Consider the following 57,671-nt stretch of genomic DNA (forward strand, 5'->3'; position numbering starts at 1 on the left):
CCGAAACTTTGATCCTACAAAAGATACGGCGACAACTTTTAAGCAAAGTACAACCTGGTTTTCTATCGGATTGCGTTCGGATATCTTTAATTGGTATTTTGATTACTAGGGTTTTTAATAAGATTTTTCGAAATAATTGTGTTAAAGATTTGCAAGTCCTTATTTTGTAAAGGTTTTATTGAAAAAAATCTAATTTTATAGGTCCGGATTCTACAATCTAATTTGTACATTTGCACCACTCAAAAAAAACATACAAACAATTACCGTATTGAACGCTACTAAAAATACATTTTCAATAAAATCAATATTTACCGATTTCAAAGAGATTACTAAGGCTGGTTTGGCAATCAGTGTATTGTTCTCTTCCGTTGCCGGATATTTATTGGGAGTTAATGAGGAACATCCTTTTAAATGGAGTGTTTTGGCAGTTTTGGCAATTGGAGGTTATTGCATGGTTGGAGCTTCAAACGCTTTCAATCAGGTGATCGAAAAAGATATCGATGCTTTAATGGACCGAACTAAGAATCGTCCGGTTCCTTCAGGGCGCATGTCTCCAAAAATGGCTTTGTTTGTAGCGAGTTTGCTTACTATTGTGGGTATTGCTTTGCTTTACACCATAAATGCAAAGTCAGCAATGTTCGCTGCGATCTCTATATTTTTATATACCAGTATTTATACGCCTTTGAAAACGGTAACTTCGTTATCTGTTTTTGTAGGTGCTTTTCCGGGGGCAATTCCTTTCATGTTAGGATGGGTTGCTGCTACAGGGGAATTTGGTATCGAAGCCGGAACGTTATTTTTGATTCAGTTTTTTTGGCAATTTCCTCATTTTTGGGCTATTGGATGGTTTTTGTATGAAGACTATGAAAAGGCTGGGATCTTTATGTTGCCAACCGGAAAAAAAGATAAAGGAACCGCTTTGCAGATTATTTTGTATACAGTTTGGTTAATCATTGCTTCGTTATTGCCGGTTTTAGGGTATACAGGGCAATTATTTATTACGCCAATAGCAGCAATTTTAGTGTTTTTGTTAGGATTGTGGATGTTGTTTTATGCGGTGCGTTTGTATCAGTTAAGAACAGCAAAAGCAGCGAGAACCTTAATGCTTGTAAGTGTTTCGTATATATCGTTGCTGCAAATTGTATTTATAGTAGATAAATTTTTAAGATAGTTATGGAAATGACAATAACAAAAACAGAAACGGCTGGTGAAGAAAAGCTAAGGAAAGCCAAATCGGCCAAACTTATCCTGTTATTCGCAATGGTAAGTATGACCATGATGTTTGCCGGACTTACAAGTGCTTTTGTAGTAAGTAAATCAAGAGCCGACTGGTTGAGAAACTTTGAATTACCAACAGCATTTTATTACAGTACGGCAGTTATTATAGCTTGTAGTGTTACTTTTTATCTGGCTAAAAAAGCCATTCAGAAAGACAATAGAAGCGCTACTACGGCATTGCTTTTGGGGACTTTGGCTTTGGGGATTTTATTCGTTGTACTGCAATTTGCAGGTTTCGGACAAATCGTAGAAAGCGGGTATTATTTCACTGGAGAAGGTAGTTCAATTACTACAACATTTTTGTATGTAGTAACCGTGACACACTTGTTACACTTGGCCGGAGGGTTAATTTCACTTTTAATTATAATTTATAATCATTTTAAACAAAAATACAATTCGACTCAAACTCTTGGTATAGAACTAGGTGCGATGTATTGGCACTTTTTGGATTTATTATGGTTGTATTTATTTTTATTTTTATATTTCTTTAAATAAGAAAAAAACGTAAATTTGGGAACTTTTTAACGAATATCTTTTATGGGAGCGACAGTTACTACTGCAAACAACGACGAAAAAACTTGGGGAGGCGGTCATGAGATTCAGCCACTAGGATCAAGTTATGGTAAAATGATGATGTGGTTTTTTATCGTATCGGATGCCTTAACATTCTCTGGATTCCTTGCCGCTTATGGCTTTTCTAGATTTAAATTTATTGAAACCTGGCCTTTGGCTGATGAAGTGTTTACTCACTTTCCATTTATGCATGGCGTTGCGGCACCAATGTATTATGTGGCCTTGATGACTTTTATTTTGATTTTCTCATCTGTAACAATGGTTTTGGCTGTTGACGCAGGTCACCAATTGAAAAAAACAAAAGTTGCAATTTACATGTTCTTAACGATTATTGGAGGTTTTATTTTCGTGGGTTCTCAAGCATGGGAATGGAAAAACTTCATTAAAGGTGAGTACGGAGCAGTAGAAACAGCAGGAGGAAGTTTATTGCAGTTTGTTGATAAAGATGGTAAAAGAGTTGCTCTTGCTGATTTTGCAGTTAAATTACCGGAACAAAGAGAAGCTTTAACAAGAAGTCATTCAACTTGGTTTATGGAAGATGCTCAGGCACAACCAACCTATACAGTTGCAGAGATTCAGGCAGGTTTTAAAGCTCATCCGGAAGTTTTGATCAGAACAGAACAACTTACAGATAAAAAGAAAAAAACAGTTTTATCAAGAGAAGAATCTGAAGCTCGTTTAGCAAGCGCTAAATATGTTGTAGAAGGAGCTAATTTGATTAGAAACGAATACGGAAATAAATTATTTGCTGATTTCTTTTTCTTCATCACAGGATTCCACGGATTCCACGTATTTTCAGGAGTTATCATTAATATCATTATTTTCTTTAATGTATTATTGGGTACTTATGAAAAAAGAAGAAGCTACGAAATGGTAGAGAAAGTTGGTTTATACTGGCACTTTGTCGATTTAGTTTGGGTATTTGTATTTACAGTTTTCTACTTAGTTTAATTTTAGATTTTAATTATTATGTCACACGAGCACGTATCAAATACAAAAAGAATCTGGTTTGTTTTTGCATTACTATCAGTAGTAACTACAGTAGAAGTTATCCTTGGTATTTACAAACCTGGAGTATTAGAGTTCAATCATTTTGTAGGTTTGAATTTGTTGAACTGGATATTTTATATTCTGACAATATTCAAAGCATATTATATAGTATGGGCATTTATGCACATGGAAGGTGAAAAAAGCAGTCTTAGATGGTCTGTTGTAGCACCAGTTATTTTCCTAGTTTTATATTTATTGTTTATTCTATTGACAGAAGGACATTATATTTATGGGGTTTTTAAAGATTCTACTATTAAATGGAATTTTTAACATGATATTAATTCGAAAAGAGGCTCCGTTTAACGGAGCTTTTTTTATTTTTGTACCTCAATAACTTCTGCACATATAATGAAAAAAAATATAGTTCTCTTTGTACTTTTTGTTTTGCCAATTGTAGCCTATTTGTTTTTTGCTTCCGGTGTTAACAGCTTTACTACGCTTCCCGTTATAACGCCTAAAATTACTGACTTTGGTAATTGGAAATCCCTCAGTGGTAAGAGAGTTTCATTAGATAAAAAGATCACGGTTTTGGGGTTTTCAGGATCTGATATTTTAAGTAATCGAGGGAATTATTTTAACTTAAACGAAAAAATCTACAAACGTTACAATGGCTTTGAAGATCTTCAGTTTGTAGTGCTTTGCCCGTTAGGAACAGAAGCTGATGCACAGAAGGTATTAGATGCTCTTAAGCCGTTTACGGATGTGAAAGGCTGGAATTTTGTTTTTGCTTCACCTCAGGAAATTCAAACATTTTACAAGCAGTTGCATTTAAAAGGAAAATTAGATCAGAATCTTGGAACTCCAAATGTTTATATTATCGACAAAGAACGAAATCTAAGAGGAAGAAAAGATGTAGCCGAGTATAAGGAAGGGTATGACACTTTTCATCCTTCAGAGCTAAGCAATGAGATGCTGGATGATTTTAAAATCATTTTATATGAATATCGTGCTGCTCTAAAAAAGAACCACAACGCAACTAAGCAACTTTAATCCTTTTATTATGTTTAAAAATAAATCATATATCGGTATTTCATTTATCATTTTAATATTTGGAATTTATGCCGTTCCTAAAATCGTTGACAGAGTTAAAAATGGTGAAATTGTAAAAGGAAATCGTTTAGACAATGTTGGAGCGAAAACATCAAAGTCTGATGGTAAATTAATGAAGATTGGACCTGTTCCAAAATTCGAATTAACCAATCAGGACAATAGTAAAGTTTCGAATGAAACTTATAAAGGGAAAGTGTATGTTTTGGAGTTTTTCTTTACAACCTGTCCGTCAATATGCCCGAAAATGAATTTGAGCATGTTGGAAATTGAGAAAACGTTCTTCGGAAATCTAAATTTCGGAATCGTATCCATTACAATCGATCCAAAACACGATACACCGCAGGTTTTAAAAGAACATGCGAAGTTGTTAGGAGTAAAATCATCTACCTGGAATTTCTTAACGGGAGATAAAACGACTATCATGGAGCTGTCTAACAAAGGCTTTAATTTGTATGCCGGAGAGAATGAAAAAGTAAGCGGTGGTTTTGAACATTCAGGTCTATTTGCTTTAATTGATAAAGACGGAAATATCCGTTGCAGAAAAGATGAATTTGGAAATCCAAACATCTATTATGACGGATTAGATAAAAAAGGCGTTAGAGACATACAAGAAGATATTAAAATATTATTAGAAGAATAGAAATGGAAGATCATTCATTAGAAAAAAAGTATAGCAAGTTTATTGTTGCGGTTTCAATTGTAATTCCGCTCGTAGTAGCAATACTGTTTGGAGTTAAATTAAAAGATTTTGGAATTAATGTAGAGCCGCTTTCTTTTCTGCCTCCAATTTACGCTACCACAAATGGTATTACTGCTGTAGTTTTGGTTTGGGCTGTATTGGCTATTAAAAATGGAAAACGCAAGCTTCATGAGCGTTTAATGACTTTTGCTATCGCGCTTTCAGTTGCCTTTTTGGTAATGTATGTGGCTTATCACATGACCTCTGACTCTACTAAATTTGGAGGTGAAGGAGCAATCCGTTACATTTATTTCTTTATTCTGGTTACCCATATTTTATTGTCTATAGCAATCATCCCATTAGTATTGATTACCTATGTGCGTGCACTTGCAAAACGTTTTGACAGGCATAAAAAAATTGCTAAAATAACCTTCCCGCTCTGGCTGTATGTTGCTGTTACCGGTGTTGTAGTTTACTTAATGATTTCTCCTTATTATGCGCATTAAAAATAATAATATTCAAGCCTTAAATTCCAAATTCCAAGCAGTACTATTTGGAATTTGTTTTTTCTTCATTGGAATTTCGGCAAATGCACAATGTGCGATGTGTCGTGCAGCGCTTGCAGGAGATTCGAATATCAAAAAAGCAGAAGCTGTAAACAATGGAATTGTTTATTTAATGGTAATCCCGTATTTATTAGTGGCTGTAATAGGTGTTTTGATTTACAGAATGTATCAATCAAAAAAGAAAAAAACAGACAATTAGATAATGAGTCAATTAGAAAATTAGATAATGTTATAATTAAAAAGAATTACCACATTATCTAATTTTCTAATTGACTCATTTTTTAATTATTATTTTAATCCGTTAACCGATACATTCACCGTTCCGTTTATTTTGATAAAAGCAATAATGGCCTGATTGGTCAGTTGAATTTTATCAAACTGAATATCTTCCATTTTTCCATTGACAAAAACACCCGGCATTGGGGAATAGTTTTTAAGATAGGCAGCCATATTTTTTTTACCTTCCTCTAAATTGGGTTGTATCGAATAGCGGCAGCTTGCTTCCATTTTTCTTAAAATGTATCCTTGTCCTAGCCAACTTGCCGTACGCATTAATTTGCTTTTTGTATCTAAAACATAGTCTAGTTTTTCAAAGTAAATTTCTTTCGTCTGAGGATTGTATTGAGGGAATCCGTTTAAATAAAGAGTTCCGTTTATCGACCCCAAAACATCAAGTGCAATCACCATCTTTCCGTTTTTATGCCAGATCGATACATTTTTTACCGTCACTTTTTTACTGCCGGAACCAAACTCCTGACCGGCAAAATTCTTCGTCATAATCTTTGAGGCATCTATATAAGTGGATATGGCTGCTATGTTTGCGGAAATCTGATTTGGGATTTTAGCAACAGGTTTTAGTACAATTTTGTTGGTGCTGAATTTAGATTCGGGTTGTTTGCCTACGATAGTTTCCATATTACATTTCATTCCCATATCCAGCACAAATTGATCGTTTTTTAGCTTGGCATTTGTTGAATAAACTTCTACGGGAACAATTCTGAGCCAGCTTTCATAAGTATCACTCAGTTGAAATGGTGTGCATATCTTTTCTAATGCCGCTAAAACATTTGGTTTAAAATCCATGGATTTCTCGATGGCTTCATCAATTTTCTTTTCAATCTTAGATTTAAAAATAGAAATCGCTGGATTTACCAGATAAGTAATAGGCATGCTTTTTCCAAAGATTAGCATGGTCGGACTTTCGCTCCAGTCTAAAGATTTAAACTCTGTTTTTGTATTTAATTTCCAGTTCGTCAATGCCGCTTCACTAGAAAGGGTAATAACGCCATTGAGGTTGAACTCCCTGGTATCGTATAAGTCAACGCCTAACTTTTTGGTGCCAATACGATATTTGATTGTCGCTTTTAGTGGTAAAATTGTTTTTATCTTTTTGTCCGGACTTGCCGGATCATTTTGGATTCTTATGGGGGCTTGTTTCCAGATTTTCATCTCGATATCGTCGTCGTCGATCGTATTGTCTTCGTAAATCAATCCGTTTAGAAGGGAGTTTGTTTGATTTTCAATGTCAGTAAGCTTTACCGTGATGGGCAAATTGATAAAGGAAGGGTTTGCTTCATAAACTAACGGACTTGCATCATCCGGTTCCGGTTTTAAGGTTTCCAGTTTTTGAGCTGTAGAGCAGCTTGTAAGTGCTGCAACTAGTGAGAATAAAGAGATAATGGAAGAAAACTTCATCGTTAAGATTTTTTTAAGTCTGACAAAATTAAGAAAACAATTATATTATAGTGAAAATGTGTAACAATTAGCAAGAAAGCGAGTCTTATTCCAAGAACAAAGGCTAATTATTAACGTTTTCTTACCATAAAAAGGTTAATAAAAATGCTATTATTGTTTTAAAATTTAACAAATATCACCATGATCGAGATCAAAGATTTGCACAAGTCCTATAAAATGGGCAATTCGGAGTTGCATGTGTTAAAAGGAATTAATTTTAATATTGAAGAAGGTGAGTTGGTTGCAATTATGGGATCATCAGGATCCGGAAAATCAACACTTTTAAATATATTAGGAATTCTGGATGAGGCCGATTCTGGTAGTTATATTTTAGATAAAACTCCTATTAAGAAATTAAATGAAACAATAGCGTCTAAATATCGTAATAAGTTTTTGGGATTTGTATTTCAATCTTTCAATCTCATCAACTATAAAACGGCTCTCGATAATGTTGCAATGCCTTTGTATTATCAGGGAATCAAAAGAAAAGAGCGTTACGACATTGCGATGAAATATTTGGAAAAAGTTGGGCTAGGTTCACATTCTCACCATTTGCCTAATGAGCTTTCCGGAGGTCAGAAACAACGTGTTGCTATTGCCAGAGCTTTGGCTTCAAATCCAAAAGTTTTATTGGCGGATGAGCCCACAGGAGCTTTGGATACCAAAACGTCCTATGAAGTTATGGAATTGATTCAGGGAATTAACGATGAAGGAAAAACGATCCTTATTGTAACTCACGAACCTGATATTGCTGCAATGTGCAAAAGAAATGTGGTCCTGAAAGACGGATTAATTATCGATGATAAAAAGGTAGAACAAGTTAGAGCTTCATCTTATGTTTAATATTGAACGTTGGCAGGAAATATTTGAGGCAATCTCTAAAAACCGGTTGAGAACATTTCTTACCGGAGTTTCTGTAGCGTCAGGGATTTTTATTTTAGTGATTTTGCTTGGAGCGGGTAAAGGGCTTCAGAATGGAATTGAGAAACAATTCGAGCGTGATGCTGCCGGAATTATTGAAGTTTGGTCAGGAACAACAACAAAAGAATACAAAGGTTTAAATCCGGGAAGACAAATTCAGTTTAGAAACAGTGATTATTCTCAGTCTGTTCAGAAATTTAATGATAAATTGGAGTTGAAGGCGGCAACGCAAAATTATTGGGGCGGGACATTTACCTATGGTAAAGAATCCGGAAGTTATCAGTATAGAGGAGTAGATCCGGATTATTCAGGAATAGAGAATCTTACTGTTGTTCAAGGGCGATACATAAACAGTAGTGATTTGGTCAATAATGAAAAAGTAGCTTGTATTGGGATGAAACTCAAAACAGATTTGTTTAAAGACAAAGATGCTCTGGGGAAAGAGATCGCGATCAACAATATTAATTTTAAAGTAGTCGGAGTCTTTACGGATCCGGGAGGAGAAAGAGAAGAAACCAGAGCTTATCTGCCAAAAACGACAGTTCAGAGAGCTTATGGTGGTGGAGATAAAATTAGTAACCTGTTTTTTACTTTGAAGAAAACGAATGATTACGATGAAGCTTTGGCGCAGTCTGAAAAATTCACACAAGATTTAAAGAACCTTTTAAAAAGTAAAAATGTAATCGCTCCCAATGACGATAGTGGAGTTGGAGTCTACAATTCAGTGAAAGATGCAAAGCAATTTTATGATTTAAATCTATACGTACGATTATTCTTCTGGTGGGTAGGTATTTGTACCATCATTGCCGGAGTTGTTGGGGTAAGTAATATCATGTTGATTATTGTAAAGGAAAGAACAAAGGAAATCGGAATACGAAAAGCACTTGGAGCTTCTCCGTTTTCAATCATTTCGATGATACTTCATGAATCTATTTTCATAACCACTATTGCTGGTTTTGTTGGTTTATTGGCAAGCTTGGCTTTACTGGAATTTGTGGGACCAATGGTACAAAGTGAGTATTTTAGAGATCCTGAAGTCGATTTTAGTGTAGCTTTAACCACGCTTGCTTTGCTTGTATTTGCTGGTGCTATGGCGGGATTTTTCCCAGCATACCGAGCAGCCAAAATTAAACCTATTGTAGCACTTAGAGACGAATAATTATGTTTAAAAAAGATAATTGGGACGAGATTTTACAGGCTTTGACAGCCAACGTTTTCAGAACGATTCTAACTGCTTTTGGGGTGTTCTGGGGGATCTTTATTTTGGTCATTTTACTGGCAGCCGGAAATGGTTTGGAGAATGGTGTGAAAAAAGATTTTGACGGAATTGCGACAAATACCATGTTTATGTGGAGTCAAACGACATCAAAAGCTTACAAAGGTTTGCCTAAAACACGTCGTTATGATTTTAGAAATAGTGATGTTGGCGCTTTAAAAGCAGCCTTGCCGGATTTGTTATATGTGTCACCACGAAATCAGCTAGGGGATTTTAATGGGAGTAATAATGTGGTTCGCGGTACTAAAACTTCAGCATTTACCATTTACGGGGATTACCCGGAGTTGATTAAACAGCAACCGATGGATATTATCAAAGGAAGATTTGTTAATCAACAGGATATTCTTGAGAGACGAAAAGTTGCAGTAATTGGTAAAGGTGTTATCAGTGAGCTTTATGGAAAAGGAGAGGAAGCAATTGGAACGTATGTGAAAATCAACGGAATCAATTTTATGGTTGTTGGAGTTTATAATTCAAAACAACAAGGCGGAAATGCAGAACAGGAACAGAAAAATATATTTATTCCGTTTACCACTTTTCAACAAGCCTTTAATTACGGAGATAAAGTAGGCTGGATGGCACTTACCGCAAAAGATGAAACTTCGATTACCGATTTAAAGCCAAAAATTCTGGAAATCATTAAAGCACTTCATTCTGTAAATCCTACAGATGAGCGTGCTGTAGGTAATTTTGATTTGTACGAGCAGTTTAATAAAGTGCAAAGTTTGTTTAACATCTTGAAAATCATTGCTTATTTTGTGGGAACATTGGTTTTGATTTCGGGAGTAATTGGTATTTCAAATATTATGCTTATTGTAGTTAAAGAACGTACCAAAGAAATAGGTATTCGCCGCGCTTTAGGGGCTACTCCTGCGGCTATTCGAGGGCAAATTTTAGCTGAATCTATATTTTTGACAATCATTTCGGGTATGCTGGGTATTGCAGTTGCAACCGGAATTATTGCAATACTAAACATGGTTTTAGATTCGATGCCTCCGGAAAGAAATATGATGTTTGCTAATCCAAGCGTCGATTTAGGGGTTGTGTTTGTGGCTTTAATCATATTAGTAGGATCTGGTTTGCTGGCAGGATTTATTCCGGCACAGACCGCAATTAATGTAAAGCCGGTAGATGCTTTGCGAACAGAATAAATTATCAATCAGAATATAATCGAATTAAACTGAAAACACAATGAAAAAAGGAGTAACCGTAACCATTTTAATCTTTATTGCTATAGTTTTTTTTGGCGCACTATATTACTTGTACGCTAAGAACCAAGAATCTCCAATTGTTTTTAAAACGGAGAAAGCAGAGATTAAAACGATCGTGAAGAATACAATTGCAACGGGTAATATTCAGCCTAATGAAGAGGTCTTAATCAAACCAAACATCTCAGGTATTATCGAAGAAGTGTATATCAAAGCAGGAGAGAAAATTAAGGCAGGCGATATGATCGCAAAAATCAGAGTTGTAGCCAATGTTTCTAATGTTAGTAGTACCCAAAATCAGGTACAGACAAGTAAAATTGCTTTAGACAATCAGGAGAAAATTTACCAAAGACAAAAAACATTATTTGACAAAGATGTAATTTCTGCAAACGATTTTGATGCTGCACAATTGGCATACAAACAGGCAAAACAAAACTATCTTGCTGCCAAACAAAGTTTGGATATTGTAAAAACAGGAACAACAACATCACTAGGAAATTATGCCAACACTTTAATTCGTTCAACGGTAAATGGAATGGTATTGGCGGTTCCGGTTAAAGTAGGAAATCAGGTTATTGAAAGTAATAATTTTAATGAAGGAACTACTATTGCAAGTGTTGCAGATGTAGGAAGAATGATTTTCATTGGAAAAATTGATGAATCTGAAGTAGGAAAGATCAAAGAAAGAATGCCAATTGAGATCACAGTTGGAGCTATCGAAAACAAGAAGTTTGATGCAGTTCTGACCGATATAGCTCCTAAGGGAGTTGTGGAAAACGGAGCAATCCAGTTTGAAATTAAAGCGGCTTTAGAGAATAGAGATGCGACTTTTATCAGAGCAGGTTTAAGTGCTAATGCTTCGATTATCTTAGAAAAAGCAGATAAAGTTTTAGCAATCAAAGAATCATTGGTGCAATTTGATAAAAAAACGCAAAAGCCATACGTTGAGATTGAAACTACTCCTCAAAAATTTCAAAGAAAAGATTTGGTCTTAGGAGTTAGTGACGGAATTTATGTTCAGGTGAAAAGCGGAATTAAAGCTTCGGATAAAATTAAAATCTGGAATCAGGGATTGATTACTGAAACAGAAAAGAAATAATTGGGGCAAATAAAGAGTTTTTGGTTTTTAAAAAAATGTTAAATTTGCGTAGTAGGGTTACTATGCTTTCATTCAAAATATATGAAAATAAATAAATATAATAGTCTGGTTTTTGCGATGTTATTTGGGTTTGGCTTATCTGGCCAGGCGCAGGCAAAGAAATGGACTTTGGAAGAATGTGTAAGATATGCAATGGAGAATAATATCACGATTAAAAATTCGGAATTTGATATTAAAAATGCAGCCATTGATAAAAGAGGAGCAATAGGTAATTATCTGCCTACTGTTAGTGCAAATGCTTCACATTCCTGGAATATTGGTTTGAATCAGAATATTACAACGGGTTTACTTGAAAATCAAACGACTCAGTATTCATCTATTGGAGCTACAGTTGGAGTTGATATTTACAGAGGTTTGCAAAATCAAAATACACTTAGAAAAGCAAATCTTTCTATAGTAGCATCAAAGTATCAATTGCTAAAAATGCAGGAAGATATTTCGCTGAATGTGGCCAATGCTTTTTTGCAAATACTTTTTAACAAAGAAAATTTGAAAGTAAAAACAGAGCAATTGTCTATCGATGAAAAACGTTTGGCACGTTCTGAAGAAATGGTGAGTGCAGGAACAATTCCACGTGGTGATTTATTTGATCTGAAAGCAACAGTAGCTACAGATAAACAAGGTATTATTGTCGCTGAAAATAATTTATTGATTTCTAAATTGAGTTTAGCACAGCTTCTGCAATTAAAAGAATTTACAGATTTTGATGTAGTCGATAATACAAATGTCAAAGATGAAAATAACATCATGGCACAAAACCCGGTTGATATTTACAATAAAGCAAAAGAAATAAGAACCGAATTAAAATTAGCACAGACCAATCTTGAAATTGCTCAGAAAAATGTGGCTATTGCAAAAGGGGCTTACCAGCCAACTTTGAGTGCTTTTTACAACTTTAACACAAGAGCGAGTTATTCGGAAATTGTTACCGGATCTACTTTGAATACAGCTAACCCGTCCTCTCAGATCGGTTATGTTCAGGGAACAAATCAACCAGTCTTAAAGGATAACATTTCACCAATTTTAGGAAATGCAGCGCCAATCTTAGATCAGTTTAATGATAATAAAGGACAATCTTATGGGCTTCAACTTTCGATTCCTATTTTTAATGGCTTTTCTGTTCGAAATAATGTAGAAAGAAGTAAAGTAAGTTTAGAGAAATCTAAAATAGATTTAGAGCAAAAAAGTTTAGATTTGCAACGTAATGTTTATACTGCTTTTACAGATGCGAAAGGAGCTTTAAACACTTATGAATCGTCAACTGTAACATTAGAGGCAAGACAGCAGGCTTACAATTATGCGAAAGAGAAGTATGATGTAGGTTTGATGAATTCATTTGATTTTACGCAGGCGCAAACATTATTAACAAATGCACAGTCTGACGTTATCAGAACAAAATACGATTACATTTTCAAAATAAAAATTCTTGAATTCTACTTTGGAATTCCAATTGTTCCAATTGTTACAAAATAATTTATTATGTCTAAAAAAACGATTTATTTTTTAGTAGGGGGTGCAGTAGCGCTTATTGCAATTTTAGTTGGTCTTTCGAAAGCGGGAGTGATAGGGAATAAGGATGAAGGAAAAGAAGTAGAAATTTCAAAAGTAGTAGCTTCAACAATTGTTGAAACAGTTTCTGCCACGGGTAAAATCCAACCCGAGATAGAAGTTAAATTATCGTCAATGGTTTCGGGTGAAATTATTGCGTTAAACGTAAAAGAAGGTCAGGTGGTTAAAAAAGGAGATTTATTGGTAAAAATAAACCCTGATTTGTATACCTCAGGATTAGAGCGTTCTGTTGCTAACTTGTCCGGTACTAAGGCTGGTTTAACACAGTCTGAGGCTAGTTTTAAAGAAGCAAAAGCAAGTTACGATCGTAATAAAACGCTATATGAAAAGGGAGTAATCTCAAAATCGGATTGGGATAAAGCAATTTCGACTTATGAAGTAGCCAAGGCAACCCAACAAAATGCGTATTACAATGTTAAGAGCGCTTCAGCATCAGTAACAGAAGCAAGAGACAATTTAGGACGTACTTTAATTTATGCTCCTGCTGATGGAACAATTTCAGTTTTAAATGTTGAATTGGGAGAGCGTGTTTTGGGAACGCAGCAAATGGCAGGAACAGAGCTTTTGCGTGTAGCAAACCTGAACAATATGGAAGTTGAAGTGGATGTAAACGAAAATGATATCGTTAAAGTAAAAATTGGCGACGAAGCAAACGTTGAAGTTGATGCCTATTTAAAAAAGAAATTTAAAGGTATTGTAACAAGTATTTCTAACTCAGCCAGTACAGCGTTAACTTCAGATCAGGTAACTAACTTTAAAGTTAAAGTGCGTATCCAGAAAGAATCTTATCAGGACTTATTGGAAGGGCAGCCAAGTACGTATTCACCTTTCAGACCCGGAATGACCGCTACAGTCGATATTATTACCAAAACTAAAAAGAATGTTTTGGCAGTGCCTATTAGTTCAGTTGTTGTGAAATCAGACACTACTGCCGTAAAAGACTTTAAAGTAGATGATCCGAACGAAGACAAAAAAGCAGCTCCGAAAAGCGATAAGAAGTTTGAGTGTGTTTTTGTAAGAGTAGGAGACAAGGCTAAAATAAGAGTTATTAAAACGGGTATTCAGGACGATACTAATATCGAAGTAATGTCAGGACTAAAATCGGGAGATGTTGTAATCACAGGGCCTTATACTACCGTTTCTAAAGATTTAAATTCCGGAGATAAAGTAAAGCTTAAAACAGCAGATGCTCCTAAGAAATAATTTATATTACTATCAATTTTAAAAACACACACATTGTCTTTTATTCTCAATATTGAAACAGCTACTAAAAATTGCTCCGTATCCATTGCTAAAAATGGAGAAACAATTATATGCAGGGAAATAGCCGAAGAAGGTTATTCGCACGCCGAAAAACTGCATGTTTTTATCGAAGAAGTAATTGCCGAAGCGGGTATGGCAGTTGAGGATTTGGTGGCTGTTGCTGTGAGCCAAGGACCGGGTTCTTATACCGGCCTGCGCATTGGTGTTTCGGCAGCCAAGGGATTATGTTTTGCTTTAAACGTTCCGTTGATTGCGGTTGATACTTTACAAACTTTAGCGTCACAGGCCAAAGTTGCCGAAGGAAAAATTATTCCGATGCTCGATGCCAGAAGAATGGAAGTTTATAGTGAAGTGTTTACAGCTGATTTAAAAGTAGAAAGAACGATTCAGGCTGAAGTTATCACTGAAGACTCTTTTAAAGAATATACAGAGACTGTTTATTTTGTGGGAGATTGTGCCGATAAATGTAAAACAGTTTTGACCCAGCCGAATTTTGTTTTTTTAGAAGAGATCAGATATCCTTCTGCTACTGCAATGAGTAAAATCAGTTATGATAAATACCAAAAAAGCGACACTGTTGATGTCGCTTATTTTGAACCTTACTATTTAAAAGATTTTATGATGGCGCCTCCATCAAAAAAAGGGTAAGACCTTTTTATTTTTGAAGTGTATACGGCTGAACTGAAATTCCGGCCTCATCTAAAGCTGCTTTGCAATTTTCTAAAGTCTCAGAAAAGACAGCTCCGTAATTAGCATTTTTTGCCCATGGACGTACCGCGAATTCTACTGAACTTGCTGTTAAGTTTTTAACAAAAACTTCTGCAGCAGGCTTTTTAAGCACTTTCGGATTGTTGTTTAAAACGTTCAGCAGAATGTCTTTTGCCTTTTTGATATCTGAATCATAAGAAACGGCAAAAGTAAGATCTGCTCTTCGTTCTCCCTGCATCGAATAATTGATGATCGTTCCGTTTGATAAAGCACCATTAGGTACAAAAACCGTCTGATTGTTTGCTGTTAACATCTTGGTTACAAAAATCTGTATTTCTACCACTGTCGCAATAATTCCGCCCGAGGTTTCGATTGTATCGCCAACTTTGAAAGGTTTGAAAACAATAATTAGCATTCCTCCTGCAAAGTTGGAAAGAGATCCCTGTAAAGACAAACCTACTGCAAGTCCCATGGCTCCTAATATCGCGACAAATGATGAAGTTTCGATACCCAGTTTTGAAATAAAAGTCACAAATAATAAAATTCGGAGTGCCCAAATTAAGATATCAGAAAGGAATCGGGTTAAAGTAGGATCCAAATTTCTTTGCACCATTATTTTTGTAATGATTCTGTTTATTAATCGGATGGCGTAGATTCCGACAAATAAAATAATAAATGCCGAGATTAATTTTGGAGAATAATCAATTAATACGTTAATAAATTTAGTAGCATAACTGCTAATCTGCTCTGGATAAATGTACATGTTTTTCGAATAAAAAAACCTTCTCAAGGAGAAGGTATATTAGTTTTGCAAATATAAAGATATTTCCCGGGATAAGAAAAAGGAGTTTTATTCCTTCTTAGGAGCTTCGTCAATAACTTCATCTGCTTTAGTGGCTGCTTTTTCGCTGATATCGGCTACGGTTTCTGAAACAATTGTCTTGGTTTCCCCGGTAAGTTCGCTTGTTTTTTCTTTTACGGTATCGATTACATTACCTATAGAGTCGGATGCTTTCTCAACATATTCGCTAACGATGTCTTTCGCTTGATGCGCATACTCCGTTGCCGTTTCAATCAGTGGCTCTGATGCTTCTTTGGCTTTTGTGAAAGTTTCTTCTGCAAAGGTTTCTGCTTTATCAATATAAGGAGCAGCAGCTTCTTTGGCCTGTTCAAAAGTAGTTTCGGCCTGGTGTGCCAAATCAGTAGCAGAATCTTTGGCTGTGCCAAACAAATTCTTAAAGAATGAAGATAATCCCATAGTTTTGATATTGATTAGTTTAGAATACAATATTAACTATTTTTAAAGAATTATAATATTTTTACGGCAATAATTTGTTGATAATAAGTGAGATATGTTTTTTTGTAAAAAAAGCGCCTACCATTGGCAGACGCTTTTTGTTTTTTTGGATAAAAAAAATTAAGCATTTAAAGCTTCTACTTTAATCTCTTCATCGTTTAACATGCTCTTTAGCATGTTTTCGATTCCGCTTTTTAAAGTGAATGTAGAAGATGGGCAGCCGCTGCAAGCACCTTGTAGAATTACTTTTACCGTTTTATCATTTTCATTATAAGAATCAAAAGCAATATTTCCTCCGTCAGCAGCTACTGCCGGTTTTACATATTCCTCTAGAATGTTGATGATTTGTTGTGAGGTAACATCTAATTTATCAAAAGCTTCGTCTTTTGTAATATCATTTTTAGTGGCTACTTCAATAAGGCTTTCGTCTAAAACAGTTCCTCCATTTTCAATAAACTGCTTGATAAAAGTTCTTACTTCAAGAGTAATTTCCTGCCAGTCGTTGATGTCGTATTTGGTTACCGAAATGTAATTTTCATCAATAAAAACTTCTTTTACATATGGGAATTTGAATAACTCTTTGGCTAGTGGAGAGGAGGTAGTTTGATCGATGTTTTTATATTCAACCGCATTTTTTGTCAGCATTCTACTCACTACAAATTTCAGAGCAGCAGGATTTGGAGTTGTTTCTCCATAAACCGTTATTGGCTGTTTTTTAGTTTTGTTTTCATCTGCTTTAATGATTACTCCGCCTTTATCTACAAATGAGGTAATTTGCTCGGCAACGGCATCTTTTACATCATCCCATTCTACAATACTATATCTTTCGATTGCGATAAAGTTTCCTGAAATATAAACGGTTTTTACAAACGGTAAATAGAATAATTGTTGTGCTAAAGGAGACGCTTGTGCTTCGTCAATATTTTTGAATTCAAAACTTTGATTCTGAGTAATGAAGTCCTCAAATCCGAACTTTAATATCGTTGGATTCTGAGTTTCTTTTATGGTGATTTTTGTCATGATTTGTAATTTTTCACAAATTTACTAAAGTTATTTTCTACTAATACCTATATTTGATTTTTTAATAAAATAATTAAGACTCTTTTCAAATTAATCGTATTAAATTAGAAGAGTGTAAAATATATTTGGTCAATATTGTCTTTATGAAATTTAGAATCAGGGTTTTATTATTTTTTCTAATTGTGTCAGTCTATTCTTATTCACAAGAAGGAATACCGGTATACTCTGATTATTTATCGGATAATTATTATTTGATTCATCCGTCGATGGCGGGAGCGGCAAATTGCGCCAAAATAAGACTGACTGCCAGAAAACAATGGTTTGGTCAGGAAGACGCTCCATCTTTGCAAACATTAACTTTTAATGGCAGAATAGGAGAGCGATCTGGCGCTGGAATTATTGTTTTTAATGATAAAAACGGTTATCATTCTCAAAAAGGGATAAAACTTACCTATGCGCATCATATTATGTTTTCGAGGGATGAACTTGATTTAAATCAGTTGTCATTCGGTATTAGCGGGGGAGTGATTCAGAGTCAATTGGATGAAACTAAATTTGGAAGTACTTTTGATCCAATCGTTTTCGGTTCCATTCAAAAAGATTCGTATTTTAATGTTGATATTGGAGCATCGTACAATTATCTTGATTTTTATGCTCATGCAACGGTTCAGGGGCTGCTGGAAACTAGAAGAGAATTATACACAGAATATGAGAGCAATAATCTGAGAAAATTTCTGTTAAGCGCAGGATATGTTTTTGGAAAAAAAAGTAAGGTAACCTGGGAGCCTTCGGTATTATTTCAGCTGTTCGATAAAACCAAAGAAAAATCTATTGATGTAAACCTTAAAGCATACAAAAACATGGACTTTGGAAGTTTATGGGCTGCCTTGTCTTACCGAAAAAGTTTTAACGGTACGCAATACAGCACTACAAGCGGAGTAGCTGCACAAAAGCTGCAGTATATTACTCCGATCATTGGTGTAAATTATAAAAATTTTATGTTTGCCTACACTTATTCGCAAGTTACAGGCGATGTAAAATTTGATACCGGTGGTTATCACCAAATTACGCTGGGAATCAATTTATTTTGTAAAAAGGAACGTTACGACTGTAATTGTCCTGCAATTAACTAAAAAAATAGTATGCTAATTAAATCTGTAAATGGAAAAACACCTTTGATTCCAGAGGATTGTTATGTTGCTGAAAATGCTACAATTGTGGGTGATGTTACTTTTGGAGCTTCTTGCAGTGTTTGGTTTAACGCCGTTATTCGTGGTGATGTTAACTTTATTACAATTGGAAATAAGGTGAATATTCAGGACGGAGCCATTATTCATTGTACCTATCAAAAACACCCTACTATCATAGGAAACAATGTTTCCATAGGACACAATGCAATTGTTCACGGCTGCACGATTCACGATAATGTTTTGATCGGGATGGGTGCTATCGTTATGGATAACTGTGTTGTTGAAAGTAATTCAATTATTGCGGCCGGTGCTGTTGTCACACAAAATACAGTAATCACTTCAGGAAGTATTTATGCGGGTGTTCCGGCTAAAAAAGTCAAGGACATCGATCAGTCCGATTTTGCAGGCGAAATTGAACGCATTTCAAACAATTACGTAATGTATTCCGGCTGGTTTAAAAATGAAGAATAAAAATAAATAATCAAAAAAACAGAAATTCCAAGGCTTGACACTTTTGAAATTTGGAATTTCTATTTTTGGAATTTAATAAATTATAAATTAATTCTTTCGAAAAAAGCTGTTTTATAACTTTCGCTAATTGGAATTCGTTTGTCACTAATCAAAACTTTATTTTTTTGAATGGATTTTACATGTTTTATATTGATTATATAAGAGCGGTGAATTCGCGAAAAACCTTTGTTTGAAAGCAGGTTTTCAAGTTTGATTAAACTAATTAGAGTAAGTGTGAATTTATTATCAATAGTATATATTTTTACGTAATCTTTAAGTCCTTCGATAAATAGTATATCAGAAAAATTCATTTTTACATTTTCGTATTCGGCCCTTACAAACATAAAATCCTGTTCCAGTTCTGGTGCGGTAGTGTTTTCAGAAATAGCCTGAACCGTTGTGGTCGGATTCAAGACTTGTTGCGCTCTTACCACCGATTTTAAAAAACGATGGAACGGAATGGGTTTTACCAAATAATCTACTGCACCCAGATTAAAACCTTCTACAGCATAATCAGAAAAAGCAGTTGTAAAAATAACCAAGGGTTTCTTTTCAATTGTATTTAAAAAATCGATTCCGGAGAAATGGGGCATCTGTATGTCCAGAAAAATCAAATCAATATTGTTTTGATTGATAAAAGAAACAGCATCAATAGCATTGTTAAAAGTATGGACTAATTCCAGAGAATCTACTTTTCGAACAAAATCTTCCAGTAACTCAACCGCTAAAGGTTCATCGTCTATAATTACACATTTCATCTGCTGAAGTTTTAATTTTAAAAATTTTGTTTAGAGCCAAAAGTACTTTTAAACCAGTAAAATAAGTTTTAAAATTATCATAAAATACAGGTCGGATTTTAAAAGACCCTACTACTTTCGGGGTCTTATTATGACGGAATTTTTTGTGAAATTGTAATTCATCATATTCAATTAATTGCAGTTTGGATTTTATCTAATTCCAGATTCAAATGCACACGAAAATATTTGTCATCCTGCGTTATATCAAGTTTGTGTGCATTGGGGTAGAGTAAATCCAGGCGGTTCTGGATATTCACTAATCCGATACCTGAATTTCCGGGATCTTTAATATAGTTTTCAATTGTATTTTCGATCCAGAAATCCAGACTGCTGTTCAGAATGAATATCTTAATTTTAACATGGGCTGCACCTTTATAATCTGTTCCGTATTTGAATGCATTTTCGACAAACGAAATCAATAACAGGGGCTCAATAAACTTGTTTCTGGTGTCTCCATGAACATTGATAACGATGTCTTCAATATTGTTTAATCTTAGTTTTTGTAGTTCAATGTAGTTTTGGATATAATTGATTTCTTTTTCTAAATCAACTGTTTTATTATCGGTTTCATACAGCATATACCGCATTAGTTCAGATAAGGTAACGATGGCATCAGGAACTAAATCAGATTTTTTGTGTGCCAGAGAATAAATACTATTTAAAGAATTGAATAAAAAATGCGGATTGGTTTGTTTGCGCAAATAAATTAATTCTGTATTTGTTCGATGGGTTTCGGCAATTAATTTGTTTTGCTGATTGTTGTAAAATTCTGTCAGTGTTCTGATAATAGCACTGATGGTGATGATTAAAATATAAAAAAAAGAGGGACCAATTTTAAAAAACAAAGGCTGTCTTGTGGCTAAGACTGCTCTTACTCTTGTTCCTCTGTACATTAATTTAAGATCTCCTGGAGGAGGTAAATTTTTTAGAGGTCTTGCCTGACTAAAATCAGGAATAAAATAATTGATTCTGATAATCATAAAAAGCAAAATCAGGGCAAATACAAACACAAAATAGAGCCAGTATTTTTTCTCTAAAAGCAAAACAGGAACCAGATAAAAATAGTTCAGATAAAACAAAACAATTCCCGTACTCCACTGCACATAAAAATCGGTACTGACTTTAAACGGACTTTCATAAAATTGAATTAATGAAGTCAGAATAAAGAAAACCCAGATGATAGCATGAAGCAAAATTTTGTTTGAACTTGTATTTCTGATTGTATCGAGTTTCATTTATAATTTTATTTTTAATAAAATTAAATCATTTTTAGTTACTGTTGGTGATCTATTTTGATTGAGTCTGGTTACGACTAAATTTGCCACTTTTAAAGCATCACTTTCTGTTGCAAAACTTTTAGAGTCGTTTATGGCAGGAATAATAGCCTGCTTGATAATGATTTTGTTCTTTAAAGCAATCGAATAACCCCAACCTGACGTAGTTTTGAAGGCTTCGATTTTAAAAGTTTCATTTTTCGCACAGGCTAAAAATTGTAAAATAAGCATCGTAAGTAATACATTCTTCCAGATTTTACTCCAGAAGAACTGCATTTTTATTTTAGTTGTCATCACTTGTTTGCTCCTCTAAAGGTTTAAATTCCCAGGCATCGTCAAAATAAGTGGAGCCTGTTCTTCCCAACATATAAAAACCACGATTGTTGATCGCAAAACCTACAGCATCTGTTCGGCTGGCGCCTTCCATAGGTGTTTTTTCTGCCCATAAATCGGTAGTTGGATTATACTCCCAGATCGTTTTGATGTTTTCCCCACCTACAACATATCCTAAACCGTTCATTGTAAAACTTGAGGCATTTGAGCGAACAATAGCATAATCGTCATTGTAAGAGTTGTCATCATCGGTATCTTTATCTATGTCGCGTTTTCTGGTCCACACATCGGTAGCAGGATCAAATTCCCAAAAGTCTTCCTGATAAACACCGTTATTACTTCCTGTTCCAAGATAAACTTTATCGGCAATTACAAAAGCAGTTGCATTACGTCTTTTATTTCCGCTAAAACCATTTACAAGAGTCCAGGCATTGGTCTGGTCGTTGTATTGATAGAAATCTTTCAGATAATTCCCGTCATAACCAGTCCCAAAATAGGCTTTTCCACCGGCCTGAAAACCTACTGCCGCGTAACGGCCCGTTCCGGCGAAATCAGTTTTTTGAGTCCAGGTATTGTTGGTTGGATTGTACTGATAAAAGTCTTTTAATTTATTCGTTCCGTCATAGCCCAAGCCAATGTAACCCTTTTGATTTAGGGCAAAAGCCGATGCAGAACTTCTTCCGATGCCAGGAAAATCAGCTTTTTGTTCCCAGTAATCTCCGGTAGAATTGTAAGACCATAAATCTTTTAAATAAACATCTCCGGTATAACCTGTTGCTACATAAGCATAATCGCCAATTACAAAACTGGTGGCACTGGATCTGGCAGGTCCGTCAAATGCTGACTTTTTAACCCAGTTTCCTATTAAATCTTCGTCGCTATCGTTGTTGCAGCCTATAAAAAAGAGGCTTGAAAACAACGTTGCGAATACTATTCCTTTTTTAAAATTATTCATAATATATTAAGTTTATTTAGTGTTTGTATTTGATGCCAATTCCCAAGACATATCCGTTACCAGGATTAAAATCGTAGACTTTATGATTGTCTCTGTCAATCAGGTTGTATTTTTTGTTAAAATCATATCCGGCTTTAAAATTGAGAAACCAGTTTTTGTCTACATTTCTTTCATATTCAAATGCTGTAGTCATTTGTGATAAAGTAGTCTTTACAGCATTGTTAATCGATTGATTTGTGGCATTTAAATGATAGAAATTACCATTAAAACTATTGGTCAGACTAAATTTGTTGCGGACAGTATTAGAGTAGGTGACCTTTGAATCCGGAAAACCAATTTGCAAACTGCTTTCATTGTTAAATTTATAGAGGAAAGACAGTATAGGTAAGAACTTAGCATTGCCCAGTGCAGTTGATCTCGAAATTCCAATCTTAAGGCCTGTTCGTGAATTGAACTGTTGATACATTTCTAAACTTCCCAAAAAAGAAATATTGCTCAGCTCCGTACTACTCTGGAAATTTAGTGTTGGAATAAGCGAAATACTCATATTGGTGGTATTTGAAAAATCATGTGAAATCTCAAATTTGTTTTGAATCTGATTGAATTGTTCGTGATCTTCTCTCGTTTTGTAACTTTCTAGTTCATAATTCGCGTTCAAATTGGAATATTCTAATGTGTTTGTTATTTTGTTTTTATCATCTAATTTTTTATGGTAGAAAATGCCAATACTACTTTGCGTAAAATCAATCTGATCTGTTGGTTCGGTTTTTAAACTCAGGTTAACTTCAAAATTCTCCTGAGCTTTCATGCTGAAAAACGAAATCAACAAAATCGAACTAATTAGGATTCTTATTTTCATTGTTTATTTATTGGTTCAAAAGTAGGAGGCTAATGGTTTTAAAAAAAAGAAGATATATGTATGGCTATTTTTGATAGACTAAACAGCCGTTTTTACGGCTGAATAGGGTATTAGCTGGTGATTGATCTGTTATAGATGATTTTTGGCTGTTTATAGTGCAAAAAAGCAGGACTGTATATGTTATGATGCAGCGCGAAAGAGTGCCATTTATATTTGTTCAAAAAATTAAATTATGCACAAGTATATATTGATGTTGTTTTTAGCGATCGGCCTGTTTTCATGCGGAACCGATTCGGATGCCGGAGAGTTTGTGGTTGGCTCTGATTATCTGGCCGTAGGCAATAAGGTTATTTTGATTGATACCATGAGTGTAGAGGTATCAACAATAAATTTTGACTCTTTGGTTACTTCCAATCAAAAGCGGATTTTGGTTGGGAATTATGAAGACCCGATTTATGGAAAAGTAAAATCGAACAGTTATTTTCAACTGGCTTCAGATTCTTATACTTTAAAAAATGAAGGATCTGATACGGAAACTACCAACTATGTTTTTGATTCCATTTCGATGATTCTTAAATACGATAAGTACTATTATGGGGATACCACCAGGGTGCAGACATTTGATATTCATCGACTGACTCAGAAAGTGAAGCCCAATACAGAAAATTACAATTTTTACAACAATTCGGTTTTAAGTTATAGTGATGAAAGTTTGGGGACTATTTCATACAAACCCAGACCAGTTGAGAAGGATTCTATTAATATTAAGATGAGCAGTGCTTTTGGAGCCGCTCTTTTTCAGAAACTCAAGAAGAGAGAAATCACAGATTTTGATAGTTTTAATGAATATTTAAAAGGGTTCGTTCTTGTTCCTTCTACTTCAAATTCAGGGAGTGTTATTGGCTTTCATGTGGCGACGAGTAAAGTGCGACTGTATTATTCAAAATATCAGGCAAATACTGAGGAAATTCCGTACATCATTGATTTTAAAATTTCAGATGCACAAAAGCAATTTAATTCTATTTCGTTGGATAAAACCGGAACAATAATTCAAAATTTGCCAGCCTCGAATAGTAAATTGTCGAGTTCATTGACCAATCGACAGGGGTTTATTCAAGCTGGTACCGGAGTCGCTTGTAGGATTGATTTTCCAAACATTAAACAATTGAAGAATATTTCGGCTAATGGGGCAATTGTTGACGCGCAATTGGTTCTAAAAGCGGTCAACAATACCTACTCAGAAAAATACCCACTGGCAGATTCTTTAAAAATTTATGTAAGCGACAACTTAAACCGAATTAGTACTTCATTGGTCAATTCAGCCGGAACTGCAGTATTTGGCCTTTTGAATAAGAAGAGTGATGAGTTTAATGAAAATGTTGGCTATTCGATTCCGATTGGTTATTTCCTGCAGAAAGAAATGTTGAAACAATCTAATATCAGGTCCTCTCTTATTCTCACCTTACCCGGAATTTCCAAAACAGTGAATCGGATTGTTTTAGGCGATCAAAAACATTTGAATAATAAACTTCAGCTTAAAATTTATTACATCTCTTATTAAATGAAAACTAAAATTATCTGTTTAAGCTGCCTCATTTTGATGTCGCTTACTTCGTTTTCTCAAAGTATTTCAAGTTCTCCTTATTCATTATATGGTCTAGGAAGTGTGTATGACTCCGATTTTGGAGATATTCCGTCTATTGGATCTTCGGGAATTGCTTTACCGTCTGCTACCTTTATTAATAATTTAAATCCCGCTTCCTTAGGGTATCTGCCACAGCATCATTTTATGTTTGATATTGGAGGAAAAGCCATTTCGACCACTTATCAAAGCAGTTCACGAAGCGAAAGTCGTAATAATTTTCAATTTTCACATTTGGCGTTTGCTTTTCCGGTAACTAAAAATTCAGGATTTAGTATCGCGATACGCCCTTACTCGAGTGCGGCTTTTAAAATTTCGAATTTAAAATTACCAATAGAAAACAGTCAGGATTTTTATTATTTAACTGCGGCAGGTTCCGGCGGACTAAATAATTTGGATTTGTCTTATGGCTACCGATTCGGTAAGAAATTATCCGTTGGAGCTTCGGCATCTGTGCTGTTTGGAAACACAACTGACAACAGGAGTTTTTTAATCATGAATTCCGTCACAAGCATTCAGAAGAAAACAAACTACAATGGTCTGCGTGCAACGATAGGTGTTCAGTATCAAATTGATTCTACTTTTACCGTTGCGACAACTTTTAAAGTGCCAAGTCAGATAAAGGCATCCAAAGTGCAAACCGTTCAAACCATTGCAGATGACGTGGTAACAACAATAGAGTCTAATGTAGTTTCGGATACAGATGATTATTATATGCCTTTAGAAATGGGTATTGGAATCAGTAAGCGTTTTAGGAGCAATTTAAACATGACGCTGGATTATGAAAAAAGCCTCTGGGGTAATACCAATCAATCTGAATTGTACGGTAATTTTGTAAACCAGGATCGATTTGCTTTGGGATTTACCTACAGTGGGAGGAAAAATATCCGCAAATACTGGGATAGGGTTCAGTATGCTGCGGGAGCAAACTTTGATACCGGTTATCTGGAAATCGATGGAAAAAGAATCAACAATGCCGCAATTTCAATAGGGCTTACTTTACCCATCGAAAATACAAATTCGTCTTTAAATATTTCTTATTCGTACGGACAAAGAGGAAGGATTTCGGATAATTTAATCAAAGAAAACTATCATAAAATATCTCTTAATTTATCTTTGGACGGAATTTGGTTCGTCAAGCGAAAATTCGAGTAGTACTTTAAAAATCCTTTTCGATTACGGGATATTTGTACTCTAAAATCGATTTTAAAACTTCAGGATTTGAATTGACGTAAAAAATAGGTTCACTTTTTGGGTTGCTGGTAAAACCAACTGTCTCACGAAGTATATTTTGCGTTTGTCTTGCAACAGCTTCTCCCGAATCAATGATGCGGATGTGTTCAGGAAGAATTTTTTTGATTTGCGGAATCAAATAGGGATAATGACTGCAACCCAGAACAAGGTAATCGATATTGGCATCAATCATAGGTTGTAGGTAGGATTCCAGTAATTTAGTCATTTCCGGAGAATATAGATTCCCGTCTTCAATAAGCTGCACGAGTCCGTAGCCCACCTGTTCAATAATAGTAGTATGCTGAAACATCTCAGCGGTTTTATTGAATAATTCACTGTTTAAAGTTCCTTTGGTGGCTAATATTCCAATAACTTGTGTTTTCGAATTGGTGGCAGCCGGTTTAATAGCCGGTTCAATTCCGATAAAAGGAATGTCGTAATCAGCGCGAAGCTCACGAATTGCATTGGTTGTTGCCGTATTACAGGCTACTACAATCAGTTTACAGTTTTGTTCCAGTAAAAAATCGACATTTTTTTTACTTAAAGCAACAATCTCTTCTTTTGTTCTTTGACCATAAGGCGCATTTTTACTGTCGGCTAAATAAATGGTTTTCTCGTTTGGAAGTAGCTCATGAATGGCGCTCCAGATGGAAGTTCCTCCAATACCAGAATCAAAAACGCCTATAGGATTGTTGTTTGTCATAGTACAAATTTAATGTTTTTTGAAATAAATGCGGATGTCAATTAAAAGGAAATCTTAGGATGTTTTGTTTTTTTACTCGCAAAGACGCCAAGACGCAAAATTTGTTTTTTGTGGTAGTGCTGATGAGGTTTTTACTGCGGTATGGTTTAGTCTCTATGGGACATCTTTGTTTTGTTTGAGTTTTTTGGTTACCGATATTTGACTCCTAAAGGAGTAGAGTATGGGATATATATCGGAGAGATTACATGTTTGTGAACAAGTCTGTCTAATATGGATGTTCTGAAGGGATTAGATTTGGTTTGCCTTACTACATTTTCTTGTAGTATGGTTTAGTCCCTATGGGACATTTTTGTTTTTTGAGTTTTTTGGTTACCGATATTTGACTCCTAAAAGAGTAGAGTATGAGGGGGATATCTCGGAGAGATTACATGTTCTTAAACAAGTCTGCCTAATATGGATGTTCTGAAGGGATTAGATTGGGTTTACCTTACTACATTTTCTTGTAGTATGGTTTAGTCTCTATGGGACATTTTTGTTTTTTGAGTTTTTGGGTTACCGATATTTGACTCCTAAAAGAGTAGAGTATGAGGGGGATATCTCGGAGAGATTACATGTTCTTAAACAAGTCTGCCTAATGTGGATGTTCTGAAGGGATTAGATTGGGTTTACCTTACTACATTTTCTTGTAGTATGGTTTAGTTTCTATGGGACATTTTTGTTTTTTGAGTTTTTTGGTTACCGATATTTGACTCCTAATGGAGTAGAGTATAGGGTGAATATCTCGGAGAGATTATATGTTGGTGGCCAGGGGCTATAGTCTACTTGCACAAATGTCCCGTAGGGACTAAACTTTTGTTCGTTTTTGTACTGTATGATACATTATTAAGGATGGTAGTTTTTTCCGCTTAATATAGCTCACTGTGTAAAACGTGCCAAGATCTGCAGGTTTTTTACGGTTGGAGTAGATTGTATAAAAAAACGGTCCGTACTTTAAGTGTACGAACCGTTTTTTATGTAAAGAATTCGTTTATTAGAATCCTAAATCTTTTTTTACATCAGCAGTGATGTTTGGACCATCAGCTAACAATAAAGTAGAACCGTCTAATACATATTGGAAACCTTTAGCTTTTCCAACTTTTTGGATAGAAGCTCTTACTTTTTCCATTAATGGTTTTACGATGTCAGTTTCTTTTTGTTGTAATTCTTTTTGAGCGTTGTCTCTGTAGTCAACAATTCTTTTTTGCATGTCCTGAACTTCTTTAGAACGTTCTCCGTTTACAGCGTCAGTTACAGTTGCAGCTTCTCCTTCGTATTTTTTGATTTTTACTTGATATTCGTCAACCATTTTTTTGTATTCAGCATCATATGTACCACTTAATTTTTGTAGTTGATTTTGAGCATCTAGCATTGCAGGCATTTTCGACATAATCTCGCTAACATCAACGTGAGCTACCTTAGCTTGCGCGTTCATTGTGTTACTTGCTCCTAAAACTAGTATTGCAGCAATTAGTAAAGTTTTGATTTGTTTCATCATTTTTAAAAATATTAATTAATTATTGGTCGTATTTGATTTTTGCATTTCGGCTTCTTTTGCTTTTTTAGCCGCTTCTCTTTCTTCTAAAATTTTCTTTCTTCTGTCTTCTAATTCTTTTTTACGTTGTTCGTAAAGTTTTTGTCTTTCTTCAGCTTTATTCACTGCCGGTTGAGCCGGTGTTGTTCCTTCAGTTGGTGTGACAGTGGTAGCAGCTGGTTTAGCTGTTGTACCTTCTGTTTTGACTGGCTCTGTTTTCGCAGGTTCAGAAACCGTGCCATTTTTTTTGGCATCTCTTTCAGCTGCTAATGCTTTTCTCCTGTCGTCGTATTCTTTTTTCTTGGCTTCCTGCTCAAGTCTTCTGTCTTCAAGTAATTTTAATCTGGCAGCTTTTTTATCATCCAACGTTTTTTGTCGGTTAGCCATCTCTGGATTCTCATCAATTGCGTTTTCCAGTTTTTCTTTAGCTTCCTGATCTTTCAATTGTTTTTTAGACAGCTGTTCGCGTTTTTCAGTTCGGTTTAAAATACGAATAACCTGATCGCTGATGTCGTACTTTTTATTGCTAAAGAGCATTGTTAAATCAGATGATTTGTCAAATATAAAATCGTAATTTTTTGCTTCGGCAATATCCTGCACAGCTGTAAAAACCTGATCTTGTATAGGCTTTGCTAATCCTGCTTTCTGATGCATTAAATTACCGTCAGAACCAAATTGCTTTTGCTGATAATCCATCATTTCGGTTTCGAGAAATTTAATCTCAGTTTCTTTTTCGTCAATAAGCTCTTTTGTCAGTAAAGCTCTTTCTGCTTTAAGGCTTTCTTTAAGATTATTGATGTCTATTTTTTTTGTTTCTATTTCTTGTTTCCACTTTTGAGCCTTTAGCTCTAATTGTGCTTTTGCTTCTTTGTAATCAGAAACATTTTCCAAAATATACTCCATATCGATGTAGCCAATCCTTGTCGTTCTTGTTTGAGCCTGACTTGTATTTGCTACAATCAGGGCTAAAAATATAAATAAAAATTGTTTTCTCATAACATTACTTTATTTGAAAATTTTTAACCAACTATTGTTCTTTTAAAATTGTTGTCCGATAATAAAATGAATTTCTTTACCATGCGCTTTAGTTTCTCCCGGTTGAGGATCGAAACCGTAACCCCAGTCAATACCCAATAATCCAAAGGCCGGCATGAATACACGTAAACCAACACCCGCAGAACGGTTCAGATCAAATGGATTGTAAGCTTTAAAAGTTGGGTATGATGAACCCGCTTCTAAAAAGGCTAATGCATAGATCGATGCAGAAGCTTTTAATGTAATCGGATAACGCAATTCCATAGAGAACTTGTTATAGATTGTAGCTCCAATCTGATCTCCATTTGCATTTATCTGAGTTAGAGAGTTATCGTCGTAGCCTCTTAATCCAACATTTTCTCTACCGTCCATTGAATAGTTCTGCTGCCCACTTCCTCCTAAGTAGAAACGTTCAAACGGTACCACACCTCTTGCCTGATTGTATGCTCCAAGGAATCCAAACTCTGTTAAAGTTCGCATTACTAATTTACCATAAAGTTTGGTATACCACTCTCCTTTAAATTTAATTTTATAATATTCAAGCCAATTGTATCTTTTTTGATCCACTTTACCCTGGTCAGTATCTGCACTTGCATAATCAGAACCTACACTCACCATTCCCGGTTGTCCGTTTACGGTTTCTGTTTTGGTGTAATCTCCGGTGTTCAATGGTCTTCCGTCTGCACCAGAAGTTGGAGCTCCAGTATATTGTGTTTTGTATTCTTTTTGATTTTTTAAATCACCGTAATCAATTCCGTTAAACAAGGAATAAGGAGGAGTTACTTTTGCAGAAATACTAAAGTCTGAACCATAGGTTGGAAATATTGGGTTAAGCCCTTTATTGCTTCTCGAAAGTCCGATAGTATACGCTAAGTTTCTTGACGCTCCGTTGCCAAAGGTAAACAATCCTGTATTATAATTGTTCAAATCATAATGCTGGTAACTTACAGATTGTGACAATACGAAGTAATCGTCCGGCACAGTAAGTCTTTTAGCTAAACCAACTTGTAGCGTTAAGATGTTAAAACTTTTACTTTTATCTACACTTCTGGTAGCGAAATTGTTTAGGAATTGTTTACTGTATGAAATAGATGAACTAAATTGTACTGGTTTTTTTCCTCCAAACCATGGCTCTGAGAACGATACACTATAGGTTTGAAAGTAAGTACTTCCTTGTAAACGAAGGGCTACTTTTTGACCATCTCCCATTGGTAATGGTTTGTACGATTCTTTATTGAAAAGGTTTCTTGCTGAAAAGTTGTTGAACGATAATCCTAGTGTTCCAATGAAACCTCCACCACCGTAACCTCCTTGAAGTTCGACCTGGCTGGATCCTTTTTCTACAACATGGTATTCGATGTCAACCGTTCCGGCTGCGGCATCTACATTCTTGAATTTTGGGTCAATTGCTTCAGGATCAAAGAATCCTAATTGTCCAATCTCACGAATTGTTCTTACCAATTGCTCTTTACTGTATTTTTCTCCCGGCTTCGTTCTTAACTCACGGTAGATAACGTGGTCATTTGTTTTATCGTTTCCTACAACCGATATTTTGTTGAAGTAAGCGATAGGGCCTTCTGTAACTCTAATTTCAAAATCGATAGTATCGTTAACTGTTTTTACCTCTACAGCGTTGATGTTAGAGAACAGGTAACCGTTGTTTTGATATAAGTTTGTGATGTCTTCTGCATCAGGTTTTGTCTTGTCAGCGATACGTTTTTCTAATAAAACACCATTGTAGGTTTCTCCTTTTTTGATTCCTAAATAACGGTTCAATAATTGATCAGAGTAAACAGTATTTCCTAAGAATTTGATGTTTCCGAAGTAGTATTTGTTTCCTTCTTCGACTTTAATTTTGATGCCCAGCATGTTCTTGTTCTTGTTGTAAGTAACAGAATCATAAATAATACGGGCATCACGATATCCTTTTTCTTTATAAGCAGCAACGACTTTTTCTAAGTCGGTTTTATATTTTTCAGGAATGAATTTGGAAGATTTTAAGATACGAAGTACATTTTTTTGTTTAGTATCTTTCATTGCACCACGCAGTTGATTCCCGGTAAGTTGTTTATTGCCTATGAAATCGATATTGCTAATTTTGACTTTGTCACCTTTGTCTACCCGTACAAGCATATTTACCTGATGACCGTTTATGGTGTCAGGAGTATTGGTGATGGTAACTTTGGTGTTATAAAAACCATCTTTTTTATATTTATTTTCAATATAATTTTTGGTTGTTGTGATTAAGTTTTCGTTGACAATTTTGTTTTTGGTCAAATTGTTGTCCTTAATTAATCCTTCGATTTTATTTTTCTTAATACCAACAAATTTGACTTCATTTAGCTTAGGAAGCTCGACAATGTTCAGATCCAGATAGATACTGTCGTTGTCGATTTTGTTAACATAAAAAGAGATTTCGTCAAAAAGGCCAAGCTTGCCTAATTTTTTAATTGCGCCACTGATTTCTTCGCCCGGAACTGCTATTTCTTGTCCTTTTTGAAGGCCAGAGAAAGTAACAACGGTTTGTTCGTTAAAGCTTATTTTACCAACAACAGAAACTTTAGCAAGAATATATTTTTTTCCCTGATCAAAAGGAACTCTTTCTTGTGCTTTAATTTGTGAAAAACTACCCAAAAGAAGCAGGGTAAAGACTATTTGTATTCTTTTTTGCAACACTAAAATATTATTTAATTTGTTCACTGGTTTTTCCAAATCTACGTTCTCTTTTTTGATAACTAATAATAGCCTCATATAAATCTTGGTCTTTAAAGTCTGGCCATAAGACATTAGTAAAATATAGTTCTGCATAGGCGATTTGCCATAGCAAAAAATTACTTATTCTATGCTCTCCACTTGTTCTTATTAATAAATCTACGTCAGGTAAATTTTGCGTGTAAAGATGCTCATTTATAATTGAATCGTCAATAGAGTCTATTGAAATTATATTATTTTTAACTTTATCACTGATGATTCTCACGGCATTTACCAATTCTTCTCTTGATCCGTAACTTAAAGCCAGGGTTAAGGTAAGACGGGTGTTATTTTTTGTTTTGTCGATTACATCCAAGAGCTCTTTTTGAGCTGATTTTGGTAATTTCTCAAGATTCCCAATTGCATTAAGTTTGATGTTGTTTTCCTGTAGGGTGCCAAGTTCTTTTTTTAATGAATTGATCAAAATTTTCATCAGTGCTTCAACTTCCAATTTTGGACGATTCCAGTTTTCTGTCGAAAAGGCATATAGTGTTAAGTAATCAATGCCAAGCTTGGCACAGGTTTTTATGGTATTTTTTACAGATTTTGTTCCGTTTTCGTGACCAAATGCTCTTAAAAAACCTTGTTGTTTTGCCCAACGGCCATTCCCGTCCATAATAATGGCCAGATGTTTGGGTAAGTTTGTTTGATCTATAGATTCTAGTAAATTCATTTTATTATTCTGCGCAATAGCAAGGTTTTTCTCCAAAGGTATAAGTTAAAGTAATACCAGAGAAGACATACCAATCATTATTATTTAAATTTCCAAACTGTAATATGTTTGTGTTTTTTGTATTTGGATTGCTGGAGTCCATAGCATCTGTAAAAGTATATCGTGCTCCAACTTCAGCTCCCAAAACAATACTTGGAGTTATGTTTGATTTTATACCTAATATAATAGGTATGGCAAACGAACTTGAACTTATAGATTGTGTTACGGTTGGACTTGATGTAAAGCGATACAATTTGTCGTACATAAAAAAGTTAAGCCCTGAGAAGATATAGGGAGTTACTTTTCTGTGATAATCATGCAGATTAAAGTCGAAAAAATTGAATTCCAGACCGGCTGAAAGTTCTTTTACATTATTTTTAAAACTATAGCCTCTTCTGTTTCTTCCTGTTTCCGGGGAGTCTAAATCGTTTCCTATAACAGTTGATTGGGTGTAGGAGAAGCGATAAGAATGACGTGGGCTTTTATTCCATTTGTACAAAACGCCAAAAGCTAGTTTTTCCGGCGAGATATAACTCGTGTTGCCAACATCTCCTACAAAGTTGCTTCCACCCAGAAAAACACCAATCTCATTGATTTGAGCATTTAGTGTGATAAAGGGGAAAAAACATAACAATAAATTAAAAATTTTCTTCATTTAATTCAAAATTGCGTGCAAATATAATAATTATCGATACGAATCAACGTTTGTTTAGATAAATGTGCTTTTTTTTCAATTTACAATATGATTTTGAGCTATTTAATGATGATTCGCTATATGCAGAACGGGAAAATGTAGCATTATCGTATAGTGCTAATTCAGAAAACAGTTTAATTTCTTTTGTCTTCTCCCCAAAGCAGCTTGTTTCTCAAGGTTTTTAGGAAAGTTTCGCCCGGTATTTCCACCATTTTTATTTTGAAATCCGTCTTTTTGATTTTTAAAACAGATTCGTTTTTTACAGAAGTGATTCTGGAATCTAAGGAGACTAAATACTGATCTTCTCTTCCGGTAACGCGAAGTTTGATCTCGGTATTGTCCGGGATGACTAACGGTCTGGCATTTAAATTATGAGGCGCTATAGGAGTGATTACTAAGCTTTCGACATTTGGGGTCAAAATAGGGCCTCCGCAGCTTAAGGAGTATCCTGTTGAGCCTGTAGGCGTTGAGATTATTAAGCCATCTGCCCAATACGAATTTAAATATTCATTGTTTAAATAAGTTTCCACTGTAATCATAGACGTGGTGTCTTTTCGGCTCACTGTAACTTCGTTCATTGCAAAGTTTAAATCGTCTTCGATGGCGTCGTTTTTAGGATCGCAGGTTAAGCTTAATAAAGTTCTTTCGGAGATGGTGTAGTTTTTGTCGATGATAAATTGTAGAAAATTATCAATGCTTTCTTTTGGAACGGTTGCCAGAAATCCTAATCTTCCTGCGTTGATACCTAATATAGGAAGACCTGAATTGCGTACCAGAGTTGCAGCTCTTAAAATGGTTCCGTCACCACCAATACTAATAAGCATTTCAAAACTATGATCTAACGAGGTAGTGGCAGAAAATGTTTTGTATTCTTTTTTAACGATGTTTTTTTCGTAAAGCATCTTCAAGAAGTTTTCTTCAATTACCATTTCGACATTATTGGAATTGAAAAAAATAAAAATGTCTTTAATAATAGGCTCTGTACTGTTTTGGTAATACTGCCCGTAAATGGCTACTTTCATTCTTTGTAATTAGATAATGAGGGAATTAGATAATTTGTCAATGTGTTAATTAGATAATTAGTCAATGTCAAGATTATCTAATCAACTAATTTACTCATTGGTACATTAATATTTTTATATATTAAGATATTTGTCCAGATAATCTGAACGTTCTTTTAAGCTGTTGATGTAGGCGTCTTCCTGATGTTCTGAGATGATTTCGTAATTGTATCGTCTAAACGTCTGGATAATTTCATTCATAGGTCCAACGCCAATTTTTATGGTGATCTGAACATTTTCTAAATCAGCTTCAGAGATAAAACAGCCTAGAATCTTACCGTTATTGCTTTCTATAATTTGAGTAACTTGTCCCATAGAGTAATCCAAAAGTCCTTTTTGAACGATAATAATACCGCCTTGCTCTTTTAAGAATGGAGTTTCCTGAAAGAATTTCATGATGTCCTCTATTTCATAATAACCAATATAGGCATTGTTTTCGTCAAGCACTGGAACTGTATTGGTGTGGTTTTTTGCAAATACTTCTAAAACATCGAGCCATATCATCGATTTTCGGGCAAAATAACGTTCTAAAGTGTATTTGTAGTCAATTGCTTTTTTGTCTGTGTCAAAAGTTTCGACATCATCAGCGGCAATACTTCCAATAAAAATTCCGTTTTCCAAAACCGGAAAATGCGAAAAATTTAAATCAGCAAAAAAGTCCTGAACCGATGCTATCGTTTCCTGACTATCAATCGCTCTGAAATCATTGGTGATATAGTTTGTAATTTCTGTCATAGATCTATTGAAGATATTTCATGCAAAATAATCAAAAAATAGCAAAAAACGCTACGTTTTACTTTGTATTTTTGTCGTAACAAATATAGTGTTACTAGAATTAATTATCTATTTATATGACAAAGTTAAGTGTAAATATCAATAAAATTGCAACGCTGCGAAATGCACGTGGCGGAAATGTTCCTGATTTATTAAAAGTTGCGACCGATATTCAGAATTTTGGAGGACAAGGAATCACGATTCATCCGCGTCCGGATGAGCGTCATATTCGTTATCAGGATGCACGCGATTTAAAAGCAATTGTACATACCGAATATAATATTGAAGGAAATCCACAGCATAATTTTATCGATTTGGTTTTAGAATGTAAACCAACACAGGTAACTTTGGTTCCTGATGCTATTGGAGCCATTACCTCGTCGGCAGGCTGGGATACTGTAGCTAATCAATCCTACTTAACCGAAGTTATTCAGGAGTTTCAGCGCAACGGAATCAGAACTTCGATTTTTGTTGATCCGGTGCTGGAGGTTATTGAAGGAGCAAAAAAAACAGGAACAGATCGTATTGAATTGTATACAGAGGCTTTTGCGCATCAATATGGCTTAGGGAATAAAAAAGGAATTGATGCTTATATTGAAGCTGCAAAATTGGCGAATGAGCTGGATTTAGGAATTAATGCAGGTCACGATCTGAGTTTGGATAATATTCAGTTCTTTAAACAGAATATCCCAGGATTATTGGAAGTTTCTATTGGTCATGCTTTAATTTCGGAAGCACTTTATCTTGGTTTGGATAACGTAGTAAATATGTATCTGAATAAGTTGAAGTAATTGAAGTGATAATCCGTGGTTAATTTTAGAATCTAAAAATTGGGCACGGATCTTAGAAAGGTATTTTTTTTTCTGACAAAGCTACCTTATGAAGCCTAATTAGTTTAAGGATTGCTACATAAACTTTTTTTACCTTTGTGAGCAGTTTTTAAAATCATAATAAATGTTATATTCGAAAATAGAAGGGGAAGGAAAACCTTTCGTCATCATGCACGGATTTTTAGGGATGTCTGATAACTGGAAAACACTTGCGGGACAATATGTCGATGCCGGTTTTCAGGTTCATCTTTTGGATTTAAGAAATCACGGCCGCAGTTTTCATTCAGACGAATGGTCTTATGAGGCGATGGTACAGGACGTGTTTGAATATTGTCAGGCCAATCATTTGAATAAAATAGATCTTTTAGGACATTCAATGGGGGGGAAAGTAGCCATGCTTTTTGCAACTACATATCCTGAAATAGTTGATAAATTAATTGTAGCCGATATTGGTCCAAGATTTTACAAGCAACACCATCAGGATATTTTGGCAGGCTTAAATGCGGTGGATTTTTCGGTAAAGCCAAGCCGTAATGATGTTGAGGCAATCGTTGCTCAATATGTTCCTGATTTTGGTACCCGACAGTTTTTATTGAAAAATTTATATTGGGCAGCACCGGGGCAGTTGGCTTTTAGATTCAATCTGGCTGTTTTTAATAACAATCTGGATGCTATCGGAAAAGCACTGGCTGATGGTTTGGTTTTTGATCAAGATACCTTATTTATTAGAGGAGGAGATTCAGCTTATATTTTAGATTCGGATTTTGACGCCATACGGAAGCATTTTCCAAATGCGAAATTCGAAACCATTCCTAACGCGGGACACTGGCTGCATGCCGAAAATCCGAAATTGTTTTTTGAATTGACAGCTACCTTTTTGAAAGAGTAGGTTCTGATTTCAGGCTGTAAATTTTGTTTCATTTAAAAAATGATGAAAGTTATAATTGTATTAGGATCTCCAAATTCAGAAGATGGAGATTTAGGTAAAATTGCTTTAGACAGACTAAGTTATTGTCTGGATATTTTTAAGACTAAAGAGCATTGTGTTATTTGTACAGGCGGTTTTGGAGAACATTTTAATAATGCTCCCCGTCCGCATGCTGATTATGCTATGAGGCATTTACTAAACAACGGGCTTAGTTTGGAAAACTTTTTAGAACCGGCATTGTCCGCTAATACGGTTGAAGATGCTGTACTGTCAAAAGAAATAGTGTTAAAGCATGGTTTAGATTCAATTGTTGTGATTACTTCTGACTATCATGTGGAAAGGGTGAAACTTATTTTTGATGAAATTTTAGGATTTGATGCTATAGAATATGCAGGAGTACAACACGATATGCCTTATGAGGAAAAAGAGAAATTACTGGCTCACGAAAAAAAAGCCATCAGCGGAATTTTAACTAAAGGTTTATATTATTAAATTTTACTACTTTTAAATAAAATTTTAAATCATAAAAATATGAAACTATTACTTAGACTCCTTGTTACCGCAGGCTTGGTGTTGTTAATCGCGAATTTCTTGCCGGGTGTACATGTGGCAAGTTTTACAACAGCAATAATTGTTGCGATTGTTTTAGGATTGTTAAATCTGTTTATAAAACCAATATTAATTATTCTGACATTACCTGTTACACTTATTACTTTAGGTTTGTTTTTGTTGGTTATAAACGCGATTATTATTTTGTTTTGTACCAATATTGTCGGGGGGTTTGCTGTTGATTCGTTTTGGACAGCATTGTTCTTTAGTGTCATCTTGTCTATCCTTCAGTCTATTACTTACAAAATAGTAGGAGACGACAATTAAAAGAAATAGAGAGAGCGTGATGAAAACGTATTCAAATACAATAGATTAAAAACTTGGTTGGGTTGCAAAAATTTTATAATTTTGCAACCCAATTTTATTATGTAAATTAAAGAAGAAGATGGATATTAAAAGAATAGCAACAGACGCTGTGAATGAAACAATTGTAATGACAGTTGTTCACATGGATTATAAAGGTCAGGTAGCAAAAAGAATAAACGAAAAAATGCCATTGGCTACTGTAAAAGGTTTTAGAAAAGGACAAGTTCCTAAAGACCTTGTTGAAAAACAATACGGAAAAGCTATTAAGCAGGAAGAAGTTAAAAAAGTAGTTGATTTGGCTTTAGAGCGTTTCGTTCAATCTGAAAGATTAAATCTTTTAGGAACTCCACTTGCTAAAGTAAACGAAAACTTTGATTGGGATGCTGAAGAATTAACTTTTGAATACGAAATTGGTTTAGTGCCAAACTTCGAAATTGATTTAGAAGCTAAAAACAATATCGTAAAATACATTGTAACTGCTGACGACAAATTAATCGACGGTCAGGTAGAGCGTATCCAGAAACAATTCGGAAAAGCAATTCCACAAGAAGCGGTAGTTGCTGATTCTGATTTGACAGGAACTTTCTCTAACGAAGAAAAAGGAATTGACAATACAACTACAATTACTTTATCTACATTCAACAAAGCGACTGCTGATAAATTCATCGGTAAAAAAGTAGGTGATGTTGTAGCAGTAAGTACAAAAGGTTTATTTGAAGACGATCACCAATTAATGGATTACTTAAAAGTAGGTCATGATGATGTTCACGGTTTAGATATCGAAGTAAACTTTACTATCAGCGCCATCAACGGAGCTGAATTGGCAGAATTGAACCAAGAATTATTTGATAAACTTTTTGGTGAAGGAAAAGTAGCTTCTTTAGAAGATTTAAAATCTAAAATTAAAGAAGATGCTGAAGCTCAATTCGCACAGCAAGCTGACCAAAAATTATTGTTAGACGTTCAGGACTTCTTGATCGAAAGCACAAAATTTGATTTACCGGCTGAATTTCTTAAAAAATGGTTGCAAACTGTTGGAGAGAAAAAACTTTCTGCAGAAGAAGCTGAGGTTGAATACGCAAGATCTGAAAAAGGATTACGTTTTCAATTGATCGAAGGAAAAGCTATGGCTCAAAGCAATATCCAAATTACATTTGAAGATTTGAAAGCTTTTACAACAAACGCAATCAGACAGCAAATGGCTCAATTTGGACAAACAAATCCAACTGACGAAGAAGTTCAGGGAATTGTTGCAAGAGTTTTATCAAACCAGGAAGAAGTGAAAAGACTTTCTGAGCAGGTAGTAGCTGAAAAATTATTGGAAGTGTTTAAAGAAAAAGCAAATCCAACAACAAAAGAAGTAACTTACGAAGAATTTATTGCCGCTTCATACGGAGAATAATTTCTAAAAAATAAGTATATTTGAGCGTCAGGAGTTTTTCTGACGCTCTTTTTTGTTTTAAGTTTATTCTGTTTCACGTTCCAGGTTTTTGTTGGAACGAATGGTAAATAACCCGAAACTTGAAACCTGAAACAAAAAAGTAAGACAAATTGGCATCCTTTGTAAAAAGGTATGAACTTTGTCTTATCCGTGTAAGTCACTTTCTGACTTTAGATTTTCAAACTTTAAACTAAAAATATGAACTACGGTAAAGAATTTAAAAAATTTGCTACAAAGCACCAGGGAGTAAACGCGATGTACTATGATAAAATCATAGCTGCAATGAACCCAACTAATATGACTCCATACATTATTGAAGAGCGTCAGTTGAATATTTCTCAATTAGACGTTTTTTCGAGATTAATGATGGACAGAATTATCTTTTTAGGAACAGGTATCGACGACCAAATAGCGAATATCGTTCAGGCACAATTATTATTTTTAGAAAGTGCCGATGCTTCAAAAGATATTCAGATTTATCTAAATTCTCCTGGAGGAAGTGTTTATGCAGGTTTAGGAATTTATGACACCATGCAATATATTAAACCAGACGTAGCAACAATTTGTACTGGTATGGCAGCTTCTATGGGAGCGGTATTATTATGTGCAGGAGCAGCAGGAAAACGTTCGGCTTTACCGCATTCAAGAGTAATGATTCACCAACCATCAGGAGGAGCTCAGGGAGTTGCAACGGATATGGAAATCAACTTGCGTGAAATGTTGAAACTGAAAGATGAATTGTATAACATTATTTCTCAACATTCAGGACAAACTTTTGATAAAGTACACAAAGACAGTGAACGTGATTACTGGATGATTGCTGATGAAGCAAAAGAATACGGAATGATTGATGAAGTATTAAGAAGAGGATAATTTTTTAAAAGCTCAAAGTTGCTAAGGTTCTAAGATTAACTTGAAACTTTGAAACTTGAAACAAAATTACACTTGAAACAAAAAAATAAAAAGTTAAGAGGTTGCTAAGTTTTTAAGGTTTTAGTGATAAATCTTAGAAACTTAGTAACTTTGCAGCTTAGTAACTAAAAAAGAATGGCTAAAGTAGTATTAGAATGTTCGTTTTGTGGAAGAAAAAAGCCAGAAACCAATTTATTGATTGCAGGTATTAATGCACATATCTGTGATAAGTGTATTGAACAGGCACATGGAATTGTATTAGAAGAATTAAAATCAAGCGGAAGCGCAAAACTTGTTGGGGACTTAATTTTAAAGAAACCAAAAGAAATCAGAGCCTTTTTAGATCAATATGTTATTGGTCAGGATCAGACCAAAAAAGTAATGTCGGTTGCCGTTTACAATCACTACAAACGTTTAATGCAACAGCAATTAGACGACGAAGTAGAGATTGAAAAAAGTAACATCATAATGGTGGGACAAACCGGAACAGGAAAAACATTAGTAGCCAAAACGATTGCTAAAATGTTAGATGTTCCTTTGGCTATCGTTGATGCAACTGTACTTACGGAAGCGGGTTATGTTGGAGAAGATGTCGAAAGTATTTTGACACGTTTGCTGCAGGCTGCCGATTATGATGTAACCAAAGCCGAAAGAGGAATCGTTTTTATTGATGAGATTGATAAAATTGCCCGTAAGAGCGATAACCCATCCATCACTCGTGACGTTTCCGGTGAAGGAGTGCAACAGGCTTTATTGAAATTATTGGAAGGAACCGTTGTAAACGTACCACCAAAAGGAGGACGTAAACATCCGGACCAGAAATTTGTTGAAGTAAACACGCAAAACATCCTGTTTATTGCAGGTGGTGCTTTTGATGGTGTTGAACGTATCATCTCTAAACGTTTGAACCGTCAGGCTGTTGGATATTCGACTTCTAAAAATGTAGATAACATTGATAAAGACAATTTATTGCAATACATCATTCCAAAAGATATTAAAGATTTTGGATTGATTCCTGAGATTATCGGACGTTTACCGGTTTTAACGCATATGGATCCTTTAGATAAAGAAACATTGCGTGCAATTCTGACACAGCCTAAGAATGCCTTAGTAAAACAATATCAAAAATTATTCTTAATGGATGATGTTGAGTTTACAATCACAGACGAAGCATTAGATTTTATTGTCGACAAAGCATTAGAATACAAATTAGGAGCACGTGGATTGCGTTCGTTATGCGAAGCAATTTTAACCGATGCCATGTATGAATTGCCAAGTTCAGATGATAAAGTTTTAAGCATCGACAAAGATTATGCAAAACATACTTTAAATAAAAATCTATTGAAACGCATGGAAATCGCTTCATAAGTTTCTAAAATTAGATCAAAAATAGTTTATTAAAACCTGTTCGTTAATTCGGACAGGTTTTTTTGTTTTTTTGAAATTGTTTTCATTTTTATGTAAATTGGCGACATGAAAAAAATATTGTGCCTAGTCATTATGTTGGTCTTGTTTTCTTTTAATAAAAAAGAGAGACTTCGCAGCGAAACTAAAGAAATCAATTACAGTGCTTATTATAAAGAAGCGCAGCAATATTGCAAGCATAATAATCTAAATCAGGATACATTTTTCTTAATAGATTTAGGTGTTCATTCCGGTCTCAAGAGATTCTTTGTTTATGACTTTAAGAAAAATAAAATAGTACAATCATATATGGTAAGTCATGGTTGCGGTGATAACAACTGGGGAGGGACTTCATCAAAAGATAATGCGGTTATAAGTAATAAATTCGACTCACATTGTTCTTCAACAGGTAAGTTTGTTATTTTAGATCGCGGAGTAAGTCAATGGGGAATTAAAGTCAATTATATATTACAGGGAAAAGAGAAGTCAAATTCAAATGCCAGAAATAGGGCGATAGTTTTGCATTCCTGGGATGCCATTTCAAGCCATGAAGTTTACCCGAAAGGAACACCCGAAGGTTGGGGGTGTCCAGCTGTTTCTAATGAGAATATGAAGGAAATTGATGAACTTTTGAAAGCAAATAAAAAAGTTTTGATGTGGATTATTAAATCCTAAGCTTTCAAAAGATTTTGTCTTTTGGTTGTAATGAAATTGAAATGTTTAAAATAGCCCTGATCGAAACGGTATCCTTTTACTGCGGTGTTCGCAGTAAAAGATATAGTGTAGAGCGGGACAACAGGTTGTTTTGAAAAATGATTTTTCTGCTCCTGAAAAACATTACTGCACCCTAAACTTCTCCCGATATTCAATAGGTTTCATGCCCACCATTTTAAAAAAGACTTTTCTAAAGGCTTTGGGATCATTGTAGCCTGTTTTCTCAATAATCTCAGAAATCGAAAGCTGGGTTTGTTCCAGATATTTTTTAGAACTTTCCACTCTTATATTTTGCAAATACTCAATTGGCGGGATACCCGTAACTTGCTTAAACCGTCTAGTCATGTTACGAGTGCTCGTAGGAATGTCTTTTGTGATTTCTTCCAGTTTTTCGATTGTATGGTATTGGCTTTCTATTTTTTGCTGCAGCATGGCAACTAAAGTATCATTGTGCAAATGATTTGGTCTAAAGGTGCTGAAATAACTCTGTTTGTATCGGTTTAGGTCGATCGAGAAAATCTTCGCAATTTGAACCGCAATTTCATTTCCACAGTATTTTTGAACTAGAAGAATCAGTAAGTGAAAGGTTGAGGTAGAGCCTCCGCTAGTGTATAAACTGCCATCTGCGGTTAAAGTCTCCTCGGGTTTTAATTTTACTAGCGGGAATGCTTTGGTAAAAGCGCTGCAGGCATCAACGTGTGTTGTGGCTAACTTTTCGTTGAGCAAACCCGAAGCTGCAAACAAAAAGGCACCGGTACAAAAACTGGCCAGTTCGGCTCCGGACTGGTGGTGTTTTTTCAGCCAGGGAATAAAGTTTTTGTTCTTTGCAATCATTTCGCTCATATTATCAGTAGTAAAAGCGGGGATCAAAATAAGTTCGAGGATTGTATTAGAATCTTCAATCGGATTAACCTTATACCCAAACAAATGTCCTTCATTGATTTGTTCTGCCGATTGAAATACCATAATATCAAAAGGCTTCTCGTTTTCTTTAGAGAGTTTGTTAGCGGTTTCAAAAACTTCTAAAATGGCCGCTATACTTAATAATTTATAGTCGTGCGGAACAATTAATCCTACTTTCTTAGTCATGATCGTACTGGTTTTTAGAAAAATGATTGTTTGCAAAAGTAAGTATTTTGTCTTAAATGACCCTAAAAATGACTTTTAATGTAACTTAAAGCTAATCTTAAAAAATTAAATTTGCTTTAAATAATTTGTAATTTTATAAAGAAACATCTTTGATTTTAATAAATAAACAATGATAACAGTACAAGGCGCCATTAATACAACTGTAAATAAAGCTTGGGAATTTTGGACAAAGCCAGAACACATAACAAAATGGAGTTTTGGTTCTCCAGACTGGCATACACCTTATGTTGAAAATGATTTGAGAGTTGGAGGTAAATTCAAATATACGATGGCTGCGAAAGACGGAACTGCAACTTTTGATTTTGAAGGAGTTTATACCCGGGTAGAAACCTTTTTAGTAATAGAGTATAAACTATCCGATAACAGAATCGGAAGTGTTCATTTTGAAGAAAATGGCGAAAAAGTAATTCTTACAGAAAAATTTCAACCTGAAACAGAAAATTCCGAAAGCATGCAAAGGCAATGGTGTCAGGCCGTGATTGATTGTTTTAAAGACTATATTGAAAATAACTAAATAAAAAACGGAAAAAGATTTAAGTTTAAAAATAAAATTAAAAACAAAAATAAAATGATAACAGTACAAAACACGATTAAAGCATCAATAGACAAAGTTTGGGAATTTTGGACATTACCGGAACACATAACAAAATGGAATTTTGCTTCTCCGGACTGGCATACACCTCATGCCGAAAATGACCTGAGAGTAGGAGGGAAATTTACATCGACTATGGCTGCAAAAGATGGCAGTATGAGTTTTGAGTTTGGAGGGGAATATACAGTAGTTGAAAAAAATAAAGCCATTGAATATATTTTAGAAGATGGAAGAAAAGTAGAAATTACTTTTAAGGAAACAGCAAACGGGATAGAGGTCATTGAAAGTTTTGATCCTGAAACGCAAAATCCGGAAGAAATGCAGCGCGGCGGCTGGCAGACGATCATGGATAATTTTAAAAGTTATGCTGAGAGCAATTAGTTTTTTTAAGGTTCAAAGAGGCAGAATGACAAAGGTTCTGGTGTTTCTTGAAAAACTTTGTGAGCTTGCATCTTCGCCAGCAAACAATTGGCTTGTTTTACATCATACAGATAGAATTTAATTTTAAAAACAGTAAGAATGACAAAGCAAATATGGCTGAATTTGCCAGTAAAAGAGGTGGCAAAATCAAAAGCTTTTTTTTCGAAAATAGGATTCTCTTTTAATGAAGAACACGATACACCAAGTTCGACTTGCATGGTGGTTGGAGAAGGAAAATTTGTAGTGATGCTTTTTGAAGAAGCATTGTTTGCCAGTTTTTCTCAAAATAAACTTACCGATACCCAAACAAGTTCAGAAGTTTTGATCTCGATTGATGCCGAAAGTATTGCCGAGGTCAATGAACTGGCCCAAAAAGTTAAAGAGGCCGGAGGAACTGTTTTTGCTTCACCAGCGGAAAGTCAGGGCTGGATGTACGGTTTCGGTTTTGCGGATTTAGACGGTCATCGTTGGAATGTATTATTTATGGATTTTAGTAAACTATCATAGTATGGAAACTTTAGAATTTAAAATTAGAATTAAAGCTCCGGTACAGAAAGTCTGGTCGGTTTTGTGGAATGAGGAAACGTATAAAAAATGGACAGGAGCTTTTTGCGAAGGTTCATATGCGGTAAGCGAATGGAATCAGGGTGATAAAATACATTTTCTGTCTCCAAACGGAGAAGGAATGAATAGCATCATCGAAACGAAAATCTCGGATGAATACATGGCTTTTAAACATATAGGTGAAATCAAAGATTTTAAAGAACTGCCTATTGATGAAGAGACAAAAAAATGGAGCGGTGCCATGGAAACGTATCGGTTAACAGCCGACGATGAGTTTACTGATTTGGTTGCTCAGGTAGATGTAGTTGAAAAATATATCGATTATTTTAAAGAAGCCTTTCCTAAAGGGCTGGAAACAGCCAAAGAACTTTCAGAACAATAAAAAACAAACAAAAAAACAAATTTCATGGCAACAGCAGTAAACCCTTATTTAATTTTTAACGGAAATTGTGAAGAAGCATTTCTATTTTATCAATCCGTTTTTGGAGGAGAATTTCCGTTTCTTGGAAGATTTAATGAAATGCCGGAAGGTGAAGAAGGATGTGGTCCGGTATCTGAAAAAGATGGCAACCGAATCATGCACGTTTCTTTGCCAATTGGTAATACAATCTTAATGGGAAGTGATAGTAGTGAACAATCCGGAGATGTAGTTTTTGGTGGGAATTTTTCAATCTCAATAAATGTGGACAGCGCAGCAGAAGGAGATCGAATTTTCAACGGACTCTCAGCGGGAGGAGCTGTTTTTATGCCAATGGCAAAAACCTTTTGGGGAGCTTATTTCGGAATGTTCAAAGACAAATTCGGTGTAAGCTGGATGGTAAACTTTGATGAAAATATACCGACTTAAAATAACTTCTTTCATTTTGTCCACCATAAAAAAGATTTCAGGGATTCCTTATTTTAATCCTTGAAATCTTTGGTAAAAAAACAGTTCTGAGATTAAAAAAGTTAGGTTATTTTGATCCCGGAACATAATTGTTAAATTACTCCAAAAAGCACATTCTTAGGTGCTTTTTCTTTTTAAAAAACAATCAATATCTTTTTTTATCAACTTTAGATTGTCGATTTTTGTCACTTCGTAAAATCAATAAAGATTAAGATGGTAAGAGAAGACAAAGAGATTATTTTATTAAAAGTTTCAGGACATGATAAAATAGGAGTGACGGCAGGTTTGACTGCTGTGTTGGCAACCTACGATGCTAATATTTTAGATATTGGTCAGGCCGATATCCATGATACACTTTCTCTGGGGATTTTATTTGAAATTCAGGCAGGTTCCTCTTCAGGACCAGTTTTAAAAGACTTGCTGTTCAAAGCTTATGAGTTGGAAATTAAAGTAAAATTTATTCCGATCTCTATCGACGATTACGAAAAGTGGGTAAAATCACAATCCAAACAGCGTTACATTATCAATATTTTGGGCGAAAAACTGACAGCTTCGCAGTTGGCTGCTGTGACTAAAATAATGTCAGACCAGCATCTGAACATTGATTCTATTATAAGATTAACAGGGAGAACGTCTATTGTAGAAATAGAAGAATATCCGCGTTCCTGCATACAATTATCCGTAACCGGTGAAATTGTAGACAAGATCCACATGACCGCAAGTTTTATGGAGATTTCCAGAACTCTGGATGTCGATATTTCATTCCAGGAAGACAATATTTACAGACGAAACAGACGTTTGGTTTGTTTCGATATGGACTCGACTTTAATTCAGACCGAAGTAATTGATGAACTGGCTGAGCTAAACGGAGTAGGACATCAGGTTCGTGCTATCACAGAATCGGCAATGAATGGCGAGATTGATTTCAACGAAAGTTTTAAACAGCGTATGGCTTTGCTCGAAGGTCTGAGCGAAGATGTTTTGCAAAATGTTGCCCTCAATTTACCCATTACAAAAGGAGCCCATCGATTGATGAAAGCCTTAAAATATTACGGATATAAAACGGCAATTTTATCTGGAGGATTCACCTATTTTGGAGAATATCTACAGAAAGAATTAGGTATCGATTATGTTCATGCAAATCGACTTGAAATCAAAGACGGTAAATTAACCGGTAAATATATAGGCGATATTGTAGACGGTCAGAAGAAAGCCGAATACCTTAAAGCAATCGCCGAAAAAGAAGGAATTCACATCAATCAGACAATTGCGGTTGGAGACGGTGCTAATGATTTGCCAATGTTAAACTTAGCAGGTCTGGGAATCGCTTTTCACGCCAAACCAAAAGTAAAAGAAAACGCTGCGACTTCAATTTCAAGCCTGGGTCTTGATGGAGTTTTATATTTATTAGGATACCATGACAGGTATATTGATATGATGTAATTTCAAAACTATTTAATGTTAATTAGTCCTTGCGAGGAACGAAGCAATCTCACTAGAAAGTAAGCTCTACAATAAAAATACACAAACCTTAGTTTTTTCAATAAAAGCTAAGGTTTTTTTATGGGCATGCCCCTCCGGGTCGGGCTATACGTTTCAATCTTTTGTGCTGAACCCCAGCATAAAAGGATTTTCACTTCTATCCCTCATGCGATTCGGTAATAGTATTGGGGCTTATTTTTCTCTGGATTTTAATTCAGTTTTAATGTCTTTGGAAGTCTTAAAAATTAAGAGAAGTAGTGGTAATAATGCAATAGGAACAATTTGAATAGCGCTAAATCCTTTTAAAAATACAAGGTAGATGTTAGCGATAAGTAATAAAAGAAAAATTACGGCAAATGCATACGCCGTTGATTTTGAGATTTTTTCGCTTTTACGTAACTCTTCAGTAGTCATTTCACTAAGTTTTTGGTTCTTCATTTTATTTTGGTTTTTGGTTAATTCGGAAGTTTGTATGGTGAGTTGTCAGGTGGTAAGATTACTTAGGTTCCATCCTTTTTCAATTAAATAGTTTTTACATTTTAAGCAAAAGGCGGTTTCTTTATCTAAATGATTTTTTCCTTCAGCATCTCTCATTAAACATGTTTTTACGGGACAATGAGGTAATCCTTCGGTGTGACCTAACTCATGCAGAACAACTTTATAAAATTGTACTTCTTTATTTCTTTTGCTTAGTCTAAAATTAGAAACGACACAGGATTTGCCTGGATGATAGCCCAGTCCCATAACGCCCCAATCTTTGTTTTTGCCTTTTAGTTGATATTAACTTTTTAATTACAATAGTCTGTTTATTTCAAAATTTGATTTATACTCCGCATATTCAGAAGAGTTAATGATTTCCATGTCTTTTAACCAATTAATCCGACTATAAAAATCATGCTCTGAAAAGATATTATCAAAATTTGTGTATTTTTCCTTAAGATAAATTCTTGTATTTGTCTTAATCTTTTCAATAAACTCTAAAACATTTTTCTCATAAGGTATATCTCGGTAAAAAACAAGAGTTGTTTGTCCTCCGGTTAAATATATGTCGTCTTGATGTTGTTTAAAATATGCTATTGAAGCTATTGTTCCCCAGATTATATAATTAAATATTAAGGTTCCTTGATTAACTTGATTAGTGAAAATATATAAAATTGTCAAAGCAATTATAAGAGCAATGCAAACGCAAAAAAAAAGTTTTCCAGGAATAGTATTATCTGATCTATAGTGTATATCAAATCCTAATTGATCTAGTTTTACTTCGTATTTATCATTTTTTCGAAGTGACTTTACATCTACAATTATTTTGTTATCCTTTAATATAAATTTTCGAGAATTAATTCCTCTCTTTTGCAATAAATCTACTTCTGTCATAATTTGTTCGTGAAAATTTGTGGTAAACATTTTTACATCTCCTTCAACTGTTCTAAATAATCCCTCTGATTCGAAAGCCTTGGGATTTTATGCTGTCCACCTAATTTGTCACGCTCTTTTAGCCAGTCATAAAACAGGTTCTCACGCGCCACATTAATCACCAGAGGATTTAAAGTCATATTATTGTGACGTTTAGCTTCGTAATCAGAATTTAGAGTCTGTAAAGTTTCATCCAGAACTTTTTGGAAAAGTCCTACATCAGCGGGTTTTTTCTTGAACTCAATCATCCATTCGTGAGCGCCTTTTTCCTTGTCTTGCATAAAAATAGGAGCAACGGTATAATCGATTACTTCGGTATGGGTCAGTTGGCAGGCTTTGGCAATAGCCTGATCGGTATTTTCGACCATTAGCTCTTCTCCAAAAACGTTAATATGGTGTTTGGTTCTGCCGGTTACTCGGATTCGATACGGATTTAAAGAAGTAAAACGAACCGTATCTCCAATCAAATAACGCCACAAACCGGAATTCGTTGTAATTACAATCGCATAGTTTTTATTCAATTCAACATCGGCCAAACGGATTACTTTTTGATTTGGAGTACCAAAGGTATCCATGGCTATAAATTCATAGAAAATACCATAATCCAGCATCAAAAGTAAATCGCTCGAATTGTTTAAATCCTGAATGGCAAAAAAGCCTTCAGAAGCATTGTATATTTCGTAGTACCTGAAATCTTTGCTTGGTAGAATTTTTTTATATTGTTCTTTATACGGAGAAAAACTTACGCCTCCGTGAAAATAAACTTCCAGGTTTGGCCAAATATCCAAAAGACTTTCCTTCCCCGTATTTTCTAAAACTTTATTCATTAAAACGAGCATCCACGATGGAACGCCTGCAAAACTGGTTACATTTTCGTTTTTCGTTTCATTTATAATCGCAGCAATTTTGGATTCCCACTCGCTCATCAGCGAAGTTTTACTGCTTGGAGTACTGCTAAATTCAGCCCAAATAGGCATATTCTCAATCAAAATGGCAGATAAATCGCCAAAGAAAGTATTGTTGTTTTCATAGATTTGGGAACTTCCGCCCAGACGAAGACTTTTGCCCAAAAACAATTCTGAATCCTCATTGTTATTGAGGTACAGACAAAGTAAATCTTTACTTCCTTTATAATGACAATCCTCTAGGGCCTCATTACTCACAGGGATAAATTTACTTTTGGCATTTGTAGTTCCACTCGATTTAGCAAACCATTTTATAGGCGTTTCCCAAAATACATTCTGCTCCCCCTGACGTGTACGTTCAATCAAAGGCTGAAGCTCTTCGTAGGTAGCAATCGGCACCCTTTCGGCAAAAGTTTGATAGGAATTGATCGACTCAAAATCATACTGTTTCCCTATAATTGTATTTTCTGAAGCTGTCAATAAATTGTGCAGCAGCTCTTCCTGAACTTCATTCGGATATTTTAGAAAAAGTTCTATTTGATGTATCCTTTGTTTTAGGACCCAAGAAGCAAAAGAGTTGATTATTGATAAGGGCATGAGTGAAATTTATATTTTAGATTGCTGATTGTAGATTTTAGATTTTACAATTCGCGTAAAATCAGGAACCTTAAAATTTGAATATCGAAAGACAAATACTAACTTTGCCGTTGTATCAAAAATAGTGTTTTTTTGTAAAAAATAACATTCTATTTTTATTAAACATTCCGGTTCAGATGAATTTTAATTCTTAAAATTCAGAATTCAGGCAGGTAAATCTAAAATCTACAATCAGCAATCTAAATTCTAATGACATATCAAGGCGTACTTACAAAAATGCAAACTGAAATAGGAGCTCCAATTCAGTATTATTTGGTTTTCGAAGACAGTTTTCTAAACATGAATCAATTACTGAATAAAGAAATTGAGATTAATTTTGTGGGATTTGAATGCCTGAATTGCCATAAAAAGAAAAAGATATACCGACAAGGATTTTGCTATGAGTGTTTTTATTCAAGCCCTGCTGTTGGTGATTGGATTATGCGTCCGGAACTGAGTACGGCGCATCTGGGGATTGCAGACCGGGATTTGGAGTACGAACAAAAAGTACAGCTTCAACCTCATGTTGTTTATCTGGCTTTGGCAAGTGAAGTAAAAGTTGGGGTGACCCGTAAAACTCAGGTTCCAACACGTTGGATCGATCAGGGAGCAACTCAGGCCATTGCGATTGTTGAGGTTCCAAACCGATATTTGGCCGGAATTACTGAGGTCGCACTAAAAGACCATTACACCGATAAGACAAACTGGAGAAAAATGCTTCAAAATACAGGTGAAAGTTTTGATCTGATTGCGGAGAAAGCAAAAGTGGAAAGTTTGATTCCCACAGAAGTGCAGGAATATTTTTATTCTCAAAAGAATGACTTGTATGAACTACATTATCCGGTTTTAAATTACCCTATTAAAGTAACAAGTCTTAATCTTGATAAAACCCCGACTTTTCAAGGCAAACTAACCGGAATTAAGGGACAGTATTTGATCTTTGAAAATGGAACCGTTTTTAATATTAGAGGGTCCGAAGGTTATGTGGTTAGCATATCGGTTTAATGTTTTAGGGAAAAACATCGCGTAAGGTATTGATTGTTAATTTTTTATTATATTTATAACACTGTTTTTAGCATATTGTAATCTGAATCTTGAAAGATTTGATTACAATTTTGTAATAATTATTTATTAGAAGATTTTAATTTTAAATCTAAAGAGAACCTAGTTTAGTAAAAGGATAAACGAAAGTTTTTTTTGAATTTCCAAAGACAAATATTTAATCAATAAATTAGTTAAAAGATGAGTGTTTTAAAAAGAGTAAATGTGGTCAGGCGCAGCTTAATGCACTACCTCACTAAGAACATTGGAAAACCAAGATCAGAACAGCACATTGTTTTAGTAGATAAAACCGAAGTAAGGCGAGTTTTGATCTGTAGGCCAAATGCCAGACTGGGAAATTTATTATTGATTACGCCACTTGTTCAGGAAGTCACCGATATGTTTCCAAATTGTAAAGTCGATTTGTTTGTTAAGGGAGCTTTAGCTCTGGTAATTTTTGGAAATTATCAAAATATTAATAAAGTAATTGGTTTGCCTAAAAAACCATTCAGTAATTTATTCCAATATCTGAATGTCTGGATTTCAATAAAAAGACAAACATACGATATAGCAATCAATGTCGATCAAAATTCTTCTTCAGGACGTTTAGCAGTCCAGTTCTCTAATGCTAAATATAAATTCTACGGAGATTCAAACGATGAATCTCAACTTCTAAAAAATGACTACGATCATATTGCGAAATACCCCGTTTATAATTTCCGACATTATTTAACGAAACTTGGATTAGCAAAAAGCAATAAAATAATAGCCCCGATTGACCTTAGATTGTCTTCTTCTGAAATTGTTGAAGGAAAGAAAATCTTAAATGATTTAGTACAAAACTCTAAAAGAACAATTTGCATTTTTACTTATGCTACAGGCGCAAAATGCTTGTCAGAGGAGTGGTGGGAGAACTTCTACACACAACTAAAGGAAGAATATAAAGACTATAATATTATTGAAATTCTGCCTGTAGAAAATGTTTCGCAGATTGCCTTTCAGGCTCCAACATTTTACAGCAAAGATATCCGCGAAATAGGATCTGTAATCTCCAATGCCGACTTATTTATTGGTGCCGATAGTGGAATCATGCATTTGGCCAGCGCAGTGCAGACTCCGACAATTGGACTCTTCTCGGTTTCAAACCTTAAAAAATATGAACCATACAACAATTGCAGTATCGGAATAGATATTAATTTACACACTAAAAAGGATTATGTGAAAATCATAAACTCCATACTGAATAATGGGAAAATTAGTAATATCGGACAAGCAATTTAAAAATATAAGAACAACAAAAAAGGCATCCGTAGATGCCTTTTTTTATTTAGTTTTTCTTCTTAAATAAGCCATTTATTAAGTCACTGGCTTTTTTAGTAACTTCCTGAGTTTTCTGCTCTTTTTCGGTTGCAGCTGCTTTTGTGGTGTCTTTTGCCTTTGTATTTTTATTGATAAAATCATTAAGGGCTGAAGTTCCTTTTTGAGTCAGTTTGTCTCTTTGTTGATTCGCAACTTGTGTCGCCAGACTCGTCACTGCACTTTTCATATCCGTTGTTATTTTTGGATTCGAAAAATTACCGCTAACAATAGCATTTATCGGAATGTTTTGCAGTTTTGCAGCATCCGCAGGAGACATTTTTGCAAGGAAAGCATTGGCTTCATTTCCTAAATATTTTGCAGGAACGTCTAATTTTAAATTGTAATTCATCGTTTGGTCAAAACCATGCGTTCCACCAACTGTAATCTTAATGTCCTGATATTTGATGTCAAATGGTTTTACGCTCACTTTTCCGTTATCAAACGTTAGGGCTGCTTTAATATCATTCAGATTTATTTTATTCGGATCAATAAATTTCAGGTTAGAAGTTAAGGCATTTAAAACCGTTGAGTTTTTAGAATTTACAGTAGTCGAAAGCAACTGACCGATCAAATCTCCTGAAATCGATTTTAAGTCCGGAGTTAACTCTTTGTCGTTTAAGTTTCCGTTTAATTTTATAGTCGAATTTAATTTTCCGTTGATGATTCCGGCCAAAGGAGCAATTTTTTTCATCATGTCTAATTGCGTAAAAGTTTGCGCAATATCCACCTGATTGAAGCCTAAATTCATATCAAAAGTAGGTACCTTTGTTTTGGTAGAAACAGCTCCGTTAAGACCAATTGTTCCGCCAAAAATCGATGTTTTAAAGTTTTCTAAAGTTGCTTTTTCATCCTTAACAATCAACCTGCCCGAAACGTCTTTTAGTTTTAGATTGTCGTATAATACCGTAGTGGCTTTGGCATTTAAAGTACAATTTAAAAAAGCAGGAATCTTCATAGCCTCAGATGGTTTTGCAGCCGTTTTCTCTGTTGCAGCCGTTCCCGAAGTCATAAAATCATCAACCGCTAACTGGTTTGAACTCATATTGAAATTCCCTCTCAGTTCTTGTTTTTTGAACATAAAACCATAGAAGTTTTCCAGTACACCATTAATACTTAAGTCACTTTTTCCGGTCGTAGCATCAAATTTCTTTAGGTTTATTGTACTCGGATTAAACTCAACCAATGCTGTGCTAATGTTCATCGATTTGTTGTTCTCGTCCGTATATTTAAATCCTGACAAACTCATTGTTCCAGAGTTTTTAATATTCTGATATTGGCTTTTTTCAACAGAAGCCATATCAAATTGTGTGGTAACATCGGCTTTTAAAATACCTGCAAGAGGTTTGTCCATTTTAATGGGGTACGCTTTAGAAAGATTCGACAAGTTGATCGTCCCTTTTAAAGCTGCGTTTACCATAGGATTTTGTGTTATGTTTTTGATGTTGGCTTTGGCGTTAAAAACATCCTGATCGATTCGGAAGGAGAGTTTATCCAGATTTACATAAGTATCATTCAGAATCCCCGTTTCGTTAATAATTTTTGTATCAATTACAATATTCTGAACTGATTTAGGCAGGTTTGGATATTGAAACGAAGCGTTGTTCGAAGCAATAGCAATATTAAATTTAGGAACCGTAGTATCTGTCAATTCTCCTTTGGCAAAACCGGCAACTGTAAAATCTCCGGTAGTCTTTACACCATCCAGACTTGCGGCGTAAGCCGAAGGGATCAGTCCTAAGAAGTTTGTAAATGCCGAAGTTGGAGTTTTAAACTTTAGATCATAAATCTGTCCGGCATCTGCCATCTGAATAAATCCGTCAAACTCTAAAGGCAGCTGATTGATTAAAGCTTTATTCTCTTTAAAAGTATATTTGCTTTTTTCAAGGTCAATTCCTAAGACAGCGTCTAAAGTCAGTTTTACATTTTTCATGTAATTGACTTTGTCCATATCCAAAGAAACGTTGGCGGTAGACTTTGTAGTCAAATCTAATTTTGAGTTGGTAAAATCGCCTGTTCCTTCATGGTTTAGGCTGTCAATTACCATTTTTATTTTAGATCTCTGATCAATGTACCTGAAAGTAAACTGTTCAATTTTATAATTTTGAATTTTTAGCGAAAGTGGTTTACTTTTATCGTCTTTCACTTCTTTTTCTTTGTTTTTTAGGGCAATATCAAAATTGCCAACACCATCTTTGTTAAAAATAATATTAATCAGACCATTTGTAGAACTGACTCCCTGTATGTTTAAAGGTTCGTCTTTTCCTTTAAAAAGTTCTTTAATGCTCATCTTTAAATTCAGTTCGCCTAATGAAACCAAGGTGTCTCCTTCAAAAGGAGCTTTGTTGATAATCACCAGTTTTTCGATTCCCACGGTGGCGTTCGGAAAGTTTCTAAATAAACTTAGATCGGCATCTGTAAAACTTACTTTCGCGTCAACACTTTCGTTGATGGCTTCTGAAATTTTGGCTTTTATTTGATCTTTAAAGAAATACGGAATGGCAAATAAGGCCGCTACTAGGACCACAAGGACTATGGCTGTTATTTTTAAAACTTTCTTTAACATATAAATAAATTGAGGGGTTAAATTGCTAACTGATTGCTGCAAAAATAGTTTTTTTTGGTGGAGTTCGTATATAAAGTTTTTGTAAAACATAAGAGTATACTCCTGTTTCTTAAAAACAAAAAACCGTCTGAATTATATATTCAAACGGTTTTTTAAGCTTTTTATGATTGGAATTATTTTTTAATGAAAGAAATAATCTTATCGATCATGATTTCTGAGACAGGTAAACTTTCATTTTTATAACTTTCGAGATTGGTCTGATGGTCTCCGTCGACAATTTTCATGATATGATTCATTTTATCAATGATCAGGAGTTCCGCATTTTTATTGGCCTGTGATAGAAGCTCAGCATCTTTTACGGTTACTTGTAAATCCTGATTTCCCTGAACGATTAAAATAGGAATGTTTAACTTTTTGATTTCGGTTTTTGGATTGTATTTAAACCATGAAATTAAATAGGGCTGAATGCTTGGTCTAAAAAGAGAATTCAGCATTGGATCTACTTTGTTCACAGTATGGCCACTTTTTAGGCTATCAATAATAGGGAAAGTCATTTCCTCTATTTGTTTGTTTGATTTAGAGGCGATTTGTGTTTTGATTAACTTGTCAGCAGATTCTCCCGCCCCTGCAATGGAGATAAATTTATTGGCTTTTGCGCCGGCAATCATTCCAATTAAGGAGCCTTCGCTGTGTCCGATTACAATGATTTGAGAGAAACGATAGTCTTGCTTTAACAAATTGATCCAGCTTTTGGCATCTTCAGTGTAATTCTCAAATACAAGAGTTTGCTCTGAAATGGCTGATGGTTTGCTTTCCCCAATTCCTCTTTTATCGTATCGCAATGAGGCAATTCCGTTTTTTGCCAGGGCTTCTGCCAGCATTTTTAGAGAATTGTTTTTCATCATCGGATTATTTCCGTTGCGATCCGTAGGACCCGAACCCGAAATGATTAAGGCTACCGGGCATTTTGTTTTCAAATCAGGCATTGTTAACGTACCAAAAAGCTGATCGATGTTGATTTTTAAAACGATCGGTGTTTCTGTAAAAGGAACTTGCGTTTTATTTTGGGCATCTACAAAACTCAAAAACAGAAGAGCAGCAAGCACAAATAATTTTTTCATTTTTAAAATGGAATTATTTAATATTTATTCCAAAAGGAAGCATCGCCTGAACACCTTTTTGTTGCTGAAGCCTTTTTACCTGCTCGATAAGCATATAGTTTTCTTCTCCAATTTCTTCCTTAATAAAGGCTTCTTTTGATTGTGCAAAAGGCAAACTTGAAAGAAGGTCGTTGAATGTTTTTTCGTATTCAGGATAGTTTTGTGTACTATACGTTTTGATTTTTGCAATTTTCGCAGCTTCAGCAATCGCATCATTCAAACCTCCAATTTGGTCCACTAATCCAATTTTTAACGCTTCACTTCCTGACCAGACTCTTCCTTGTGCGATAGCATCTACTTGAGCAAACGTCATTTTTCGGCCTTCCGCCACATGTGTTACAAAAGTGTTGTAAATGTGCTCTACACCTTCCAAAGTAAAGGCTTTAAATTTTTCGTCAACAGGTACAAACGGACTGTAATTTGCTGAGTTTTCATGCGTTTTTACCTGCTCAGTGTTTATCCCTAGTTTATTGGCTAAAGGACTAAAATTTGGCAGTATTCCAAAAACGCCTATAGAACCTGTAATAGTATTGCTTTCTGCAAAAATTTTGTTAGCATTACAGGCAATATAATAACCGCCTGATGCGGCATAATTCCCCATAGAAACGACAATCGGTTTTACTTTTTTGGTAATCTCAATTTCTCTCCAAATCAGATCAGAAGTTAAGGCGCTTCCTCCCGGACTGTCGATTCTTAAAACGATTGCTTTTACATCTTCATTTTTGCGGGCTTCCTGCAAAGAACGTCTCATAGAGCCTTCACCAATTACAGTAACATCTCCTTCACCGCCTTGTATTTCGCCCTGAGCATAAATAATAGCAATCTGGTCGGTTGCTGTATTGGTCAAAGCAGTTGTAATGTTATTTTGAGTATAATCTAAAATAGAAATCTTGTTGTAATCGTCATCTCCCTT

At 34.9% G+C, this 57,671-nt stretch carries 61 protein-coding genes (2 of these 61 only partly in view); 36 read left to right on the forward strand and 25 right to left on the reverse strand.

Annotated elements, in window-relative coordinates:
- From AC3IS6_RS08405 to AC3IS6_RS08445, 9 genes are all read left to right on the forward strand, one after another.
- On the forward strand, positions 1-109 hold the 3' end of the coding sequence (locus tag AC3IS6_RS08405; protein WP_489164469.1) for an energy transducer TonB. 2,033 nt of this gene lie to the left of the window's left edge; the window shows 109 of its 2,142 coding nt (coding positions 2,034-2,142); its start codon lies off the left edge, out of view; the stop codon is at positions 107-109.
- A gap of 159 nt (positions 110-268) precedes the next feature.
- Positions 269-1,171: a heme o synthase gene (gene cyoE / locus AC3IS6_RS08410; protein ID WP_263362698.1), complete on the forward strand. Its 903-nt coding sequence runs from the start codon at positions 269-271 to the stop codon at positions 1,169-1,171.
- 2 nt (positions 1,172-1,173) lie between these two features.
- Positions 1,174-1,773 carry a cytochrome c oxidase subunit 3 gene (locus AC3IS6_RS08415; protein WP_489164470.1) on the forward strand — a complete coding sequence of 200 codons (600 nt, stop codon included), beginning with the start codon at positions 1,174-1,176 and terminating at the stop codon, positions 1,771-1,773.
- Between the two features lie 42 nt (positions 1,774-1,815).
- A complete protein-coding gene (locus AC3IS6_RS08420; protein ID WP_173965423.1) occupies positions 1,816-2,802 on the forward strand; it encodes a cytochrome c oxidase subunit 3 in 987 nt (328 codons plus the stop codon).
- An 18-nt stretch (positions 2,803-2,820) separates the two neighbouring features.
- On the forward strand, positions 2,821-3,171 hold the full coding sequence (locus AC3IS6_RS08425) for a cytochrome C oxidase subunit IV family protein (RefSeq protein WP_173965424.1): 351 nt from the start codon (positions 2,821-2,823) through the stop codon (positions 3,169-3,171).
- Between the two features lie 78 nt (positions 3,172-3,249).
- Positions 3,250-3,891: a hypothetical protein gene (locus AC3IS6_RS08430; protein ID WP_489164471.1), complete on the forward strand. Its 642-nt coding sequence runs from the start codon at positions 3,250-3,252 to the stop codon at positions 3,889-3,891.
- A 10-nt stretch (positions 3,892-3,901) separates the two neighbouring features.
- Positions 3,902-4,591, forward strand: a complete 690-nt coding sequence (locus tag AC3IS6_RS08435) for an SCO family protein (protein ID WP_489164472.1) — start codon at positions 3,902-3,904, stop codon at positions 4,589-4,591.
- Between the two features lie 2 nt (positions 4,592-4,593).
- Entirely contained in the window at positions 4,594-5,136 is a 543-nt protein-coding gene (locus AC3IS6_RS08440) for a DUF420 domain-containing protein (RefSeq protein ID WP_489164473.1), read from the forward strand.
- The gene (locus AC3IS6_RS08445) at positions 5,126-5,395 is read left to right on the forward strand and encodes a hypothetical protein (RefSeq protein ID WP_489164474.1); all 270 of its coding nucleotides are present in this window, start codon (positions 5,126-5,128) and stop codon (positions 5,393-5,395) included. Before AC3IS6_RS08440 ends, AC3IS6_RS08445 begins: the two co-directional genes overlap by 11 nt.
- An 89-nt stretch (positions 5,396-5,484) precedes the next feature.
- On the opposite strand, the gene AC3IS6_RS08450 is transcribed toward AC3IS6_RS08445, so the two are convergent.
- Positions 5,485-6,891, reverse strand: a complete 1,407-nt coding sequence (locus AC3IS6_RS08450) for a DUF4403 family protein (RefSeq protein ID WP_489164475.1) — start codon at positions 6,889-6,891, stop codon at positions 5,485-5,487.
- 180 nt (positions 6,892-7,071) lie between these two features.
- Here AC3IS6_RS08450 and AC3IS6_RS08455 point away from each other — a divergent pair, with 180 nt between their 5' ends.
- The 7 genes from AC3IS6_RS08455 to tsaB all read left to right on the forward strand — a co-directional run bounded on the left by AC3IS6_RS08455 (position 7,072) and on the right by tsaB (position 14,974).
- Positions 7,072-7,773, forward strand: coding sequence for an ABC transporter ATP-binding protein (locus tag AC3IS6_RS08455; protein ID WP_173965430.1), 702 nt, complete (start codon positions 7,072-7,074; stop codon positions 7,771-7,773).
- Positions 7,766-9,010 carry an ABC transporter permease gene (locus AC3IS6_RS08460; protein WP_489164476.1) on the forward strand — a complete coding sequence of 415 codons (1,245 nt, stop codon included), beginning with the start codon at positions 7,766-7,768 and terminating at the stop codon, positions 9,008-9,010. The genes AC3IS6_RS08455 and AC3IS6_RS08460 overlap by 8 nt, the downstream gene beginning before the upstream one ends.
- Before the next feature lie 2 nt (positions 9,011-9,012).
- Positions 9,013-10,278 carry an ABC transporter permease gene (locus AC3IS6_RS08465; protein ID WP_489164477.1) on the forward strand — a complete coding sequence of 422 codons (1,266 nt, stop codon included), beginning with the start codon at positions 9,013-9,015 and terminating at the stop codon, positions 10,276-10,278.
- 40 nt (positions 10,279-10,318) lie between these two features.
- On the forward strand, positions 10,319-11,434 hold the full coding sequence (locus AC3IS6_RS08470) for an efflux RND transporter periplasmic adaptor subunit (protein ID WP_263362701.1): 1,116 nt from the start codon (positions 10,319-10,321) through the stop codon (positions 11,432-11,434).
- An 81-nt stretch (positions 11,435-11,515) separates the two neighbouring features.
- Positions 11,516-12,967, forward strand: coding sequence for a TolC family protein (locus tag AC3IS6_RS08475; protein WP_489164479.1), 1,452 nt, complete (start codon positions 11,516-11,518; stop codon positions 12,965-12,967).
- A 6-nt stretch (positions 12,968-12,973) separates the two neighbouring features.
- Entirely contained in the window at positions 12,974-14,266 is a 1,293-nt protein-coding gene (locus tag AC3IS6_RS08480; protein ID WP_489164481.1) for an efflux RND transporter periplasmic adaptor subunit, read from the forward strand.
- A gap of 33 nt (positions 14,267-14,299) precedes the next feature.
- Positions 14,300-14,974 (forward strand): tRNA (adenosine(37)-N6)-threonylcarbamoyltransferase complex dimerization subunit type 1 TsaB, encoded by a 675-nt coding sequence (gene tsaB, locus AC3IS6_RS08485; RefSeq protein ID WP_489164482.1) that lies wholly within the window; start codon positions 14,300-14,302, stop codon positions 14,972-14,974.
- A gap of 7 nt (positions 14,975-14,981) precedes the next feature.
- Here tsaB and AC3IS6_RS08490 read toward each other — a convergent pair whose 3' ends face one another.
- The 3 genes from AC3IS6_RS08490 to AC3IS6_RS08500 form a co-directional block, all read right to left on the reverse strand.
- Positions 14,982-15,797, reverse strand: a complete 816-nt coding sequence (locus tag AC3IS6_RS08490; RefSeq protein ID WP_489164483.1) for a mechanosensitive ion channel family protein — start codon at positions 15,795-15,797, stop codon at positions 14,982-14,984.
- 87 nt (positions 15,798-15,884) lie between these two features.
- Entirely contained in the window at positions 15,885-16,322 is a 438-nt protein-coding gene (locus AC3IS6_RS08495) for a YtxH domain-containing protein (RefSeq protein WP_489164484.1), read from the reverse strand.
- 129 nt (positions 16,323-16,451) lie between these two features.
- Positions 16,452-17,351 carry a NifU N-terminal domain-containing protein gene (locus tag AC3IS6_RS08500; RefSeq protein ID WP_489164485.1) on the reverse strand — a complete coding sequence of 300 codons (900 nt, stop codon included), beginning with the start codon at positions 17,349-17,351 and terminating at the stop codon, positions 16,452-16,454.
- Positions 17,352-17,494: 143 nt separating this feature from the next.
- Between AC3IS6_RS08500 and AC3IS6_RS08505 the strand changes: the two genes are divergently transcribed.
- Positions 17,495-18,484, forward strand: coding sequence for a PorP/SprF family type IX secretion system membrane protein (locus tag AC3IS6_RS08505; protein WP_489164486.1), 990 nt, complete (start codon positions 17,495-17,497; stop codon positions 18,482-18,484).
- A gap of 9 nt (positions 18,485-18,493) precedes the next feature.
- A complete protein-coding gene (locus AC3IS6_RS08510; RefSeq protein ID WP_489164487.1) occupies positions 18,494-19,012 on the forward strand; it encodes a gamma carbonic anhydrase family protein in 519 nt (172 codons plus the stop codon).
- Positions 19,013-19,092: 80 nt separating this feature from the next.
- On the opposite strand, the gene AC3IS6_RS08515 is transcribed toward AC3IS6_RS08510, so the two are convergent.
- The 5 genes from AC3IS6_RS08515 to AC3IS6_RS08535 all read right to left on the reverse strand — a co-directional run bounded on the left by AC3IS6_RS08515 (position 19,093) and on the right by AC3IS6_RS08535 (position 23,269).
- Positions 19,093-19,809, reverse strand: a complete 717-nt coding sequence (locus AC3IS6_RS08515; RefSeq protein WP_489164488.1) for a LytR/AlgR family response regulator transcription factor — start codon at positions 19,807-19,809, stop codon at positions 19,093-19,095.
- A gap of 167 nt (positions 19,810-19,976) precedes the next feature.
- Positions 19,977-21,083: a sensor histidine kinase gene (locus tag AC3IS6_RS08520; RefSeq protein ID WP_489164489.1), complete on the reverse strand. Its 1,107-nt coding sequence runs from the start codon at positions 21,081-21,083 to the stop codon at positions 19,977-19,979.
- Complete coding sequence (locus AC3IS6_RS08525; RefSeq protein WP_489164490.1) at positions 21,084-21,416, reverse strand: DUF4907 domain-containing protein; 333 nt, start codon at positions 21,414-21,416, stop codon at positions 21,084-21,086. It lies immediately after the preceding gene.
- Entirely contained in the window at positions 21,406-22,410 is a 1,005-nt protein-coding gene (locus AC3IS6_RS08530) for a Kelch repeat-containing protein (RefSeq protein WP_489164491.1), read from the reverse strand. The genes AC3IS6_RS08525 and AC3IS6_RS08530 overlap by 11 nt, the downstream gene beginning before the upstream one ends.
- Before the next feature lie 16 nt (positions 22,411-22,426).
- The gene (locus AC3IS6_RS08535; protein WP_489164492.1) at positions 22,427-23,269 is read right to left on the reverse strand and encodes a DUF6268 family outer membrane beta-barrel protein; all 843 of its coding nucleotides are present in this window, start codon (positions 23,267-23,269) and stop codon (positions 22,427-22,429) included.
- Between the two features lie 232 nt (positions 23,270-23,501).
- Between AC3IS6_RS08535 and AC3IS6_RS08540 the strand changes: the two genes are divergently transcribed.
- Together AC3IS6_RS08540 and bamG are read left to right on the forward strand one after the other, a co-directional pair.
- Positions 23,502-24,830, forward strand: coding sequence for a DUF4270 family protein (locus AC3IS6_RS08540; RefSeq protein WP_489164493.1), 1,329 nt, complete (start codon positions 23,502-23,504; stop codon positions 24,828-24,830).
- Entirely contained in the window at positions 24,831-26,066 is a 1,236-nt protein-coding gene (bamG, locus tag AC3IS6_RS08545; RefSeq protein ID WP_489164494.1) for a BamG family beta-barrel-assembly machinery protein, read from the forward strand.
- Between the two features lie 4 nt (positions 26,067-26,070).
- On the opposite strand, the gene murI is transcribed toward bamG, so the two are convergent.
- The 8 genes from murI to AC3IS6_RS08585 all read right to left on the reverse strand — a co-directional run bounded on the left by murI (position 26,071) and on the right by AC3IS6_RS08585 (position 35,405).
- Positions 26,071-26,847: a glutamate racemase gene (murI, locus tag AC3IS6_RS08550; RefSeq protein WP_489164495.1), complete on the reverse strand. Its 777-nt coding sequence runs from the start codon at positions 26,845-26,847 to the stop codon at positions 26,071-26,073.
- Positions 26,848-27,877: 1,030 nt separating this feature from the next.
- Positions 27,878-28,381 (reverse strand): OmpH/Skp family outer membrane protein, encoded by a 504-nt coding sequence (locus tag AC3IS6_RS08555; RefSeq protein ID WP_173965448.1) that lies wholly within the window; start codon positions 28,379-28,381, stop codon positions 27,878-27,880.
- Positions 28,382-28,396: 15 nt separating this feature from the next.
- Entirely contained in the window at positions 28,397-29,413 is a 1,017-nt protein-coding gene (locus tag AC3IS6_RS08560) for an OmpH/Skp family outer membrane protein (RefSeq protein ID WP_489164496.1), read from the reverse strand.
- 42 nt (positions 29,414-29,455) lie between these two features.
- Positions 29,456-32,203: a BamA/OMP85 family outer membrane protein gene (locus AC3IS6_RS08565; protein ID WP_489164497.1), complete on the reverse strand. Its 2,748-nt coding sequence runs from the start codon at positions 32,201-32,203 to the stop codon at positions 29,456-29,458.
- Positions 32,136-32,876, reverse strand: a complete 741-nt coding sequence (gene uppS, locus AC3IS6_RS08570) for an undecaprenyl pyrophosphate synthase (protein ID WP_489164915.1) — start codon at positions 32,874-32,876, stop codon at positions 32,136-32,138. The genes AC3IS6_RS08565 and uppS overlap by 68 nt, the downstream gene beginning before the upstream one ends.
- Positions 32,877-32,880: 4 nt before the next feature.
- Positions 32,881-33,570: a type IX secretion system protein PorG gene (gene porG, locus AC3IS6_RS08575; RefSeq protein WP_489164498.1), complete on the reverse strand. Its 690-nt coding sequence runs from the start codon at positions 33,568-33,570 to the stop codon at positions 32,881-32,883.
- Positions 33,571-33,743: 173 nt separating this feature from the next.
- Entirely contained in the window at positions 33,744-34,631 is an 888-nt protein-coding gene (locus AC3IS6_RS08580; protein WP_489164499.1) for an NAD kinase, read from the reverse strand.
- A gap of 114 nt (positions 34,632-34,745) precedes the next feature.
- Positions 34,746-35,405 (reverse strand): CBS domain-containing protein, encoded by a 660-nt coding sequence (locus tag AC3IS6_RS08585; protein WP_489164500.1) that lies wholly within the window; start codon positions 35,403-35,405, stop codon positions 34,746-34,748.
- Positions 35,406-35,521: 116 nt separating this feature from the next.
- Here AC3IS6_RS08585 and AC3IS6_RS08590 point away from each other — a divergent pair, with 116 nt between their 5' ends.
- The 8 genes from AC3IS6_RS08590 to AC3IS6_RS08625 all read left to right on the forward strand — a co-directional run bounded on the left by AC3IS6_RS08590 (position 35,522) and on the right by AC3IS6_RS08625 (position 42,549).
- Positions 35,522-36,235 carry a pyridoxine 5'-phosphate synthase gene (locus AC3IS6_RS08590; RefSeq protein WP_173965455.1) on the forward strand — a complete coding sequence of 238 codons (714 nt, stop codon included), beginning with the start codon at positions 35,522-35,524 and terminating at the stop codon, positions 36,233-36,235.
- 163 nt (positions 36,236-36,398) lie between these two features.
- Positions 36,399-37,163 carry an alpha/beta fold hydrolase gene (locus AC3IS6_RS08595; protein ID WP_489164501.1) on the forward strand — a complete coding sequence of 255 codons (765 nt, stop codon included), beginning with the start codon at positions 36,399-36,401 and terminating at the stop codon, positions 37,161-37,163.
- Positions 37,164-37,202: 39 nt separating this feature from the next.
- Positions 37,203-37,694 (forward strand): YdcF family protein, encoded by a 492-nt coding sequence (locus AC3IS6_RS08600; protein WP_489164502.1) that lies wholly within the window; start codon positions 37,203-37,205, stop codon positions 37,692-37,694.
- Between the two features lie 39 nt (positions 37,695-37,733).
- Entirely contained in the window at positions 37,734-38,078 is a 345-nt protein-coding gene (locus AC3IS6_RS08605) for a phage holin family protein (RefSeq protein ID WP_489164503.1), read from the forward strand.
- 118 nt (positions 38,079-38,196) lie between these two features.
- Positions 38,197-39,519 (forward strand): trigger factor, encoded by a 1,323-nt coding sequence (locus AC3IS6_RS08610; protein ID WP_489164504.1) that lies wholly within the window; start codon positions 38,197-38,199, stop codon positions 39,517-39,519.
- A gap of 237 nt (positions 39,520-39,756) precedes the next feature.
- The gene (gene clpP / locus AC3IS6_RS08615; RefSeq protein WP_089054473.1) at positions 39,757-40,431 is read left to right on the forward strand and encodes an ATP-dependent Clp endopeptidase proteolytic subunit ClpP; all 675 of its coding nucleotides are present in this window, start codon (positions 39,757-39,759) and stop codon (positions 40,429-40,431) included.
- A 174-nt stretch (positions 40,432-40,605) separates the two neighbouring features.
- The gene (clpX, locus tag AC3IS6_RS08620; protein WP_173965460.1) at positions 40,606-41,838 is read left to right on the forward strand and encodes an ATP-dependent Clp protease ATP-binding subunit ClpX; all 1,233 of its coding nucleotides are present in this window, start codon (positions 40,606-40,608) and stop codon (positions 41,836-41,838) included.
- Between the two features lie 105 nt (positions 41,839-41,943).
- Entirely contained in the window at positions 41,944-42,549 is a 606-nt protein-coding gene (locus AC3IS6_RS08625; protein ID WP_489164505.1) for a murein L,D-transpeptidase catalytic domain-containing protein, read from the forward strand.
- Between the two features lie 162 nt (positions 42,550-42,711).
- Here AC3IS6_RS08625 and AC3IS6_RS08630 read toward each other — a convergent pair whose 3' ends face one another.
- Positions 42,712-43,677, reverse strand: coding sequence for a GlxA family transcriptional regulator (locus AC3IS6_RS08630; protein WP_263362722.1), 966 nt, complete (start codon positions 43,675-43,677; stop codon positions 42,712-42,714).
- A gap of 169 nt (positions 43,678-43,846) precedes the next feature.
- On the opposite strand from AC3IS6_RS08630, the gene AC3IS6_RS08635 reads away from it, so the two are divergent.
- The 6 genes from AC3IS6_RS08635 (at position 43,847) to serB (ending at position 47,642) form a co-directional block, all read left to right on the forward strand.
- On the forward strand, positions 43,847-44,251 hold the full coding sequence (locus tag AC3IS6_RS08635) for an SRPBCC domain-containing protein (protein ID WP_489164506.1): 405 nt from the start codon (positions 43,847-43,849) through the stop codon (positions 44,249-44,251).
- Positions 44,252-44,305: 54 nt separating this feature from the next.
- Entirely contained in the window at positions 44,306-44,710 is a 405-nt protein-coding gene (locus AC3IS6_RS08640; protein ID WP_489164507.1) for an SRPBCC family protein, read from the forward strand.
- Between the two features lie 138 nt (positions 44,711-44,848).
- Complete coding sequence (locus AC3IS6_RS08645; protein WP_489164508.1) at positions 44,849-45,256, forward strand: VOC family protein; 408 nt, start codon at positions 44,849-44,851, stop codon at positions 45,254-45,256.
- 1 nt (position 45,257) lies between these two features.
- Entirely contained in the window at positions 45,258-45,695 is a 438-nt protein-coding gene (locus tag AC3IS6_RS08650; RefSeq protein ID WP_489164509.1) for an SRPBCC family protein, read from the forward strand.
- 24 nt (positions 45,696-45,719) lie between these two features.
- Positions 45,720-46,160: a VOC family protein gene (locus tag AC3IS6_RS08655; RefSeq protein WP_264522773.1), complete on the forward strand. Its 441-nt coding sequence runs from the start codon at positions 45,720-45,722 to the stop codon at positions 46,158-46,160.
- Between the two features lie 252 nt (positions 46,161-46,412).
- Positions 46,413-47,642, forward strand: coding sequence for a phosphoserine phosphatase SerB (gene serB / locus AC3IS6_RS08660; RefSeq protein WP_489164510.1), 1,230 nt, complete (start codon positions 46,413-46,415; stop codon positions 47,640-47,642).
- Between the two features lie 231 nt (positions 47,643-47,873).
- On the opposite strand, the gene AC3IS6_RS08665 is transcribed toward serB, so the two are convergent.
- Genes AC3IS6_RS08665 through AC3IS6_RS08680 form a run of 4 tightly spaced genes read right to left on the reverse strand, consistent with a single transcriptional unit; the run spans position 47,874 to position 50,596 of the window.
- The gene (locus AC3IS6_RS08665) at positions 47,874-48,119 is read right to left on the reverse strand and encodes a redox-active disulfide protein 2 (protein ID WP_489164511.1); all 246 of its coding nucleotides are present in this window, start codon (positions 48,117-48,119) and stop codon (positions 47,874-47,876) included.
- A 45-nt stretch (positions 48,120-48,164) separates the two neighbouring features.
- Positions 48,165-48,425, reverse strand: coding sequence for a matrixin family metalloprotease (locus AC3IS6_RS08670; RefSeq protein WP_489164512.1), 261 nt, complete (start codon positions 48,423-48,425; stop codon positions 48,165-48,167).
- 48 nt (positions 48,426-48,473) lie between these two features.
- Positions 48,474-49,055: a hypothetical protein gene (locus AC3IS6_RS08675; RefSeq protein WP_489164513.1), complete on the reverse strand. Its 582-nt coding sequence runs from the start codon at positions 49,053-49,055 to the stop codon at positions 48,474-48,476.
- A 32-nt stretch (positions 49,056-49,087) separates the two neighbouring features.
- Complete coding sequence (locus AC3IS6_RS08680; RefSeq protein ID WP_489164514.1) at positions 49,088-50,596, reverse strand: GH3 auxin-responsive promoter family protein; 1,509 nt, start codon at positions 50,594-50,596, stop codon at positions 49,088-49,090.
- Positions 50,597-50,845: 249 nt separating this feature from the next.
- On the opposite strand from AC3IS6_RS08680, the gene AC3IS6_RS08685 reads away from it, so the two are divergent.
- Together AC3IS6_RS08685 and AC3IS6_RS08690 are read left to right on the forward strand one after the other, a co-directional pair.
- On the forward strand, positions 50,846-51,640 hold the full coding sequence (locus AC3IS6_RS08685) for a DUF2797 domain-containing protein (protein ID WP_489164515.1): 795 nt from the start codon (positions 50,846-50,848) through the stop codon (positions 51,638-51,640).
- A gap of 237 nt (positions 51,641-51,877) precedes the next feature.
- Complete coding sequence (locus AC3IS6_RS08690) at positions 51,878-52,957, forward strand: glycosyltransferase family 9 protein (RefSeq protein ID WP_489164516.1); 1,080 nt, start codon at positions 51,878-51,880, stop codon at positions 52,955-52,957.
- A gap of 46 nt (positions 52,958-53,003) precedes the next feature.
- Here AC3IS6_RS08690 and AC3IS6_RS08695 read toward each other — a convergent pair whose 3' ends face one another.
- From AC3IS6_RS08695 to sppA, 3 genes are all read right to left on the reverse strand, one after another.
- Positions 53,004-55,598, reverse strand: coding sequence for an AsmA family protein (locus AC3IS6_RS08695; protein ID WP_489164517.1), 2,595 nt, complete (start codon positions 55,596-55,598; stop codon positions 53,004-53,006).
- 173 nt (positions 55,599-55,771) lie between these two features.
- Positions 55,772-56,719: an alpha/beta hydrolase gene (locus tag AC3IS6_RS08700; protein WP_489164518.1), complete on the reverse strand. Its 948-nt coding sequence runs from the start codon at positions 56,717-56,719 to the stop codon at positions 55,772-55,774.
- 13 nt (positions 56,720-56,732) lie between these two features.
- A protein-coding gene (gene sppA / locus AC3IS6_RS08705; RefSeq protein WP_489164519.1) for a signal peptide peptidase SppA crosses the window boundary here: on the reverse strand, positions 56,733-57,671 show its 3' portion. Its footprint extends 819 nt past the window's final position; 939 of the gene's 1,758 nt are visible here — the last part of the coding sequence; its start codon lies off the right edge, out of view; it ends in the stop codon at positions 56,733-56,735.

The sequence above is a fragment of the Flavobacterium sp. KH_035 genome (assembly GCF_057839565.1).

Coding starts and splice junctions, on each gene's coding strand:
- bamG (WP_489164494.1), top strand. CDS start 24,831: ATGAAAACTAAAATTATCTGTTTAAGCTGCCTCATTTTGATGTCGCTT.
- clpP (WP_089054473.1), top strand. CDS start 39,757: ATGAACTACGGTAAAGAATTTAAAAAATTTGCTACAAAGCACCAGGGA.
- AC3IS6_RS08520 (WP_489164489.1), bottom strand. CDS start 21,083: ATGAAACTCGATACAATCAGAAATACAAGTTCAAACAAAATTTTGCTT.
- AC3IS6_RS08695 (WP_489164517.1), bottom strand. CDS start 55,598: ATGTTAAAGAAAGTTTTAAAAATAACAGCCATAGTCCTTGTGGTCCTA.
- AC3IS6_RS08490 (WP_489164483.1), bottom strand. CDS start 15,797: ATGTACATTTATCCAGAGCAGATTAGCAGTTATGCTACTAAATTTATT.
- AC3IS6_RS08500 (WP_489164485.1), bottom strand. CDS start 17,351: ATGACAAAAATCACCATAAAAGAAACTCAGAATCCAACGATATTAAAG.
- AC3IS6_RS08465 (WP_489164477.1), top strand. CDS start 9,013: ATGTTTAAAAAAGATAATTGGGACGAGATTTTACAGGCTTTGACAGCC.
- AC3IS6_RS08560 (WP_489164496.1), bottom strand. CDS start 29,413: ATGAGAAAACAATTTTTATTTATATTTTTAGCCCTGATTGTAGCAAAT.
- AC3IS6_RS08430 (WP_489164471.1), top strand. CDS start 3,250: ATGAAAAAAAATATAGTTCTCTTTGTACTTTTTGTTTTGCCAATTGTA.
- AC3IS6_RS08475 (WP_489164479.1), top strand. CDS start 11,516: ATGAAAATAAATAAATATAATAGTCTGGTTTTTGCGATGTTATTTGGG.
- AC3IS6_RS08425 (WP_173965424.1), top strand. CDS start 2,821: ATGTCACACGAGCACGTATCAAATACAAAAAGAATCTGGTTTGTTTTT.
- AC3IS6_RS08585 (WP_489164500.1), bottom strand. CDS start 35,405: ATGACAGAAATTACAAACTATATCACCAATGATTTCAGAGCGATTGAT.
- AC3IS6_RS08555 (WP_173965448.1), bottom strand. CDS start 28,381: ATGATGAAACAAATCAAAACTTTACTAATTGCTGCAATACTAGTTTTA.
- AC3IS6_RS08535 (WP_489164492.1), bottom strand. CDS start 23,269: ATGAAAATAAGAATCCTAATTAGTTCGATTTTGTTGATTTCGTTTTTC.
- AC3IS6_RS08675 (WP_489164513.1), bottom strand. CDS start 49,055: ATGACAGAAGTAGATTTATTGCAAAAGAGAGGAATTAATTCTCGAAAA.
- AC3IS6_RS08565 (WP_489164497.1), bottom strand. CDS start 32,203: ATGAGGCTATTATTAGTTATCAAAAAAGAGAACGTAGATTTGGAAAAA.
- AC3IS6_RS08690 (WP_489164516.1), top strand. CDS start 51,878: ATGAGTGTTTTAAAAAGAGTAAATGTGGTCAGGCGCAGCTTAATGCAC.
- AC3IS6_RS08415 (WP_489164470.1), top strand. CDS start 1,174: ATGGAAATGACAATAACAAAAACAGAAACGGCTGGTGAAGAAAAGCTA.
- AC3IS6_RS08540 (WP_489164493.1), top strand. CDS start 23,502: ATGCACAAGTATATATTGATGTTGTTTTTAGCGATCGGCCTGTTTTCA.
- murI (WP_489164495.1), bottom strand. CDS start 26,847: ATGACAAACAACAATCCTATAGGCGTTTTTGATTCTGGTATTGGAGGA.
- AC3IS6_RS08515 (WP_489164488.1), bottom strand. CDS start 19,809: ATGAAATGTGTAATTATAGACGATGAACCTTTAGCGGTTGAGTTACTG.
- AC3IS6_RS08510 (WP_489164487.1), top strand. CDS start 18,494: ATGCTAATTAAATCTGTAAATGGAAAAACACCTTTGATTCCAGAGGAT.
- AC3IS6_RS08605 (WP_489164503.1), top strand. CDS start 37,734: ATGAAACTATTACTTAGACTCCTTGTTACCGCAGGCTTGGTGTTGTTA.
- AC3IS6_RS08680 (WP_489164514.1), bottom strand. CDS start 50,596: ATGCCCTTATCAATAATCAACTCTTTTGCTTCTTGGGTCCTAAAACAA.
- AC3IS6_RS08505 (WP_489164486.1), top strand. CDS start 17,495: ATGAAATTTAGAATCAGGGTTTTATTATTTTTTCTAATTGTGTCAGTC.
- AC3IS6_RS08440 (WP_489164473.1), top strand. CDS start 4,594: ATGGAAGATCATTCATTAGAAAAAAAGTATAGCAAGTTTATTGTTGCG.
- AC3IS6_RS08635 (WP_489164506.1), top strand. CDS start 43,847: ATGATAACAGTACAAGGCGCCATTAATACAACTGTAAATAAAGCTTGG.
- AC3IS6_RS08470 (WP_263362701.1), top strand. CDS start 10,319: ATGAAAAAAGGAGTAACCGTAACCATTTTAATCTTTATTGCTATAGTT.
- AC3IS6_RS08610 (WP_489164504.1), top strand. CDS start 38,197: ATGGATATTAAAAGAATAGCAACAGACGCTGTGAATGAAACAATTGTA.
- AC3IS6_RS08445 (WP_489164474.1), top strand. CDS start 5,126: ATGCGCATTAAAAATAATAATATTCAAGCCTTAAATTCCAAATTCCAA.
- AC3IS6_RS08625 (WP_489164505.1), top strand. CDS start 41,944: ATGAAAAAAATATTGTGCCTAGTCATTATGTTGGTCTTGTTTTCTTTT.
- AC3IS6_RS08650 (WP_489164509.1), top strand. CDS start 45,258: ATGGAAACTTTAGAATTTAAAATTAGAATTAAAGCTCCGGTACAGAAA.
- AC3IS6_RS08590 (WP_173965455.1), top strand. CDS start 35,522: ATGACAAAGTTAAGTGTAAATATCAATAAAATTGCAACGCTGCGAAAT.
- AC3IS6_RS08685 (WP_489164515.1), top strand. CDS start 50,846: ATGACATATCAAGGCGTACTTACAAAAATGCAAACTGAAATAGGAGCT.
- AC3IS6_RS08525 (WP_489164490.1), bottom strand. CDS start 21,416: ATGACAACTAAAATAAAAATGCAGTTCTTCTGGAGTAAAATCTGGAAG.
- clpX (WP_173965460.1), top strand. CDS start 40,606: ATGGCTAAAGTAGTATTAGAATGTTCGTTTTGTGGAAGAAAAAAGCCA.
- AC3IS6_RS08700 (WP_489164518.1), bottom strand. CDS start 56,719: ATGAAAAAATTATTTGTGCTTGCTGCTCTTCTGTTTTTGAGTTTTGTA.
- AC3IS6_RS08655 (WP_264522773.1), top strand. CDS start 45,720: ATGGCAACAGCAGTAAACCCTTATTTAATTTTTAACGGAAATTGTGAA.
- porG (WP_489164498.1), bottom strand. CDS start 33,570: ATGAAGAAAATTTTTAATTTATTGTTATGTTTTTTCCCCTTTATCACA.
- AC3IS6_RS08600 (WP_489164502.1), top strand. CDS start 37,203: ATGATGAAAGTTATAATTGTATTAGGATCTCCAAATTCAGAAGATGGA.
- AC3IS6_RS08630 (WP_263362722.1), bottom strand. CDS start 43,677: ATGACTAAGAAAGTAGGATTAATTGTTCCGCACGACTATAAATTATTA.
- AC3IS6_RS08530 (WP_489164491.1), bottom strand. CDS start 22,410: ATGAATAATTTTAAAAAAGGAATAGTATTCGCAACGTTGTTTTCAAGC.
- AC3IS6_RS08455 (WP_173965430.1), top strand. CDS start 7,072: ATGATCGAGATCAAAGATTTGCACAAGTCCTATAAAATGGGCAATTCG.
- AC3IS6_RS08665 (WP_489164511.1), bottom strand. CDS start 48,119: ATGAAGAACCAAAAACTTAGTGAAATGACTACTGAAGAGTTACGTAAA.
- AC3IS6_RS08450 (WP_489164475.1), bottom strand. CDS start 6,891: ATGAAGTTTTCTTCCATTATCTCTTTATTCTCACTAGTTGCAGCACTT.
- AC3IS6_RS08670 (WP_489164512.1), bottom strand. CDS start 48,425: ATGGGACTGGGCTATCATCCAGGCAAATCCTGTGTCGTTTCTAATTTT.
- AC3IS6_RS08435 (WP_489164472.1), top strand. CDS start 3,902: ATGTTTAAAAATAAATCATATATCGGTATTTCATTTATCATTTTAATA.
- AC3IS6_RS08460 (WP_489164476.1), top strand. CDS start 7,766: ATGTTTAATATTGAACGTTGGCAGGAAATATTTGAGGCAATCTCTAAA.
- AC3IS6_RS08595 (WP_489164501.1), top strand. CDS start 36,399: ATGTTATATTCGAAAATAGAAGGGGAAGGAAAACCTTTCGTCATCATG.
- AC3IS6_RS08640 (WP_489164507.1), top strand. CDS start 44,306: ATGATAACAGTACAAAACACGATTAAAGCATCAATAGACAAAGTTTGG.
- AC3IS6_RS08480 (WP_489164481.1), top strand. CDS start 12,974: ATGTCTAAAAAAACGATTTATTTTTTAGTAGGGGGTGCAGTAGCGCTT.
- serB (WP_489164510.1), top strand. CDS start 46,413: ATGGTAAGAGAAGACAAAGAGATTATTTTATTAAAAGTTTCAGGACAT.
- AC3IS6_RS08645 (WP_489164508.1), top strand. CDS start 44,849: ATGACAAAGCAAATATGGCTGAATTTGCCAGTAAAAGAGGTGGCAAAA.
- AC3IS6_RS08420 (WP_173965423.1), top strand. CDS start 1,816: ATGGGAGCGACAGTTACTACTGCAAACAACGACGAAAAAACTTGGGGA.
- AC3IS6_RS08580 (WP_489164499.1), bottom strand. CDS start 34,631: ATGAAAGTAGCCATTTACGGGCAGTATTACCAAAACAGTACAGAGCCT.
- uppS (WP_489164915.1), bottom strand. CDS start 32,876: ATGAATTTACTAGAATCTATAGATCAAACAAACTTACCCAAACATCTG.